Consider the following 57,671-nt stretch of genomic DNA (forward strand, 5'->3'; position numbering starts at 1 on the left):
AAAAAACAAACATCTACATCCACAACAGATGCACGATGCCACATTGGCATCAAACAATTCATCATCACACTATCGAGTTCTCAAAGAACACACACCCACCAGATACACACCCCAACAAGGGCTTTCACCAGCAGACTCGTATCCACACAACCACGCCACCCCGTCTCCGGGGCAACTCTTCCAGCCTACCAGAACCAATCCCCAGCCCACAACCCCGAAGAAATCCCGGACCGGAAGACACCCTGGCAACCCCAAACACCCATCCAAGACACAAAGCCTCGAACAACACATTCAGGGGCGGTCAACACAAAACCCGATCTCCACTCCCCAACCAGACCCTTCCAGGCCCTCCGGGGCGGCGCCGTGGCGCGCTGACTCGAAGAAAGTTACGCAACCGGATCGCCGGGGTCAAATCGCCTGCTCGGCGCCCGACGGTTCGGACATACCTGCAGGTCACCGGCCACCCGCCACCGCCGAAACGCTCTGATGCACGCGAAATCTCGCGAATCACATCGATGTGACGTGCGTCGCAAACCATCCTTTCGGACAGGTCATCGCCCCCGCTCGGTCAGTTATGCGCAGGTCAAGGGGCTCCTACGGTCGATTCATGACCGCGACTGATCTGGCGACGACCTCGGCGAGTGCGCGTATCGACTCCTCCCCGGTATGCGAACCTGCACTACGAGTTGTCCGATCCGCGCTCGTCCCTCCGGGTTTCACTCGATGCGGTCTCCTCTCGTGGCATCTGGAGGCGGGTGTACTGCACATCGCCCACCCCTTCGACGAGCGGAGCATTTCCGACGCGGTCGTCGTCGACGGACTCGTCGCCCTCGTCGAGGCCGGCGTGGTGGCCGGCCAGGAGCGTTTCGAGACCGCGGCAATGGGCATCATCCGCACTTCGGCCGTCAGGTCCGCCGATGCGTGGTCCGCGTTCTACGACAACTCGTTGCGCGAACTCCGCACGGGCGCATCGGCATTCGCTCCCGTCCACGAACGGGCGAGGGGTCTGGTCACCGGCGGCAGCGTCCTCGAGGTCGGCTCGTGCTTCGGCTTCTTCGCCCTGACCTGCGCACTGGACGGCCTCGAGATCACCGCGTGCGACATCTCGCCCGGCGCGGTCTCGCTGCTCTCCCGGGCGGCTCGGCGGTTCGGTCTGCCGGTCGTCGCAGCCGTCGGGAACGCGACTGCGCTCCCCTACCCCGACGACTCGGCCGACACTGTCACGCTCATCCATCTCCTCGAGCATCTCGATGCCCCCGGTGCCCGCGCCGCGATCGGAGAGGCACTTCGGGTCGCGCGGATGCGCGTGGTCGTCGGAGTGCCGTTCGAGGACGAGCCGAGTCCGCACTTCGGCCATGTCGTACGGCTCACCGAGCGTGACCTGCACGACTGGGCTCGGTCGATCCCGCACGCGGGCGCCGAGATCCTCGTCGATCACGGCGGCTGGCTCGTCCTCACCCCGAGTCCTGACCCGACCTCTCAGATGAGCCCACGCTTGCTCGCGACATAGACCGCATCGGTCCGTTTCGACACCCCGAGTTTGCGAATGATGTTGCGGATGTGGAACTTCACGGTCGACTCGGAGATGTAGAGCGTCTCGCCGATGCGTTTGTTGGCGAGTCCGTCGGCGAGGAGACGCAGCACCTCACGCTCCCGATCGCTGAGCGCCTCGGAGGTCTCGTTCTCGCCCGACACCGCACGTAGCACGACGGCCGCGCTGCGCGGGTCGAAGGCACTCCCGCCGCCCGACACGGCCTGGATCGCGCGGACGAGTTCGGTCGTGTCGACGTCTTTGACCACGTATCCGCGCGCTCCAGCCCGGACAGCGCGCACGACCAGATCGTCGTCGAGAAAGGTGGTGAGCACGAGGGTCGCGACCTCCGGGTGGCGGTGCGAGATCTCCTTGATGAGCCGCAATCCCTCGTACTCGGTGCCGGCCGACAGCTTGAGGTCCACCACGACCACATCCGGACGACGCGCATTCACCTCGGCGAGCGCGGCGTCGGCCGAACCCGCCTCGCCCACCACCTCCACGACGTCCTCGCGTTCCAGCAGCGATCGCATGCCCTCGCGCAGCAGGGCGTGGTCGTCGACGAGAAGCGTCCGGATGGGACGTCTGATGTCGTTCTCGCTCAACCGGTCTCCTTTGTTCCGACCGGATCGTCGGTGATCGCGGTGTTCGTCGTGCCGATCGGCAGCGCCGCCGTGACCCGGATGCCGCCGAGCCGCGACCGGCGGATCCGTAGTTCGCCCCCGAGCTCGGCCGCCCGAGAGGACATGTTCGCCAGGCCGCGGTGACGTCCGGCCGCGAGGTCACCGAGCGACGCGGTGCGCATCACCCGGCGCAGATGCTCGGGATCTCCGATGCCGTCGTCGTCGACCGACAGGGCCACGGTGCCCACCGAGTAGGTGAGAGTCACCGTGACCTGGGCGGCACACGAGTGGACGGCGGCGTTGAACAGGGCCTCGCCGGCGATCCGCAGCAGCGCGTGCTGGACTTCGTCGGCCAGGTGGCGCGCCCGGCCCCGCACATGCACGGCTGTGCGCAGGTCGGGCGGCATGTGGAGCGAGCACAGTTCGGTCAGGACGTCTCGAACGCTCGGGGACGGCGCGTGCGTCGCGTTGTTGAGCGCGTAGATGAACGTCCGCAACTGTTCGACGGCCTCCTTGGTCAACCGGCCCGCCATGTCCAGACGGTCGAGCGCGGGACCCTCGACGAGGTCGCGGCACAGTTCGATCTGCACTCCGGCCGACAGCACCGATTGGGTGACCGAGTCGTGGAGTTCCCGGGCGATCCGTGCGCGCTCCTCGTTCAGCACGGTTGCCCGCATGGCCGCCGACAGTTCCCGCTGAGTGCGTTCGAGCTCGGTATTGCGTTTCGCCAGCTCGACTGCGTGGCTGTCGGTCTCGGAGAACAGCTCCGCGTTGAGCAGCGCGACGATGGCCTGGCTCGCCAAGATGCGCAGGACGACGAGGTCGGTGGGATCGACCATGCGACCGACGGGCGTCCAGGCCGACAATCCCCCGACGACGTTGCCGTCGAGCTCGACGGGGACGTGGACGTGGTCCTCCTGCAGGATCGCGCCGTGCAGGACCGTCTCGTGTCCGCGCAGGATGTCGTTGAGGCGATTGAGCACCTCGTCGGGCAGATCGTCGGGCGCCCCCGCCCGCTCGGCCCCCTCGAAGGCGAAGAGCCGGCCGCTGCCCGCGCTGATCAGGTGGCGCGGGGCGGATTGCTCGAGCCGGCCGTCGGCGAGCGCGAAGACGACCCAGTCCGCGCCGAGATGGTCACGAGCCGCCTCGACGACGGCGATGACGAGTGCCTCTGGCCCCTCGGCGGTACGGACGAGAGCGCGTGAGATCCGTTCGAGCGCACCGACCACGCGACTCAGCCGCGCCTCGACCCCACGCAGCGCGGCGTAGTGGCTGCCCTTGACACTGCGGAGTCCGACCAAGCTGTCGAGGTCGGCCTGTTCGGGGAGAGCGCTTCGCTCGTGCGACGGACCGGTCATCACAGCGCTTGCGCGTAGAGGTCCCGGATGCCCGCGGGCTGTGGACGTCGTGGGTTGGTGGTCATGCACGAATCGGCCAGCGCGTGAGTGGTCAGGCGGTCCAGGTCGGCGTTGCGGACGCCGAGCGGCTCGAGAGATGCGGGCATGCCGACCCGGGCGCCGAGCGCGGCGATGGCGTCGGCGAGTCGGTCGGCGACGGTCCGTGCGTCACCGGACGTCTCGACACCGATGGCGCCGGCCAGGTCGACGAAACCGTCCGCGCACACGTGGGCGTTGTAGCGGATCACATGCGGCAGCAGGACGGCGTTGATGGCACCGTGCGCGGCATCGCAATGCCCACCGACCGGGTGACTCATCGCATGGGTCGCGCCGAGGATCGCGTTGGTGAACGCCATCCCGGCCCGCAGTGCCGCCAGTGACATCTCCTCGGCCGCCACCCGGTCCCGCGGGTCGTCGACGAGACGCTCGAGATGCGTCCACACGCCGCGAATGGACTCCAGGGCAAGCGAATCGGTGAGGCGCCCGTGCGCGAGTGAGACGTAGGCCTCCACACAGTGGGTCAGCACGTCCATGCCCACCTGTGCGGTGACCTCGGCGGGCGCGGTCGTCAGCAGGGTCGGATCGCTCACCGTCACATCCGGCACGAGTGAGCGCCCGATGATGGTCACCTTGGTGCGCCGTTCGGCGTCGTTGATGATGCAGAACTGGGACACGTCCGCGCCGCTGCCTGCCGTGGTCGGCACCGCGATGAGCGGCGGGAGCGGTCGGCGGGCGCGGTCGATGCCCTCGTACTCGAGAATGTGGCCGCCGTTGGCCGCCAGCACGGCGACTCCTTTGGCGGCGTCGATCACCGAACCGCCGCCCAGGGCGACGAGGCCGTCGGCATCGTGCGCCTTGTAGGCGAGGAACGCGGCCGCGACCTCGCCGGATCGCGGGTTGGGCGACACGTCCAGATACGACGCCGCGTCGAGGCCCCCCGCCCGGAGTCCGGCGATCAGCTGCGCGTACCACGGTGTGCGCTCCAGACAACGGTCACTGACCACGAACGGCCGGCGCATCCCGAGTCCCGCCGTCGCAACCGGCACCTCCCCGAACGCGCCCGGGCCCAGGACGATCTCGGGGGTATGGAATTTCGCGACCTGGCCCGACGTCCGCCGGTGCGCGTCATCCAGCATGACTTGCCTCCGATTCATCCGCCCCGACGACACCGTTCGACCACACCGACCGGTCGGCTCACCGGTACCCCGACGCTACTCACCTCATCGGAGCGCCGCACCCAACTGATCGCAGCGTGTGAGCATCTCGGCACCATCACGCACACTGACGACCCCGCTGCAGTGCTCCGCGTAGTCGGCCATCGCGCATCCGGACTGCGCCCAGTAGCGTTCGGGTTCCGGTGTGATCCAGGCGAACCGGTGAGATCGGCGGCCGACCTCGGCGACCAGGTCGACGCGTGGGTCGAGCCCGTTGCTGCGCGCATCCCCGACGGCGAGCACCGATGTCCGCCGGCTGATCAGATCCCCGTAGTCGTTCAGCAGCTCGCCGAACATGCGTCCGTAATCGCTGGTCGCGGCGAGATCGAGACCGTCGGCGGCCAGCACCGCCGCAAGTGCCGAGTCGGCTGCCGCGCTCCGCAGGGCGGTCGTGACGCGCACCGGCCGGTCGACGAACGCGATGACCTCGCAGCGGTCACCGAAGCGGTGCAGTGTCCGGGCCAGACGCAGGATGAATCCGGTCACCGGCCGGACCGAGAGCGACACGTCGACGAGGACCAGCATCCGGACCGGCCCGGGCCGCCTGCGGCGACGCCAGAGTTCGACGGGCACACCGTCGGTCGCGGTGGCCGCGCGCATGGTGGCACGGATGTCGAGGGCACCGCGGTCGACCGGCCGGACCACCCGCCGCGGCGCGCCGCGCATGCGCTGGATCAGCCGGTGGCACGCTCGATCGATCTCGGCCTGGTCGACGAACCCTTCGGCCGGCCGGCCGGCGCCGGACAGCGCCTCGTCGACGCCGTCGGCGTCCAGTCGGGCGACCAGCGCGTCGACGAAAGCACCCAGTGCGCGTTCGAGTTCGGCCCTCCGGGCATCGCCGAGATCGTCGTTGCCGTCGGTGCCGTATGCCTTGCGCGGATCGTAGGCGTCCAATGCGTCCAGGATGGCGCAGGCGCCTGCCAGCCCGAGCGGCCGGCTCGAGACCCGGGCCGCCGACCCGGTCAGTTCGCCGACGGTCGACGAATCGGCGGTGTCGACCTCGACCGTGTACGTCACTCCCCCACCGGTCGCTCCGCCGTCCGGGTCGACGCCGAGCTGCTCGGCGCCGGCCGACACACTGAAGTCGTTCTCCTCGCGGTGAGCGCTCTCGGCGTCGCGGTGCGCGGCATCGGGATCGTCGGCCATCAGGTGCCCGATCTCGTCGGTGTGCTCGTCGGCACCGATCTGCCGCGCCGCGCCTTCGAACTCGTCGTCCCACACCACGTCGTCGGGCAGATCGGCCGCGACGCCACGCGCCCGGGGAAGGTCGCCCTCGTCCACCGGACGGGGCTGGGCACCGAGGAAGAAGAGCTCGAAAGCCCGCTCGAAACCGGCTGTCTCATAACCATATTTGACGCAGACGCTCCGCAGAGCCGTACGCAGGATCGCCGGTTCGGCAGCCCCGACCATCGACAGGGTCCGCCGGATCTCGATCACCTCGGCGGGCGAGGCCGCGACCCCGGAGCCCCGCAGGACCCTCCCGAATGCGACCGCGATCAGATCAAGGGGGTCGGCGCGCCTGGGCGCGGCGATCCGCGCGCGAGGCACCGGCGTCGGGGTCATCGGCATCGGGGTCATCGGCATCGGGGTCACGGGCCCGGGCGGATACCCGCACTGCGGGCGCGCCCGGCACCGAATGCGCGTGCGGTGACCGACCCGCCGGGCGTCGTCCCGTCGACCCCGATCGGTGAACCGGCTGCCGGCGACCCACCGGAGTCGCCGTCGGACGACAGTGCGCGTCGGGCGATCTCGCCGTCCGACCCGAACTTCACGAGCAACGCCAGCAGCGCATTGTGGTCGTGCGTGCCGATCGACCTCCCGGGCTGCCCGTCCCGGGCCCCGAGATAGGAGGCGGCCCGCGCGGCGTCGATCACCTCCGCGATGGACGGACTCTTGCGCAACGGGAGCTCACGGAGACGCCGGGCGAGGTCGACCACCTCGCCGATGACGGTCTCTTCGACGTGGGGCGCGCGGACCGCGACGATCTCGCGCTCGGTCTGCGGGTCCGGGTAGTCGACCTGGAAGTGCAGGCAACGACGCTTGAGCGCCGGTGAGAGTTCACGAGTGTCGTTGGAGGTCAGGATGACCCACGGCGACGACCGCGCCGCGAAGGTCCCGAGTTCGGGCACCGTCACCTGACGCTCGGCGAGAACCTCGAGCATCACCGCCTCCATCGCCTCGTCGGTGCGGTCGATCTCGTCGACCAGCAGGACCGTCGGAGACGGCGAGGTGATGGCCGCCAGCAGCGGTCGGGCGACCAGGAAGTCCTCGGTGTAGACGCCCACCTCGGCACGGGCGAGTGCCGAACTCGCGGCCGAGAGGGACGTCTCGGCCGCGAGTTCGGAACTGATGCGGTCGCGGAGCATCTGCACGTGGAGAAGCTGTCGTGCGTAGTCCCATTCGTAGAGGGCACGCGACTCGTCGAGACCCTCGTAGCACTGCAGGCGGATGAGCTCACGACCCGACGCCGCGGCCAGCGCCTTGGCCAGCTCCGTCTTGCCGACCCCGGCCGGCCCCTCCAACAGGAGGGGCCGGTCGAGGAGCGTCGCGAGATGCACGACGACCGCCAGCTCCGGTCCGATCAGGTACCCCTGCCCACCCAGGGCATCGGTCAGCACCTCTACGGACGGGAAGGACGAACCGTCCCCGGTGATGTCCTGGGTGGTGTCCTCGGTGATGTCCTCGGTGATGTCCTCGGTGGTTGCCCGAGGTGCGCACACATGCGTCATCGGATGTCGGACTCCTTGTCGGCCCATGGGTTCGGATCGGGGATGTCGGTCAGGTCGTGCGAGCAGGGGTCGATCAATAGCTGCCGGTGAAGGCGTGCGCCACCATCGGGATCAGCGACTCGACGGTGCTCTCCCGCGGGTTGCCCGGCGTGCACCAGTCGTCCATCATGTGCTCGGCGATGGCGCGGATCTGCTTGTCGGAGGTGTCCATGGTCTCGCCACGACCCTCGTACTTGCCGGTGTTCATGCGGTTCTTGTCGTAGCTGCTCGTCGACAGCTGACCGAAGTTGTCCGGGATGCCGAGGTCCTTGGACAACCGGATGGCCTCCTCGACGGCGGCGTCGGCGGCCTGGACCGTGGTCATCTTCGACGTGTCGACGCCGAGCAGGGTGGCGATCTCGGCGTAGCGCTCGAAGCGTGCCGGCAGGTTGTACTCCCACACGCGCGGCAGTGCGATGGCGTTGTTCAGGCCGTGATGGCTGTCGTAGAACGCGCTCACCGCGTGCGACAGCGAGTGCACGAGTCCGAGCCCGCCGGAGTTGAATGCCTGCGCGGCGATGTACTGCGCATGCATCATGCCGGTGCGGGCCTCCAGGTTTCGCGGGTCGTAGACCGCGGTGCGCAGATGGTCCCGGATCAGCTCGATCGAATACTTGGCATTGCCCAGGGACGGCGCGAAGTCCAGGCGCGACACATAGGGTTCGCTCGCGTGCGCGAGCACGTCGAAGCCGCAGAAGGCGGTGAAGTGCTCGGGGCAGGTGTAGTAGAGCAGCGGGTCGTCCATCGCCAGATCGACGAGACAGGTGTCGTCGAACGCCACCCACTTGTGCGGCTTGTTCATGTCCGAGGTGTCGGTGATGACGTACGCCCAGGACGTCTCCGACCCGGTGCCCGCGGTGGTCGAGACCGCGATGTGCTTCGGGTTCTCCTTGTTGGTCGCCTTGGAGAAGCCCTCGAACTCGTTGATGTTGCGTCCGTCGTGGGCGATGACCATGCGCGCGCCCTTGGCGGCGTCGTGACTGGAGCCGCCGCCCACCGAGATGATGCCGTCGCACTTCTCCGACTGGTAGAGAGCCGCGGCGTCCATGCAGTTGTAGTCCTTGGGGTTGGACTCCACCTGGTCGTAGAGCACCACGTCGACACCCTGGTACTCGATCTTGCCGATCAGCTCCTCGATGATCCCGGAACCGCGCAGTCCCGTGGTCATCAGCAGGGCGCGGGTCATGCCCAGGTCCTTGGCCTCGACACCGAGCATGTCGTGTGCGCCGACACCCAGCTTCGCCTTCGGGAACGGGTGGAACTCTTTGATCGGGAAGTCCCAGATCTGGTTCAGCTCAATGGCCATGGTGGTGAACTCCTTGTGACGGTTGGGTCTGTCACAACGAGAATGTCGCCCAGATCACAACCGGGACAAGGGGTCCTGCCCGTACTCGACCACAGTGCACCCGCAGGGACGGGTCAGCACCTGTCCGATCGGACAGGGCTCAGTCGCGCACGCGCTCGATCTCGCCGCCGAGACTGCGCAAGATCTCCACGAAATGCGGATAGCCGCGGTCGATGTGCTCGACATCGTGGACCTCGGTCACACCATCGGCGACCAGGCCGGCCAGCACGAGGCCGGCGCCCGCGCGGATGTCCGAGCACCAGACGGGCGCGCTCGAGAGGCGGTCGACCCCGCGGATGACGGCATGGTGACCGTCGGTCCGCGCGTCCGCTCCGAGGCGCACCATCTCCTCGACGAAGCGGAAGCGCGCCTCGAAGACGTTCTCGGTGATGACCGACATACCGTCGGAGATCGTGGCGAGACCGATCGCCATCGGCTGGAGGTCGGTGGGGAAACCCGGGAACGGCAGCGTGGAGACGTTGACCGCGGTGGGGCGACGGTCGTGCCGTACCCGGAAACCGTTGTCGAAGGTGTCGACCACCGCTCCCGTGTCGCCGAGCTTGTTCAGAACCAGCTGCAGGTGTTCGGGCTTCACGCCTCGCACGGTCACGTCGCCGCGCGTCATCGCGGCCGCGATCCCCCAGGTGGCCCCGACGATGCGATCGCCGACGACCCGGTGGGTCGTCGGATGCAGGCGGTCCACGCCGACGACGGTCAGCGTCGAGGTGCCTGCTCCGTCGATCTGAGCGCCCATCTGCTGCAGCATCACGCAGAGGTCGACGATCTCCGGTTCGCGGGCGGCATTGTCGATGGTGGTCTGGCCCTCCGCCAGCACGGCGGCCATGAGGATGTTCTCGGTCGCCCCGACCGACGGGAACTCCAATGCGATCGGCGCACCGATGAGCCTGTCCGCTTCGGCCACCACGCAGCCGTGTTCGATGGAGCTGGTGGCACCGAGCGATCGCAGCCCCGCCTGGTGCATGTCCAGCGGCCGCGATCCGATCGCGTCTCCACCGGGCAGCGCGACGACCGCGCGATGACAACGTGCCATCAGCGGACCGAGGACACACACCGACGCGCGGAACTGACGGACGGCCGCGAAATCGGCATGGAACTTGGGCTCCGCCGGGGCGGTGATCGTGACCGTCTCCCCGTCCATGTCGACGACCGCACCCAGACCGCGCAGCACATCGGCCATGAGCGGGACATCGGCGATCTCGGGTGCATTGGTCAGCACGGTCGTCCCCTCGGCGAGGAGCGATGCGGCCATCAGTTTCAGGACACTGTTCTTCGCGCCACCCACTGCCACCTCGCCGGACAGACGCGCTCCCCCGGACACCAGAAACCGATCACTCACGCCTGCCACCTTAACCGTCCGGGTTCGTCGGCTCACCGGCCCAGTGGGTCCGACACCGTGCGTCCGGCCGTCCGGGTCCCGCGCAGTACATTCGACGCATGGCCGTACACCTGACGAGGATCTACACCCGGACCGGCGACGACGGTTCCACCGGCCTCAGCGACTTCTCCCGGGTGCCCAAGACCGATTCGCGTGTGGTGGCCTACGCCGACTGCGATGAGGCGAATGCCACGATCGGTCTCGCCCTGGCCCTGGGCGGCGACGTGCCCGACGCGATCCGGGAAGTCCTCACGACGATCCAGAACGACCTCTTCGACGCGGGCGCCGATCTGTCCACGCCGGTCGTCGACGACCCCGCCTACCCACCGCTGCGCATCGAGCAGGGTTACATCGACTCGCTCGAACGGTGGTGCGACTCGTTCGGCGCTGATCTGCCCGCGCTGGACTCGTTCATCCTGCCGGGCGGGACACCCCTCGCGGCTCACCTGCACCAGGCACGCACGGTGACCAGGCGCGCGGAGCGGTCGGCCTGGGCCGCAGTCGAGGCCCACCCCGACGACACCAGCGTGCTGCCGGCGAAGTACCTCAACCGCTTGTCGGATCTGCTGTTCATCCTGTCGCGCGTGGCGAATCGCGCTACCGCCGACTCGCCCGGCGACATCAAGTGGGTCCCGGGCGGAAGCAGGCAACGCCCCCCGGCGAAACCGGGCGTCTAGTCGTCCGGAGTCACCGGTCCACTAGGCGCTCTTGCGACGCTGCGACCGCGCGGACTGACGGGATTCCAGCCAGGACTGGAAAGCGGTCACCGCGCCCGGCCCCATGGCCAGTTCGTAGTCGTCGTCGGTGCGCCCCGCCGTCTGGAGCTGCACGATGAGCATCCCGTCCAGGATCTCGGTCTCGGTCCCCTCCGGGGAACGACGACCCGAGATCTCCATTCCCTGGCGCGCGAACGTCACGTTCGGTCCGGGCTTCAGGGATGTGAGTCGGTAGTAACGGAGCGAGTTGTCGCTGTAATGCACGGTCCCGTGTCGCCAGCCCTCGTCGACGCCGGCGGGTACGGTGCGCAGCAGAACCGGCGTGCCGGCGCGCCGGAGCTGCGCGAGGCGGAGAGCCAACAGGGCACACAACAGAATCGTCACCGCCAGCAGCACACTGAGCAACACGACCGCGAGCGACATCACCTACTCCTTCGTGCAGTCACCGCGTGCAGGCGAAGCGTCGAACCCGGTAGGGCTCAAGACCGCTCGGGGCTGCGCGCACGCGGGCCACGGGGCTGTGCTCACAAGCATGCCAGAAGCCGCACATGAGACGCCAAACGGCCTCGGCCGGTCATCGGAGAATTCCGGTGACCGGCCGAGACCGATAGTCGAACCGAGCCGCTCGCGCGGCCCGCCCTAGCGTGAAAGGTGTTGTGCCGCAGTCAGACGCGCATGAGCACGGTGGTACTCCGGCGAATCCGGCTCCGCCTCGTCGAGCGCGGTCTTCTCCGCGTTCACGTCGACGTCGTCGGCCCAGTCGGCAGACTCCGCCAGCACCGTCACGGCTTCGCCGGTGACGGAGAGGAATCCGCCCTCGACCGCGGCCGCACGACGGTTGCCGTTCTCCTCGACGATCACCACGAAGCCACCCGGGACCAGCTGGCCCAGGAGAGGCTCGTGGTTGGCCAGGACACCCAGCTCACCGACGGTGGTCTGCGCGATCACGAACGTGGCCTCTCCCGAGTACAGGCTCTGATCCGCGGAGACAACCTCCACGTGGAAGGACTTCTCAGCCATGGCGAACCGCTACTTTCCGCTGATCTTGGCGGCGGCGGCCTCCACGTCGTCGAGTCCACCGCAGCTGTTGAACGCCTGCTCGGGCAGGTGGTCGAACTCGCCCTTGGCGACACGATCGAAGGCCTCGATGGTGTCGGCGAGCGGCACGACGGAGCCCTTCTGACCGGTGAACTTCTCGGCGACGAGGAAGTTCTGGCCGAGGAACTTCTGGATACGGCGAGCGCGCTGCACCGTGACCTTGTCCTCTTCGGAGAGCTCGTCCATACCGAGGATGGCGATGATGTCCTGCAGTTCCTTGTACTTCTGCAGGATGCGCTTGACCTCGTTGGCGACGCGGAAGTGCTCGTCGCCGACGATCGACGCCTCCAGGATGCGCGAGGTCGAGGTCAGCGGGTCCACGGCGGGGTAGATACCCAGCTGCGAAATCGGACGCGAGAGCTCGGTGGTCGCATCGAGGTGAGCGAACGTGGTGGCCGGCGCCGGGTCGGTGTAGTCGTCGGCGGGGACGTAGATCGCCTGCAGCGAGGTGATCGAACGGCCCTTGGTCGAGGTGATGCGCTCCTGGAGCTCGCCCATCTCGTCGGCCAGGGTCGGCTGGTAGCCCACCGCGGACGGCATACGACCGAGGAGGGTGGAGACCTCCGAGCCGGCCTGCGTGAAGCGGAAGATGTTGTCGATGAAGAGCAGCACGTCCTGGTGCTTCACATCGCGGAAGTACTCCGCCATGGTCAGCGCGGACAGGGCCACGCGCATACGCGTGCCCGGCGGCTCGTCCATCTGGCCGAACACCAAGGCGGTGTCCTGGAGAACGCCCATCTCCTCCATCTCGAGGTGGAGGTCGGTGCCCTCACGGGTGCGCTCGCCGACGCCGGCGAACACGGAGGTACCGGAGAACTCACGCGCGATACGCGTGATCATCTCCTGGATGAGGACGGTCTTGCCGACGCCCGCACCACCGAACAGACCGATCTTGCCGCCCTTGACGTACGGGGTCAGCAGGTCGATAACCTTGATGCCGGTCTCGAGGATCTCGGTCTTGCCCTCGAGCTCGTCGAAGGGCGGCGGCTTGCGGTGGATGCTCCACTGCTCGCCGTCGCGCCCGAGACCGGGGGTGTCGAGGCAGTCGCCGAGGGCGTTGAACACGTGGCCCTTGACCACGTCACCGACCGGCACGACGATCGACTTGCCGGTGTCCGACACCGCCGCGCCGCGGACCAGACCATCGGTCGGCTGCATCGAGACGGTGCGCACCAGGTTGTCACCGAGGTGCTGGGCGACCTCGAGGGTCAGGGTCTTGGCGACCGAGGCGAGGGCGACCTCGGCGTGCAGGGCGTTGAACAGTTCAGGAATCGAGCCCCGCGGGAACTCGACGTCGACCACGGGGCCGATGATGCGGACGACCCGCCCGTCGGCGGAACCCGCCGACTTCGCGGAGGGGGTTTCTACTGCTGCGGTCATGGTGCTTGGGTCACTTCCTCTTATTCGAAGTATGGGTTCTCGTCGATCTCGGCTCGCGTGATGCTCAGGCGACTAGCTCGCCACTGAGCTCGAACCGCCGACGATCTCGCTGATTTCCTGGGTGATCTGGGCCTGGCGCAGCTGGTTGGCCTCTCGCGACAGCGACTTGGACAGATCCTCGGCGTTGTCGGTGGCGGCCTTCATCGCGGTGCGGCGCGCGGCCGACTCCGATGCCGACGAATCCAGCAGAGCCGCGTAGACCCGCGTCGCCACGTACTTCGGCAGCAGCGCGTCGAGCAGCGTCTCGGCCCCGGGTTCGAAGGTGTAGTTGCGCGACGGCGTGTCGTCCGACGGATCGTCGTCGGTGGACACGACCAGCGGCGCGACGCGTCGGACCTCGGGCACCTGCGCCAGCATCGACTGGAAACGCGTGTACACGAGGTGCAGCTCGTCGACACCCTCGAGGGTGCCGTCGCCCTCGGGGCGTTCGACCTCGGTACCCGAGCCGGCCTGGAAGAGATCCACGAGGAAACTCGTCGCGGTCGCGGCGTCGGAGTACTGCGGGGACTCCGAGAAGCCCGTCCAGGAATCCGAGACCTCGAGGCCCCGGAAGCCGAAGAAGCCCACACCCTTGCGTCCCATGACGAACAGGACCGCTTCCTTGCCCTCGTCGCGCAGGAGCGCGATGAGTTCACGGGTCGCCTTGAGCACGTTGGCGTTGTAGCCGCCACACATACCGCGGTCGCTGGTGACGACCAGGATCGCGGCACGCTTCGGGTTCTCCCGCTCGTTGAGCAGCGGATTGTCCAGTGATCCCGAGTTGCTCGCCAGCTCCGAGAGCACGGCGGTCATCTCCTGCGAGTACGGCTTGGCCGCAGCCACCCGACCCTGGGCCTTGGTGATACGCGAGGTCGCGATCAGTTCCTGAGCCTTGGTGATCTTCTTGGTCGACTGGACCGACCGGATGCGTGAGCGCAGCTCACGAATGCTGGCCATGAGCCCTCACCCCTTCCTTATCGCGATGTCCGTTGACGTCTGAGATCACTTGCGGATCTTGATCTCTTCGTTCTCGACGTTGTCGGCATCCATGGCCTGCGCCTCGGCCTCGTTGACGACACGACGACCGTCGTGGGTGAGGTAGCCGTTCTTGAACTTGTTGGTCTCGGCGACCAGCGCCTCGGCCTGATCGTCGCCGAGCGCCTTGCCACCGGCGATCGCGTCGTAGACACCGGTCGCGTTGTGGTGCAGATGGCTCAGCAGCTGGGTCTCGAAGTTGCGCACGTCGTCGACCGGGACCGAGTCGTAGTGACCCTCACCGCAGAGGTAGATCGACACGATCTGGTCCTCGACCGAGAAGGGGGTGTACTGGTCCTGCTTGAGCATCTCGACCCAGCGGGCACCGCGCTCGAGCTGCGCCTTCGACGCATCGTCGAGGTCGGAGGCGAAGGCCGAGAAGGCCTCCAGCTCGCGGAACTGCGCCAGCTCCAGACGGAGCGAGCCCGAGACCTTCTTGAGGCCCTTGGTCTGGGCGGCACCACCGACGCGCGACACCGAGGTACCGACGTTGATGGCGGGACGGACACCCTTGTTGAAGAGGTCCGACTCCAGGAAGACCTGGCCGTCGGTGATCGAGATGACGTTGGTCGGGATGAATGCCGAGACGTCGTTGGCCTTGGTCTCGATGATCGGCAGACCGGTCATCGAGCCGCCGCCGAGTTCGTCGGACAGCTTGGCGCAACGCTCCAGCAGACGGGAGTGCAAGTAGAAGACGTCACCGGGGTATGCCTCGCGGCCCGGCGGGCGACGCAGCAGCAGCGAGATCGCGCGGTAGGCCTCGGCCTGCTTGGTCAGGTCGTCGAACACGATGAGAACGTGCTTGCCCTGGTACATCCAGTGCTGGCCGATGGCCGAACCGGTGTACGGGGCGAGCCACTTGAAGCCGGCCGAGTCCGAGGCGGGAGCCGCGACGATGGTGGTGTACTCCATCGCGCCGGCCTCTTCGAGAGCGGACTTGACGCCTGCGATGGTCGAGCCCTTCTGGCCGATCGCGACGTAGATGCAGCGAACCTGCTTGGCGGGGTCGCCGGACTCCCAGTTGGCCTTCTGGTTCAGGATGGCGTCGATGCAGACCGCGGTCTTGCCGGTCTTGCGGTCGCCGATGACGAGCTGGCGCTGTCCGCGACCGATGGCGGTCATCGCGTCGATGGCCTTGATACCGGTCGCGAGGGACTCCTCGACCGGCTGGCGCTCGAGCACCGAGGCGGCCTGGAGCTCGAGGACGCGCTGCTCGTCGGACTCGATGTCACCCTGGCCGTCGATCGGGGCGCCCAGCGGGTTGACGACGCGCCCGAGGAACGCGTCACCGACCGGAACGGAGAGCACGTCGCCGGTACGGCTGACCTGCTGGCCTTCTTCCAGGGACTCGTAGTCACCCAGGATGACGGCGCCGATCTCGTCCTCGTCGAGGTTCAGCGCGACGCCCTGGACGCCGCCGGGGAACTCGAGGAGCTCGTTGGCCATTGCGCTCGGAAGGCCGCTGACGTGAGCGATGCCGTCCGACGTATCGGTGATGATGCCGACCTCGTCGCGCGACGCTTCGGCTTCGAACGACGAGACGTACTGCTCGATCGCTCCCTTGATCTCGTCTGGTGAGATCGTCAACTCCGCCATGGGTTCTCGTCTTTCCTTGATTCGGCTCTGGGACTCAGTGGTCCGAGCGCTGGGGCTTCGTGGGTTCGGGTGTCGGGTGAGGAGATCGTCAGCGCGGGAGTGTTTCCGCGGCCTTGGCCAGGCGTGTCGCGACGTCGGCGTCGATGACCTCGTCGCCGACACTGATCCGGAGACCGCCGAGCAGTTCCGGCGCGACCTCGGTCTGCACCGAGATCGTCCGGCCGTAGATCCCGCCGAGCACGCCCGACAGTCGATCGATCTGGGCATCTGACAACGATGAGGCGGACACCACGTGGGCGACCGACTCGCCGCGACGGGCGGCGGCCAGCTCGGCGAGCTGATCGACCGCGACATCGGCGGCCTGGCCGTGCAGCAGGCGCACGGTCGAGGCCAGCAAGGTCCAGGTGTGGGTGCCGACCTTGTCGCCGACCAGCTTCTGGAGCAGGTCGACGCGCTTGTCTGCGTCCTTACCGTGGTCCGACAGCAGCGAGGAGAGCTGCGGATTGGCCTCGAGGACTCGGCTCACACGGAAGAGCTCGTCCTCGACCTGCTCGATGACGCCGTCGCGTTCGGCGGCGGCGAGCACGATCAGGGAGTTCTGGCGACGCAGACCGACGACGAAGTCGTTCGACGACGACCACCGCTGACTCGATGCGGTGGCGAGTACCTCGACGACGACCGGAGCGAGCTTGCCGTCGAACAGGCGGTGCACCAGGGCCTTCTTGCCCTCGGGGTTCTCGTCGTCCTCGACCAGGCGCTTGCGCAGCACCGGGTTCTCGCCGAGGAAGTTGATGGCCGCGGTGAGGTCACCCGACGCAGCGGCCAGTGCCGAACCGTCGAGATCGGCTGCGGCCGAATCGAACTGCTCCGAAACGGTCAGCGCGGCATCGCGGCTGGCGGCACGCATCGCGTGCAGTCCGACGAGCGAGGCGCTCGAGGGAACAGCGTTCGACGAGCCCGACGACATCTCTTCGAGTTCGTCGATGACCCGGTCAACGCTCGCCGCCTGTGCGGAGTCGTCGGCCAGGTGGTTGCGCACGAGTTCGCCGGCCTTGTCGACCGCGGTGAGCCCGAGGTCGGTTCGCAGCTGACGAACCAGGTTGGCGCGCACCAGCGCGACCTGGTTGCGGCCGTGCTCGGAGATGCGCTTGACCTCGTGGTCGGCCTGGGCGCGGATGTCGGAGGTGATCGCCTCGGCGTCGGCCGCGGCGTCCTTCTTCATCTGCTCGGCCTCGGCCTTCGCCTCGGCCACAGCCTTCTCGCGGGCCTGCTTGCCGTCTTCGACGCGCTTGGCCGCGGCCGCGCTCTCGGCGAGCTGCTGACGAACGGTTTCCTGCCGAGCCTGCATCATCTTCTGCACCGGCGGGCGGACGTACTTCCACAGCAGGAAGATGATGACCGCGAAGCCGAAGAGCTGAGCGATGAAGATCGCGGGGTCGAACGCAGCACCGATGTCGTGCAGCCAGGTGCCGATGGGCCCCTGGTCGGATTCGGTCTCAGTGTTGGCAGCCATGATCAGTTCACCGCTCCGCTCGTCGATCGGTTATCGGAAAGAGTGGCCGAGTCGACACCGAGCACACGCGCCGCAAGAGTCTTGGCGAGTGCGTCCACATCACTTGCAGCCGTCGAGGCGGCCTGCTCACCCTGAGTCGCCAGCTCGGAGCTGGTCGACTGCAGGGCTGCGTCGGCCTCGGCGGTCGCTGCATGCTTCATCTCGTTCAGCTGTTCACGCCCCTGGGCGCGAGCATCGTCGCGCTTGGCGGTGGCCTCACCGCGCGCTTCCTTGAGGAGCGAGCGGAATTGCACGTCCGCATCCTCGAATTCGGCGGCGGCGGTGCGATTGTCCTCCACGGTGCGGTGGATCATCGCGTCCCGCTCCTCGAGGACCTGCTGGATCGGCGGAACCACGAACTTGCGGATGACCAGCAGCAAAATCACGAAGATGAGCAGGACAACGAAGAACGTTCCATTCGGGAGCAGGAAGTTCTCTGCAGCAAGCGTCATTGTGGTGAGGTGTCGTTTCTACTCGGCGACAAAAGGGAGAGCGACGATCAGCCGGCGCTGATCGGGGTGGCGAACACGAAGAGCGCCATGAAGGCCAGGTTGATGAAGTAGGCCGCCTCGACCAGACCGACGGTGATGAAGAACGGGGTGAACAGGCGACCCTGTGCCTCGGGCTGACGGGCGATACCGGCGATCAGCTGGCTACCGGCCAGACCGTTACCGATACCGGCACCGACGGCGCCACCGGCCATGATCAGGCCGCCACCGATGAGTGCGCCGAGGCCAATCATTGGATCCATTGTGATATTTCCCTTTCGTTGCTGACATCTGGTGTGTCAGGTCTGGATTGCGCCGACAGGTGCCGGAGCAGGTCGTCATGTTCGGTTGTGAACGCGGTCGTGAGTCTCTCCGCGCGGTGCCCGGGGTTCGGGCGGGTCAGTGATCCTCGGTCTCCATCGACTGCGAGAAGTAGAGGATCGTCAGCAGCGCGAAGATGAACGCCTGGATCAGACCGACGAAGAGCTCGAAGGACTTCCAGATCGCGTTGGGCGCCCACATGATGTACGGCGGGAAGAGCGCGATCAGGGCGACCATCATGCTGCCGGCGAAGACGTTGCCGAAGAGTCGCAGCGACAGCGAGATCGGCTTGGTGAACTCCTCGATCACGTTGATCGGTGCGAGGAATGCGACGTGGCCCTTGATGATGCGCTTCGGGTGGCCCAGGAGGCCGCGTGCCCGGAAGCCGGCGATCTGGTACCAGACGAACACGAACACGGCGAGGGCGTAGGCGAAGTTCACGTCCGCGGCCGGCGGCTTGAGGATCTCGTGGTGTCCGACCTGGACCGGCAGGATCGACAGCCAGTTGGAGATCAGGATGAAGGTGAACAGCGAGACCGCGAGCGGCAGGACGTACGGGGCGACCTTCATGCCGATGGCACTCTCGACCTGACCACGCATCTGGATGGTGATGGCCTCCCAGAACAGCTGCACACCCGACGGCACACCGGTCGAGGTGACCTTCGACTTCAGGTAGAAGGCCAACGCGAGCAAGATCGCCGCGGCCAGCGCCGTCGCGATGATGGTCTCCAGGTTGAAGGTCAGTCCGAACAGCTCGAACTTGGTGTAGTGACCCACCTGGATGGCTGGTTCGCCATCCTCTGCGGCAAGGTTGAAGGCGGTCGTCATGGTTGGCTACGAAGTCCTTTCATCACCGGAATGACCGTGTTCAGCACCAAGACCACTTGGCCGATGGCGAGTCCGAACATCGCGCCCAACCCGTCGGGTTGGACCAGAAAAGCCGCCAGCAGCGCCAGTGCCGTGATGGCACCGAGCCGCATGGCGGAGTTGAGAGCAAGTGCGGTCTTGCGGGGGTTGTCATCGGCGACGACCACGTCGACCGCTCGTCGGACGAGCAGCGCGTTGACGAAGATGCCGGCGACACCGAGGAGGAAGAACACCGCGAAGAGCGGATGGCCGACGACGATGGAGATCGCGGCGACCACAACGGTGAACCCGCCCGCGATGAGCGCGGGGCGGCGCAGTCCCGTGGGCGCCTGCGGATAGACGGGGGCCGACTCAGGGGCAGATGCGGTCATGTCCCTCTCCTCAGCTCTCCTGCTCCATACCGATGGCACGGGGCATCCGCTTACGTGCAGCAACACATGGCCGCTGGGCGTCAGCTCGCGTTTGTTGTGACCCTACCAACACCATCGCCGGCATCTCACCGGGGGGTATTGCGTCGTGGAACAGAACCGGGGCTTTGTGTCCGGAACCGTCCTCAACCTCGACTACTACGGGCGATAGTACACCACAATTTACGGTTTCCTTACCTTAGGCCCCGGTGCCCTGATCCCGGAAACCACCAAGTCAGCGGTATGCCTTGGTCGCCGTCCGCAGCTCGGCGAGACGTCGGTGCAGGCGCGGCGCCATCGTGACCAGCATGGCGATCACCAGTCCCGCACCGAACGCCGGGGCCACCACGGACAGCGGGAACAGGGTGCTCGCCGCCGCGGAGAACGCGAGGACACCGACCCACAGGTAGATGATCAGCGCGACCCGACGCTGCGAGTGCCCGAGTTCGAGCAGGCGATGATGCAGATGCATCTTGTCCGGCGTGTAGAAGCCGACCCCGGCACGGGTCCGCCGGATCACCGCCAGCAGCATGTCGAGCATCGGGATGAACACGACGGCGGCCACGAGGATCAGCGGAGACAACAACGTGAAGATGTCGGCCGGGCCGTAGGCGTTGACGGCTATCCGGCCGGAGGCGCTGGTGGAGGCGGCGGCCAGCAGCAACCCGATCAGCATCGCACCCGAGTCGCCCATGAAAATCCGTGCGGGAGAGAAGTTGTGCGGCAGGAACCCGAGGCAGGCACCGGCCAGCGCCACCGCGATGAGGGCCGGCGGGTAGTAGCTGACGTCGCCGCCCTGGTCGCGCAGCAGACCCAGGGAGAACATGCAGATCGCGGCGGCGGCGATGAGACCCAGGCCGGCGGCGAGACCGTCGAGGCCATCGACGAAGTTGATCGCGTTGATCGTCGCGACGGTGATCGCGACCGTCAGCAGACCGGCCTGCAGCGGGTCGAGCACGAGGGTGCCGATGTCGGCGAACGGGATGTAGAGCTGCAACCAGCTGATACCGAGCAGCACCAGGACCCCGGCCGCGGTGAGCTGGCCGACGAACTTGGTCAGCGCGTCGAGCCCCCACCGGTCGTCGACGACGCCGACGAGGACGATCACCGTGCCGGCGGCTATCACCGCCGTCATGTCCGTGGTGTAGGCGAAGCCGCGGTTGAGCGCGGGCAGGTTCGCGGCCAGCGCGATACCGGCGACCACCCCGCCGAACATCCCCAGCCCGCCCAGGCGCGGCGTGGGGATCACGTGCACGTCGCGAACCCGCGGCACGGCGACCGCGCCGGCGCGGATGGCGAAGACGCGCACCGCTGAGGTCAGCAGAAAGGTCATGGCCGCGGCGGTCAGACCCACGAGCAGGAGTTCGCGCAGGGGCACACCGGTCCCTCCCCCATCCGCGGCGGCGAGCAGCGCCGGTGCGGCACCGGTCATCGCGTCACCACCGGCGTCCGACGGGGAGGGGTCTCGAACATTGCGACCACGCTACCCGTAGGCCAGTCCGGCGATCTCGCGACGGATCCGCTCGTGCGTCTCACGATCCGGCGTCGACAGGGCGGCGACGATCGCGTCGGCGACCGCCGGATGCATCGCGGGGGTCATCCCCCGCTCGGTGACGACCGGCGTGCCGATCCGGATCGCCGAGCCCTCCGACACCGGCCGGGTGTCGAACGGGAGGACCGCCTTGTCGACGACGATCCCGGCGGCTCCGAGTCGGTGCTGCGCCTCGATGCCGGAGATCCCGAAACCGCCCACGTCGACGACGGCGAGATGGATGTCGGTACCCCCGGACACCACCCGTGCGCCCCGCTCCGACAGCTCCGCGGCGAGGCCGCGCGCATTGTCCACGGCGCGGCGAACGTACCCGGCGAACTCATCGGTCGCCGACTCCGCGCAGGCCACCGCCTTCGCGGCGACCGTGTGCATCGCCGGCCCGCCCTGCACGAACGGGAACACGGCTTTGCGCAGCGCGTCGCCGTGCTCGGCGCGGGCGAGGATCACACCGCCGCGCGGACCGCGGATCACCTTGTTGGTCGACAGGGTGACGATGTCGGCATGCGGCACGGGCGAGGGCAGCAGACCGGCAGCGACCTGACCGGCCAGGTGCGCGGCGTCGACCCACAGGATGCACTCGGCCTCGTCGGCGATCTCGCGCAGCACCGCGAAGTCGAACGTCCGCGAGTACGAGGCCGCCCCGGCGACGAGGATCCGGGGCCGGTGCACCAGCGCGAGATCCCGGACCTGGTCGTAGTCGACGCGTTCGTCGTCGCGGCGGACCTCGTAGTGCAACGGCGAGAACCATCGACCGGAGAAGTTCGCGCGTGAACCATGCGTCTGGTGGCCACCGTGTTCGAGGCGCAACGCGAGCACCGGGTCACCCGGCTGGGCGAAGGCGGCATAGACGGCGAGGTTGGCCGCACTCCCCGACAGCGGCTGGACGTTGACGTAGTCGGCACCGAACAACGTGCGGGCGCGCCCGACGGCGAGCTCCTCGAGTTCGTCGACGACCTCGCAACCGCCGTGGTATCGCGCGCCGGGATAACCCTCCGCGTACTTCGCGTCGAAAACCGACGCCATCGCGGCTCGCACCCCAGGCGTCGGCTCGGTCTCACTCGCGAGCAGTTGCAGCGTGTCGTGGCGCCGGCCGACCTCGCGGCTCAGCAGCTCGTCGACCGCGGCATCACCCGTCGGCGCGTCGCCCGCGTCGAACCCTCGTGCGTCCGCGCTCATGGCTCCGCGAGCAGAGACGCCGGGTCCGTGTCGAGGACGTCGGCCACCGCGTCGGTCGAGACGGCGCCCTCGCGCAGGATGCGCGGACTCGGACCGGAGACGTCCACGATCGTCGACGCCTGCGCGGCCGGCGCCGCGCCGCCGTCGAGGTAGACCGACACCTCGTCGCCGAGTTGTTCGCGTGCCTCGTCGGCGGTCGTCGCCGGTGGCCGCCCGGACACGTTGGCGCTCGACACCGCCATCGGCCCCACCTCGCGCAGCACATCGATCGCGACAGGGTGCAGCGGCATCCGCAGCATCACTGTGCCATCGGTGTCGCCGAGGTCCCACGCCAGCGAGGGAGCCTGTCGGACAACCAGACTCAGGCCTCCGGGCCAGAACGCCTCGATCAGGTCGCGTGCGGGCTGAGGGACCGAGAGGACCAGGCCGTCGATCGAGTGCCAGGAGCCCACCAGGACCGGCACCGGCATGTCGCGTCCACGGTGTTTGGCCGCGAGGAGCGCGCCGACGGCGTCGGAATCGAAGGCGTCGCAACCGACTCCGTAGAGCGTGTCGGTGGGCATGACGATCAGCCGTCCGGCCTTCGCCGCCCCGACCGCCGCCCGAATCCCCGACGAGCGGTTCTGTGGATCGTTGCAGTCGAAAACAGTGCTCACGCGATCATCCTGCCATGCCGCGCCCGGCGGACCCGGGCTGCCGTCGGCGCGCCGTGACGAACCTCGGCCGGTCCGTGAGGTCCGTATGCCGGGTCACTTCCTCGAAGTCGCCGTGCGCACGCAGGCATGCCACGACGTGCTCGGCAGTCGTGTCGTCGTGCTCGATCCCGACGACACCACCGGGCGCCAGCGTGCGGGCGATGACCGGCACCATCGGCGCGATGACCGACATCCCGTCGACGCCGCCGAAGACCGCGCGCGCCGGGTCGTGGGCGACCTCGGGACCGACCACGGCATCGAGCGGAACGTAGGGCGGGTTCGTGACGAGAACCGACACACTGCCGGCCGGGATGAGCTGCGCCATCTGCGTCGGATCGGTGACGTCGGCGGCGATCACCTCGACCCGTGACCCGACCGGCGTCGCGGCGTCGGCGACGTTGCGGCGCAACCACACCAGAGCGTCCTCGTCGGCTTCGACCGCCATGACCCGGGTCCCGGGACTCATCGCGGCGATGCCGATCGCGAGAGCACCGCTACCGCTGCAGAAGTCGGCTGCGGTAGCCGGCCCGGATGCGGCGCCCAGTCGCTCGACCGCCCATTCGAGGAGATGCTCGGTCTCCGGACGCGGAATGAACACCCCCGGTCCGACGGCGAGCTCGACCGGACCGAATGCGGCGGTCCCGACGATGTGCTGCAACGGAATCCGCTGTGCACGCAGGTCAACGGCCGCCCGGAAGGCGCGCGTCGGAGCGTCGTCGATCCTGTCCACCAGGACGAGACGGCCGACGTCGATGCCGAGTACGTGCGCCAGCAGCCACTCGGCGTCCCGGCGCGCGGAGTCGATCCCGGATGCGGTGAGACGGGCGGCCGCGGCACGCAGTTCGGCCGACACCGGGGTCGGCGAACCGGTCACGGCGTCTGTTCGGCTTCCATGCGGGCCTGACGGTCCGCGGCGACGAGCGCGTCGAGGAGATTGTCCATGTCGCCCGCGAGCACCGCGTCGAGGTTGCTGGCCTTGTAGCCGATGCGATGGTCGGTGATGCGGTTCTCGGGAAAGTTGTAGGTCCGGATCCGTTCGGACCGGTCCACGGTGCGGATCTGGGCCGCGCGCCCCTGAGCGGCCGCGGCGTCGGCTTCCTCCTCGGCCGCGGACTGCAGACGGGCGGCGAGTACCTGCATCGCGCGGGCCTTGTTCTGCAGTTGGGAGCGTTCGTTCTGGCAGGTGACGACGATCCCGGTGGGCAGATGGGTGATCCGCACGGCCGAGTCGGTCGTGTTCACGCCCTGCCCGCCCTTGCCCGACGAGCGATAGACGTCGATGCGCAGTTCCGTTTCGTCGATCGTCACCTCGGCGACCTCTTCGGGCTCGGGGTAGATGAGCACCCCCGCTGCCGAGGTGTGGATGCGTCCCTGCGATTCGGTGACCGGTACACGCTGGACACGGTGGACGCCACCCTCGAACTTCAGTCGCGACCACACCCCGTCACGGACCGCCTCTTTCGACTTGATCGAGAACGTGGCCTCTTTGTAGCCGCCCAGATCGGACTCGGTGACGCCGAGGACCTGCGCCTTCCACCCGTGTCGCTCACAGTATTTGAGGTACATGCGGGCCAGGTCCGATGCGAACAGCGCCGATTCTTCGCCGCCGGCACCGGATTTGATCTCCAGCACCACGTCGTCGGCGTCATGAGGGTCACGCGGGGCCAGCAGGTCGGTCAGGGTGGCGTCGAGTTCGTCGACGGCCTCTTCGAGGGCGGGGATCTCGGCGGCGAAGGAGGAGTCGTCGGCGGCCAGTTCGCGGGCGGCCTCCAGATCATCGCGCGCTGCCTTGAGCCGGGTGTAGGTCGCCATGACCGGTGCGAGCTCGGCGAATCGCTTGCCCACCCGACGGGCCGCGGCCGGGTCGTCGTGTAGGGCGGGGTCGGCCAGCTGTCGTTCGAGGCCCGAGTGCTCGGCCAGGACGTCGTCGATGGCCGAGGGACTCTGCGTACTCATGAAGGCGACCTCACTTGTCGTCCGGCGCAACACCAGCAGGCAGCGACACCGGGAGGAACTCGGACCGGAAACACAGCGACGCCCGTCCCGACAATCGTCGGGCGGGCGTCGCAGCGTGGTCTACTTGGCGCGCTTGCCGTAGCGCTTCTCGAACCGGGCAACGCGGCCACCGGTGTCGAGGATCTTCTGCTTGCCCGTGTAGAACGGGTGGCACTGCGAGCAGACCTCGACGTTGATCCGACCGTTGGCAGCGGTGCTGCGGGTCTCGAAGGTGTTGCCGCAGCCGCAGACGACGGTGGTCGTCGCGTACTCGGGGTGGATTCCCTGCTTCATCTGGTGCGTCCCTTTCTGTGGTCGCCGGGTCACCGTCGCTTGTCGACGGTGTGAACCGGAACCGGACTCGACCGATCAGTATGCCACGAGGGCATCACCGGGAAAAATCCCGATCACCGCGGTCGCAGGTGCCTCAACGGCACGCCGTGGGAATCCATTCCCGGCGGATCTCCCGGCGCTCGCCCGCCCCCGACGGATCGTGACCCAGATCGCGCACCTGGTAAGGGTCCCCTAAGTGTAGTACCGTGGCGTCGCCCGCCGGTTCGCTCCGCGGCGCATGCTCCCCTGCACACCGTCCCCGAAGGATCCATCGATGTACGACGCCGCCTCCACCGGCAGCAGCCTCGCAGTCGACACCGCACCGGCCTCCCCCGCTCGGCGCACCGGCAAGACGGTGCGATCGCCGTGGAACCGGCGCAACCCCTACCCGGCGACGATCGTGACGAATGAGCTGCTCTCCGGCCCCGGGTCGGCCAAGGAGGTCCGGCACCTCGAACTCGACCTCGGAGACAGCGGCATCAGCTACGAGCCCGGTGACGGAATCGGTATCGCACCCGCCAACGATCCTGCGCTCGTCGACCTCCTGCTCAACCGCCTCGGTGCGGCCGGTGACGAGATCATCGCCGACCGCAAGGCCACCTACACCTTGCGCGAGGCTTTGACCAGCAGGTATGAGATCTCCGCCCCGTCGAAGTACCTCGTCCGGGCGGTCGCCGACCGCACCGGCCACCCGGAGCTGTCCCGGCTGCTCGATGCCGGAGATGCACCGGCGCTCGACGCATGGCTCCACGGGCTCGACGTCCTCGATCTCCTGGACCTCGACCCGACGTTCACCCCGACCCCCGAGGAACTGCTCGAGGAACTGAGTCCGCTCGCGCATCGGGAGTACTCGATCTCGTCGAGTCCCCGGGTCCACGGCGACACGGTGCACATCACGATGGCCACGGTGCGCTACACCGTCGCCGACCGGGATCGCGGGGGCGTCTGTTCGACGCACCTCGCCGACCGGTGCGCCCCCGGCGACACCGTGCCCGTCTTCATCTCCCCCAACAAGAGGTTCCGCCTGCCCGCCGACGACGTCGCGGCGATCATGATCGGCCCGGGCACGGGCATCGCACCCTTCCGCGCCTTCCTCCATGAGCGGGCCGTCACCGGCGCCGCCGGCAGCAACTGGCTGTTCTTCGGCGATCAGCACCGCGCGCACGACCATCTGTACGCCGAAGAGCTCGATCGCCTCGTCGCCGACGGCGTGCTCGATCGTCTGGACCTCGCCTTCTCCCGCGATCAGGAACACAAGGTCTACGTCCAGGATCGGATGCGCGAACACGGCGCCGAGCTGTTCGCCTGGCTCGAGGCAGGGGCCCACCTGTACGTATGCGGCGACGCCGCGACGATGGCCGACGACGTGGACGCGGCGCTACACGAGATCGTCGCCGAGCGTGGCGATCTCGATGCCGACCAGGCGGTGGCGTACATCGATCGCCTACGGTCGGAGAATCGCTACTCCCGCGACGTCTACTGACATGACAGACTCCGCCGGGGAGCATCCGCCCGCCCGCAGTGATCTCGAGATCTTGTTGCGGACAGCGGGATTCGGAGACTCGTCGGTGAATCACGACGTACCCGCGGTTGCCGCGCGCCTACCCGGACTGTCCCAGGTCGTCGGCGTCACGGTCGCGGGTCCGGTGATCATGAACGCGGTCGGGGTCCACGACGCCCCGACCTCGGTGGGCGGTCCGATCCGGGTCGATTCCCAACGGATTTCGCTGCGGCTCAATCCCTCCCGCCTGTCGTCGGCATTGCTCAGCGACCCCGCCGCCCATGTTCCGCCGACACTGCGGTTGTTCGACCATCGCGGCAACACCGCACACGCCACGTATCTGACCGAGAACTCCGACCGACTGGCGTTCGAGGCCCTGACGTTCGACGGCGCGGCCGCAGTTGACCACGAGCGTCCGGAGCGTACGCCTGCGCCGCGACCGGTGAATCCCTCCGCGGCGCCCGACGACGACCAGGTCGCCCAACTCGATGCCATCCTCACCGACGGGGGCGTTGCCCGCTTGGCAACCCTTCCCGCCCTCGCCTGCCCACGCACCGTCCGCGTGGCGCCCCGCGCGGTGATCGCCGCGCTCGATCACGCCGCGCGGCTGGGGATCACCGTGACGTTCGCCACGGCGGCGCCGGGATGCATGCAGATGCGACAGGATCGTCTGGACGGTGCCCGTGAGCATCGGGGTCAGATGGTGCTGGCGTCCGGCACCACCCGGGTGATGATCAACTTCGACCTCGTCGGCGAGTGCTGGATGACTTGGCCGCACGGGGTGCGGGGCCGAACGGGATCCCTGGAGATCTACAACCGACTAGGCGAGTGCGCGCTGATCCTCACCCAGACCGGGGCGCTCGACCCGGCGATCGCGCAGGCCTGGCATGACCTGGCGACCGACCTCGCCTGACGGACATACGACGCGGCCCCGGCCGCGCTGAACGCGGTCGGGGCCGTCTCGTGCTCGTACGCAGCAGACTCAGTCGTCGTTGCCCGTGCCGCCCGGCGCGCCCTTCTGCACCGACATCAGGAACTCGATGTTCGTCTTGGTCTTCTTGAGCTGGCTGATCAGCAGATCGATGGCCTGCTGGGAGTCGAGACCCGAGAGCAGACGACGCAGCTTGTGCACGATGGAGAATTCCTCCGGCGACAGCAGCAACTCGTCCTTGCGGGTACTCGACAGGTTGACGTCCACCGCCGGGAACACCCGACGCTCGGAGATCTTGCGGTCGAGCTTGAGCTCGGCGTTGCCGGTTCCCTTGAACTCCTCGAAGATCACCGTGTCGCCGGTGGAGCCGGTCTCGACCAGGGCAGACGCGATGATCGTCAGCGATCCGCCGTTCTCGATGTTGCGCGCCGCGCCGAGGAACCGCTTCGGCGGGTACAGAGCGGTCGAATCGACACCGCCGGACAGGATTCGTCCTGACGCGGGCGATGCGTTGTTGTACGCACGACCCAATCGGGTGATCGAGTCCAGCAGCACCACAACGTCTTTGCCACTCTCGACCAGGCGCTTGGCGCGCTCGATCGCGAGCTCGGACACCGAGGTGTGGTCTGACGGCGGACGATCGAAGGTCGACGCGATGACCTCGCCCTTGACCGAACGCTGCATGTCGGTGACCTCCTCGGGACGCTCGTCGACGAGGACGACCATGAGGTGGCATTCCGGATTGTTGGTGGCGATCGCGTTGGCGATGTCCTGCAGGATCGTCGTCTTACCGGCCTTGGGCGGCGACACGATCAGGGCGCGCTGCCCCTTGCCGATCGGCATGATCAGGTCGATGACCCGAGTGTCGAGCCGATCGGGAGTGGTCTCCAGCCGGAGACGCTGATTCGGGTACAGCGGGGTGAGCTTGTTGAACTCGGGACGGCGCTTGGCAGTCTCGACGTCGCCGCCGTTGATGGTGTCCAGGCGCACCAGCGGGTTGAACTTCTGACGCTGGTTCTGCTGGTCGCCCTCGCGTGGCACCTTCACCGCCCCGGTGATCGCATCACCGCGGCGAAGTCCGTTCTTGCGAACGAGGTTCATCGACACATAGACGTCGTTCGGACCGGCGAGGTAGCCCGACGTACGCACGAACGCGTAGTTGTCGAGCACGTCGAGGATGCCTGCGACGGGCTGCAACACGTCGTCGTCGGAGACCTGGGGCTCGTTCGGGGTGTCGCGGTTCTGTCCGCGGCGACGCTCACGGAACCGACGGCCGCGCCGGCGCCCGCCGCCCTCGCCGTCGTCATCGCGGTCCGGGCCCCCATCGCGGTTCTGGTTGTCGCGATTCTGGCCGCCGTCCCGGTTCTGGTTGTCGCGGTTCTGACCGCCGTCGCGGTTCTGCTTGTCGCGATTCTGACCGCCGTCGCGATTCTGGTTGTCGCGATTCTGGTTGTCGCGGTTCTGGTTGCGGTTGCGGCGATTGCGCTGCTCACCACCATCGGACTCGCCCGCGGCATCGCCCGCCCCGTCACGCCCACGGCGTCGGTCACGACCCCCGCCGGTCTCCGCCGAGTCGGTCTCGGAGGCGTTGCCGCCCTTGGGCACTTCCCCGGCCTGGGCGTCGGTCGTCGCCGCATCGGTCGCGGCGGCGCCGCTCCTGGGGTTGCCGGTCTGGGTGTTCGCGTTCTGGGTGTTCGCGTTCTGGGTGTTCGCGGTCTCGGAACCGTCGGCCGTCGCGCTGCCGGCGGAGGACGCCTCGGCCGGCGCGTCTGCTGCGGCGGCCTTCTTTCCCCCGCGTGAGGTGCGCGTCCCGCCCCGGGGGGCGTCGGCCTTCTCGGTCGTGTCCGCACCGGCAGGCGCCGGGGAATCGCCGATGGTCAACTGGTCCTCGGTCGCGATGGTCGACTTCGACGAGCCGGCCCTCGACCGGGCCGGGGCACTCTTCGCGGTGGGGGCGTCGCCGCCCGCCTGACGTTCCTTGATGGCGGCGATCAGATCGCCCTTGCGCATCCCGGAGGTGCCCTTGATGCCGAGTTCACCGGCGACCGTCCGCAGTTCGCTGAGCACCATGCCGGACAGCCCGGTGCGTGCACGTGTCTTGGTGGCCGGTCGTCCCGAGTCGGGGCCGGCCGAACCCGCGGATTCCTGCTCGGCAGGTGCGGTGATCAGGTCCGTATCGGTCACGGAAGTCCTTTCGTTCCTCCCGCAGACAAGAACTGCGTGAGGTCTACGTTTCCCTGCTTGGGTGCGCTAGGGAGTCCGTCCGCGGTGGACGGTGAGAATGTGCGGTCCGCTGCGAGCGTGCTACGAAAACCTGCGCTTCGGCACCGTCGACAGAGATCCATGACCCCGGCCCGGATACACAGCCGGTCATCTCCGATCGGTGAAGGATGAGAAGCGGCAGGACGCGCCTGCGCGGCTAGACCAGAATATGGTAACCCCGTTCGCATGATAGGGGCAACACGCCGAGAGCGCCAAACGAGCGCGCGACGGCCCGTGTACCCGGTGTCGAACGACGCCGGTCAGCCGACGGAGATCTCGACGCCGCCCGCGACGGCGACCGACCGGGCATCGAACCCGAGGCCCTGCGCCAGCTGACGGATGTCGGCCGGTACCGGCGCGGAACCCAGCACGAGGACCGTCGGTCCGGCGCCCGACACCGTCGCCGCATGTCCCCGCGCGCGCAACGCGGTCACGAGGTCACTCGTCGGCGCCATCGCCGAGGCCCGGTACGGCTGGTGCAGGCGGTCCTGCGACGCAGCCATGAGGTTGCGCGGGTCGGCTGTCAGTGCGACGACGGCGAGGGCCGAGCGGCTCAGGTTGAACACGGCGTCGGCGCGCGGTACCGACTCCGGCAGCAGTCCACGGGTGAAGGACGTCGACGACTCGGTGTCGGGGATGAAGACAGTCGCGCAGATGTCGGGGTGCACCGTGAGCCGATGCGCGTGAAACGACGCGACGCCGTCGGCCGATTCGGTCCACGTGACCACGGCCGAGCCGAGCACACTCGCCGCGGCGTTGTCGGGATGACCCTCGAATTCGCTGGACAGCTGCACGAGTTCGTCGTGCGACAGCCCGGGTCCCAGGCCGGCGGCCGAGATCAGGCCCGATGCGGCGGCCAGACCCGACACCGCGGCGGCGGCCGACGAGCCCAGACCGCGCGAGTGCGGGATCTGGTTGACGCAACGCAACTTCAGACCAGGAGCCCGGAGTCCGGCGTGTGCCAGCCCCCGGTTCAGCGCCCGCACGACGAGGTGCGATTCGTCGCGGGGCACGTCGCCGGCGCCCTCACCCTCTACCTCGAGGGTCACGCCGGTCGGCACGGTCTCGACGATCACCTCGTCGTAGATCCCCAGGGCCATACCGAGACAGTCGAATCCGGGCCCGAGGTTCGCACTGGAAGCCGGCACCCGGACCCTCGTCGAGAGTCCGGCCGGCACCGTACCCGCGACACTCGCAGACCCGGTCACATCACCGTCCGCGTCGGATCCGACGACCGGACGGCCGGCCCCGTCAGCCGACACCGAGAGCATTCGCGACCGCCACCGGGTCCACCGGAATGGCCTCGACCGCCGGGATGCCCGCCAGCGCGGTGTCGGGGTCCTTCAGTCCATTGCCGGTGACGGTGCACACCACGGTCGACCCCGGTTCGATCCAGCCGTCGGCACTGGCCGCGAGCAGACCCGCGACGCTGGCGGCCGACGCCGGCTCGACGAAGACGCCTTCTCTGCCGGCGATGAGACGGTAGGCCTCGAGCAGCTTTTCGTCGGTGGCCGCACGGAATTGGCCGTTCGACTCGTCTTTCGCGGCGACGGCCTGGTTCCAGGACGCCGGGGACCCGATGCGGATGGCGGTGGCGATGGTCTCCGGCTCTTTCACCGGCGCACCGTTCACCAGTGGTGCGGCGCCCGCGGCCTGCACCCCGAGCATGCGCGGCACCGACGACGACACACCGTCCGCGTGATACTCGGTGTAGCCCTTCCAGTACGCGGTGATGTTGCCCGCGTTCCCGACCGGCAGCGCGTGGACGTCGGGGGCCCGGCCCAGCACGTCGACGATCTCGAAGGCTGCGGTCTTCTGGCCCTCGATCCGGGCCGGGTTCACCGAGTTCACGAGTTCGATCTCGGTGAACTCGGCGGTCGCCTTGCGCGCGAGTTCGAGACAGTCGTCGAAGTTGCCCTCGACCTGGATGATCTTGGCGCCGTGCATGACCGCCTGCGCGAGCTTGCCCATCGCGATCTTGCCCTGCGGGATCAGCACCGCGCAGGTGATACCGGCCCGGGTGGCGTACGCGGCGGCCGACGCCGAGGTGTTGCCGGTCGAGGCGCACAGGACGGCGGTCTTGCCGTTGTTGACCGCGTTGCTGACGGCCATCGTCATACCGCGGTCCTTGAACGACCCGGTCGGGTTGAGGCCCTCGACCTTCAGGTACACCTCGCAACCGGTCAGCGACGACAGGTGCGGCGCACTGATCAGCGGGGTACCGCCCTCGAGCAGGGTGACGACCTTCCAGTCGTCACCGACGGGCAGCCGCGACCGGTAAGCCTCGATCAGGCCCGGCCACGCGCGGTGCACGGGCGTAGGAGTCGCTTCAGTCATCGGTACCTTCCAATCGCAACACACTCGACACCTTGATGACGGCGTCCATGTCTTCAAGCGCCGCAACACAATCCGATTGCGCACGGTCGGGCGCGCGGTGGGTCACCACGATCAGCCGGGCGTCGTCGCCCGCGCCCTCCTGGCGCACCGCGGCGATGCTCACCGATCGCTTCGTGAACTCGCCCGCCACCTGCGCGAGCACACCCGGCCGGTCCGCCACCCGCATGGAGATGTAGTAGCGGGTGAAGATGTCGTCGATCGGGGCGACGGGCAGCGATGCGTACGTCGACTCGAGCGGTCCACGCCCACCGTGCACGCGATTTCGCGCTGCCATGACCATGTCACCGAGAACTGCCGACGCCGTCGGCGCACCCCCGGCGCCCTGGCCGTAGAACATCAGCCGGCCGGCGTTCTCGGCCTCCACGACGACGGCGTTGAACGCGCCGTTCACCGTCGCCAGCGGATGGGTCAGCGGAATGAGCGCGGGGTACACGCGTGCCGAGATCCGTTGCGAGCCGGAGGCATCGCGGACCCGCTCGCAGATCGAGAGCAGTTTGATCGTGCAGTCGAACTTCTTGGCCGCAGCCAGGTCGGCGGCGGTGACCGACGAGATGCCCTCGCGGTGCACGTCGGCTGCCGTCACCCGGGTGTGGAAGGCGATCGAGGCGAGGATGGCCGCCTTGGCCGCGGCGTCGTAACCCTCGACATCGGCCGTGGGATCGGCTTCGGCGTATCCGAGCCGGCCGGCCTCCGCCAGGGTGTCGGCGTAGTCGGCACCCGTCTCGTCCATTGCGGAGAGGATGAAGTTGGTGGTGCCGTTGACGATTCCGTTGACCCGCTCGACGGTGTCCCCGGCCAGCGACTGCATCAGCGGCCGGATGACCGGGATGGCACCTGCGACCGAGGCCTCGAAGTACAGGTCGACCTTGGCCTCGGCGGCGGCGGTTGCGAGTTCGCCGGTGTACTCGGCGAGCAGCGCCTTGTTGGCGGTGACGACCGACTTGCCGCTCTCGAGCGCGGAACGGATCAGGCCGCGGGCCGGGTCGATGCCACCCATCAGCTCGACGACGATGTCGACGTCGTCGCGGGCGACGAGGGATGCCGGATCGTCGGTCAGCAGATCCTGCGCGACCTTGCGCGTACGCCCCAGGTCTCGCACCGCGACCCCACGGATCTCCACCGGCGCTCCGACCCGCGCACGGAGATCGGCGGCGTTGTCGGTGATGATGCGCACCACCTCGGCGCCGACGTTACCCATGCCGAGTACCGCGACACCGATGGTGCGCGGGTCCGCCTCGGTTGCGCTGCTTGGGTTCTCCACTGGTCCGGTCACAGGCCCACCTCCAGGCTGAGGAAGTCGTCGATGGTCTCCCGGCGCAGCAGCAACCGAGCGTTCCCGTCGGCTACCGCCACCACGGGCGGTCTCATGGTCATGTTGTACCGGCTCGACATCGAGTAGCAGTAGGCGCCGGTCGCCGCCACCGCGATCAGGTCACCGGGTCCGAGATCCTCGGGCAGCCAGCAGTCCTTGATCACGATGTCGCCGCTCTCGCAGTGCTTTCCGACGACGCGGCAGACCACAGCCCGCGCCTGCGACACCCGGGACACGAGCCGAACGTCGTATTCGGCGTCGTAGAGGACGGTACGGATGTTGTCGCTCATCCCGCCGTCGACCGAGACATAGCGTCGCACGGCCCCGCCACCGAGTGCCACGTCCTTCACCGTCCCGACGCGATACAGCGTGACCGTACCGGGGCCGGCGATCGCGCGGCCGGGTTCGACGGCGATGATCGGCATCGGCAGTCCGACGGCCGCCGACTCCCGTTCGACGATCGCGGCCAGCGTCTCGGCAACCTTCTCCACCGGCAGTGGGCGCTCCTCGGGGAGATACGAGATCCCCAGTCCCCCACCGAGATCCACGATCGACATCTGGGAGGTCTTCTCGACGCCGAACTCGCCCACGACGTCGCGGAGGAGTCCCAGCACCCGATGGGCGGCGAGTTCGAAACCATCCATGTCGAAGATCTGCGACCCGATGTGACTGTGCAGGCCGACGAGGCGCAGGTTGTCGGTGGCGAAGACCCGCCGGATGGCCTCCATCGCGACTCCGCCGGCGAGCGAGAACCCGAACTTCTGGTCCTCGTGCGCGGTCGAGATGAACTCGTGCGTGTGCGCCTCGACACCGACGGTCACGCGCACCAGCACATCGGCGACGACACCGCGTTCGCGGGCGACGGTGTCGAGCCGTTCGATCTCGATCAACGAGTCGAGGACCACATGCCCGATCCCGGCATCGACAGCGGCGCGCAACTCGTCGACGCTCTTGTTGTTGCCGTGCAACGCGATCCGCTCCGGCGGGAAGCCGGCGCGCAGGGCGATGGCGAGTTCGCCGCCGCTGCAGACGTCGAGGGAGAGGCCCTCGTCCTCGACCCAGCGCGCGATCTCGGTGCACAGGAAGGCCTTCGACGCGTAGTGCACTCGTCCGTACGGACCGAACGCGGCCATCATGTCCCGGCACCGCGAGCGGAAGTCGGCCTCATCGACGACAAAGGCGGGTGTCCCGAACTCCGCGGCGAGTTCACTCACCGGCACGCCGGCGAGCCGCAGCTCACCCGAGTCGTCGCGGGATGCGTTGCGCGGCCACACCTGCGCGGGGATCGCCGCGAGCACGGCGGGGTCGTTCGGGCGCTCGGCGAGGTGCGGCGCGGCGAGCAACTCGGCGTGCCGGGGGCCGGCCGGGTGGGCGTTCACATCTGCTCCGGTGCGGTGACGCCGACCAGGCGCAGGCCGTTGGCCAGAACCTGACGGGTGGCCTCGCACAAGGCGAGCCGGGCTCGGTGGATGTCCGCCGGTTCCTCGTCGCCCTGCGGCAGGACGCGGCACTTGGCGTAGAAGCGGTGGTAGGTACCGGCCAGGACCTCGAGGTAGCGACACACCCGGTGAGGCTCGCGCAGGGTGGCCGCGGTCGCGACCACATCGTCGAAATCACCGATGGTGCGGATCAATTCACCCTCGGCGGCATCGTCGAGAAGGTCGAGATGATCCAGCGATGACACGACGCCGAGATCGGCCGCGTTGCGGGCCAGCGCCGACATCCGGGCGTGGGCGTACTGCACGTAGTACACCGGGTTGTCGTTCGACTGCTTCGTCAGCAGGTCGAGATCGATGTCGATGTTGACGTCGACCGACGAGCGGATGAGGGAGTAGCGCGCGCCGTCGACGCCCACGGCGTCGACGAGGTCGTCGAGGGTGATGACCGTGCCCGCACGCTTGCTCATGCGCACCGGTTTGCCGTCGCGGACGAGGTTGACCATCTGGCCGATCAGCACCTCGACGGTGGCCGGGTCGTCGCCCAGCGCCGCGGCGGCCGCCTTGAGCCGGCTGATGTACCCGTGATGATCGGCGCCGAGCATGTAGATGCAGAGATTGAACCCGCGGTTGCGCTTGTCCCGGTAGTAGGCGATGTCGCCCGCGATGTAGGCCGCGTTGCCGTCGCTCTTGAGGACGACGCGGTCCTTGTCGTCACCGAACTCGGTGGACCGCAGCCACCATGCGCCGTCCTTCTCGTAGAGATTGCCGTTGGCCTTGAGCTCGCCGATGCACTCGTCGACCAGCCCGGTGGCGAACATCTTGTCCTCGTGGGTGAAGACGTCGAAGTCGGTGCCGAAGTCGTGCAGGCTCTGCTTGATGTGGGTGAACATCAGGTCCACCCCGACCGAGCGGAACGTCTCGAGTCGGTCGGCCTCGGGCTGCGACAGCACGTCGGGGACCGTTTCCACGACCTTCGCCGCGATGTCGGCGATGTAGTCACCCGCGTACCCGTCTTCGGGGGTCGGGTCACCCAGTGCGGCCGCCTCCAGGGACCGGGCGAACCGGTCGATCTGGGCGCCGTGGTCATTGAAGTAGTACTCCCGCGTGACCGCTCCGCCACGGGCTGCGAGCACTCGTCCGAGGGCATCGCCGACGGCGGCCCAGCGCGTACCACCGAGGTGAATCGGTCCGGTCGGGTTGGCCGAGACGAATTCGAGGTTGATGATCGAGCCCGCGAGTTCGTCGCCCCGCCCGTAGGACTCGCCCTGCTCGAGGACGGCAGCGACGACGGTGTTCTGTGCGGCGGCGCCGAGCCAGACGTTGACGAAGCCGGGGCCGGCGATCTCGGACTTCGCGATGCCGTCGGTCGCCGCGAACGCCTCCGCGAGCCAGCCTGCGAGTTCCCGCGGATTCACGCCGAGTCGTTTGCCCATCTGCAGGGCGACGTTGGTGGAATAATCGCCGTGGTCAGCGTGACGGGGGCGCTCGACGACGATGGAGTCGGGCACCAGGTTCTCGTCCAGTCCGCGGTCACGGACCACGGTCAGGGTCACGGCGCGCAGCAGCGCGGCCAGGTCGGCGGGAGTCACAGGACACCATCCTATTGGCCGCGGCCGCAACACCGACAATCGCACCCCGCTCGACCGGCCGGGCCCACCAGTACACTCGTGGGCGCCGTGCGCGCGCCGGGCCATTCCGCCCGCCCGCCCGCCCGGCGTCCGCAGTCGGATGAGGAAAGAAGTCAATGGCGCGCAAACCAGGGGCGAACGTCCCCAAGTCCCGCAAACGAGCCGGATCCGTTCCCACGGCGACGGGACGGCAGGTCGACTGGATGCTGATCGGCGCCGTCGTGGTGGTCATCGGTCTCATCGCGGGTCTCGCGATCTATCTCGTCCCCAAGTTCAACGAGCAGCGCGCCGAACAACGCGACGACGTCGCCGTCGAGACGGTGTCCGAGTTCGTGCCCTCACCGCAGAATCCGGACCCGGCGGCCGACATCCCCGGCGTCACCAAGCAGTACTACGAGGCCGCCCGCCACGTCACCGCCAACCAGCGCGTCGCCTATGACCAGTCGCCGCCGTTCGGCGGTCCCCATGACGAGATCTGGGCGACCTGTACCGGCGTCGTCTACCCCAATCCGCTGCGCTCGGAGAACGCCGTACACGCGCTCGAACACGGTGCGGTGTGGATCACCTACAACCCCGACACGGTCTCGCCCGACGACCTCGACTACCTCAAGCGGCTCGTCCGCGGTGAGCAGTACCTGTTCCTGTCGCCCTATCCCGGACTCGACAAGCCGGTGTCGCTGCAGAGCTGGGGACACCAGCTCAAGCTGGACTCCGCCGGCGATCCGCGACTCAACCAGTTCATCACCGCGTTGCGCCGCAACATGATGCCCGGTGTGTACCCGGAGAATCCGCAGACCGCCGCGTACCCGGAGACCCAGGCCACCTGTACCGCCATCCCCGGTTTCGATCCGTCGAATCCCCCGCCGGCCGACCAGGGCGAGCCCGGTCCCGACGCGGTCCCGATGGACGGTGGCAGCGGCAACCCGACGCCCGCGGGCTGACACGGTTCGCCTCCGACCAGCAGGCCAGGCAACCGATCGGGCCGGACCCGACGAGACGACGAGGACCCAGCGATGACCGACAGCAGCGATCGGCCCGACTCCGCGGACGAGCCAACGACTCCCGGGTCTCCCGGGTCTCCCGATGACACTGTCGAGCCGTCGACTCGACCCCGGCTGCTTCTCGCGCTGGGTGGCGCCGCCCTGCTGCTCTTCGGTGTCGGCCTCGGCCTGCTCATCCAGGCCAGCCTCGCCGACGACGCCACCGGCGAGGCGTCGCCCGCACCGAACTCGGCGGCCGTCGGCTTCGCCCAGGACATGACCCGCCACCACGAGCAGGGTGTCGAGCTCGCGGCCATCGAACTCGAACACGGCACCGACCCCGAGGTGCGGAGCATGGCCTTCGACATCCTCACCGCCCAGAGCAACGAGATCGGCCAGATGCAGTCCTGGCTGACACGTTGGGGTCAGCCCGTCACCAATCCCGGCCCGACCATGGCGTGGATGGGTCACGGGGGCTCGGACACCGGGCACGACCACTCCGATCCCGCGGATCACACCGACGGCAGTCATGACCACGGCAGCACGGACCACGGCAGTATGGACCACGGGGACGGTGATCACGGCAGCACGGACCACGGCGACATGTCGATGCCGCCGTCCGGTGCGCCTGCCCCTGACGCGGACGCATCCGACGCCGAGCAACCGGCGATGCCGGGGATGGCGACGTCGACCGAGATGGAGCAGTTCCGCGCGATGCGGGGGCCCGAGGTCGACATCCGGTTCCTGCAGTTGATGCTGCGCCACCACGAGGGCGGTCTGCACATGATGGAGTACGCCGCCGACCCGGCCAACGTCGAGCAGCCCTACGTCCGCGACCTGGCCGCGAGCATGAAGCGGACCCAGGACAAGGAGATCTCCATCATCACCCAGATGCTGGCACTACGTGGTGCACAACCGCTTCCGATGAACTGAGCCGCCCGGAGAATGCTCTCGTCACGACTCGCCGACGCCGTCGACGCGCTACCGCTGAGACCCGGTCTGCGAGTGCTCGAGATCGGTTGCGGCCCCGGGGCGGCCGCACGCGAGGTGGCACGTCGCCTCGGCCCGAGGGGGTTCGTGCTGGGTATCGACCGGTCGCCGCGAGCCGTGAGCGCCGCTCGTCGTGCCGCAGCGGCCGACGGTCTGGGTCCGGACCGGCTCGAGATCGACTGCAGCGCGGTCGAGGACTTCGTACTCGACGCCCGGCCCCCGTTCGATGTGGCGTTCGCGCTACGGGTCGGCGCCCTCGACGGGCGACACCCCGCGCTCTACGACGCGGCTGTGCGGGCGGTGGCCGGGGCGCTGCGACCGGACGGGGTGTTGTTCGTCGACGGCGGTGACCCATTGCGACGCATCGAGATACCGACAGCCGGCTGAGACCCGGCCGGTTCAGTCATGCGCGAGAGCTCGGCGGACCGCGTCGCACTGCCGGGCGAAGAAGTCCTGTGCGATCGATGTTCTCGGCGCGACCAGATCGAAGCCGTGAAATGCGCCGGGCACCTCGTCGATTCGGCACTCGACGCCCGCCGCGCGAAGCCGTTCGGCGAAGTCGCGGTCCTCCGCGGCGAACAGGTCGAGGGTGCCGACCCCGATCCACGCGGACGGCAACCCGGCGAGGTCGGTACGGCGCGCTGGGACCGCCTCCTGCCTGTCCGCGTCACCGAGGTAGCTGGTCCACCCGAAGACGTTGGCCGAGGCGTTCCAGAGCCGGTGGTGCGGATCGGGCGCGCGTGTGCGGTCGTCGAGCATCGGGTAGGTCAACAGTTGCAACCGCAGATCCACCCCGGCATCACGTGCCCGAAAAGCCAGTGCGGCGGCCAGTCCCCCGCCGGCGCTGTTACCCCCGATCGCAAGTCGCGTCGTGTCGATGTCGGGCTGGTCGACCATCCAACGCAGTGCATCGAAGCAGTCGTCGATCGCCGCTGGATACGGATGCTCCGGGGCCAACCGGTAGTCGACGGACACCACCTCGATGCCGACGCGCTCGGACATCCTCCGGGCCCAGTGATCATCCTGCGCGGCGCTCCCGAGGACATACCCACCGCCATGGATCCACAGGAGCCCGGGCAGGCGTCCCGAGGAGTGGGCGGGCCGGAACACGCGGACCTCGACGCCGTTCGGAGTGGTCGCGGTGGTGACGGGCGCCCGGCCGTTGCGAATGCGGGAGATCCGCCGGGCCACGGGGAGCGTCCGGGGCGACACGAGCTGCGCCGGCGCGATCAGGGCGATCGTGCGCAGGTCCGGTGCAAAGTCGTCGCGTTGTCTCCATCGGTTCAGCACAGGATGAAGACTATTGGCACGACACCACCCGTGCGTGGAGATTGTGGCGATTCCGATGAGACTGTGGCAGGCTCTGCCCCAGCGTCGCGTGCCGGTGGCGGACCGCGTCAGGCATGGAGGCGCCGGGACGAAAGTTTCGTCATGCCAGTCAGTTTCAATCACATCATCATCGGTGCTCACGATCCACAGGGATCCGCCGACTTCTACCTCGAGGTTCTCGGCGCGCGGCCGGCCCCCGGTTGGGGCCCGTTCGTCAACATCCTCCTCGACGACGACACGCTGTTGCAGTTCGCACCGGCACCGGTCGCCGAACCGATTCACATGGCGTTCCTCATGGACGCCGCCGACTTCGATCGCGGGTATGACGCGCTGCGTCGTCGGGGCGTCGACCACTGGGCCGATCCGCAGATGCGTCGCCCCGGCGAGATCTCGACCGAGGAGGGCCGACGGGTGTACTTCAAGGACCCGTCGGGTCAGTTGCTGGAGATGCTCACCGAGCCGTACGTGTAGGGCCGGGACGTCCACAACTGCTGCCACGAGCGCCACCTGAGGCAAAAAGCGCCGGTTGTAACCGACGCTTCTGATACCACGTGGCGCTTCTGTGGCACTGGTGCCCCCGGCAGGATTCGAACCTGCGGCCTTCTGCTCCGGAGGCAGACGCTCTATCCCCTGAGCTACGGGGGCTCATCGGGCGGGACTCAGCCTAGCGCACTGTTCTCCGACAAGCCCAATCGGGCAGCTCATGAGATGCCGAGCGGACTCTGGACGCGCACCGACGACCCGTGCTCGCCACGCAGAACGTGCAATTGGGCCGGGATTCGCGCCCGCAGTTCGTCGACGTGGCTCACGACGCCGACGACACGCCCACCCGTCCGCAGGTCGTCGAGGACGCCCATGACGAGGTCGAGCGCCTCGGGATCGAGCGTGCCGAATCCCTCGTCGATGAAGATGGTGTCGAGCACCCGTCCGCCGGACTCCGCGGAGACGACGTCGGCGAGCCCGAGTGCGAGCGCCAACGAGGCGAAGAACGTCTCGCCGCCAGACAGCGTCGTCGTCGGGCGCAGCGCGCCGGTGTACTCATCGCGCACCTCGATCCCCAGGCCGCCGCGCCGGCCCCGGACACCCGCCGCATCGGTGTGGACGAACTCGTAACGGCCCGAGGACATCTCGCGAAGCCGACCGGAGGCGGCGACGAGCACCTCGTCGAGGCGCGCGGCCAGCACATACGAGCGCAACGACATCCGACGGGAATTCTGCCCGCGCCCGCTGACCAGTTCGGCCAGCCCCTGGAGTTCGGCGTGGCGTGCCTGCATCGGCGCCAGTGCGTCGAGGGCGGCCCAGAACTGGGTGACGTAGTCCTCCAGACCTGCCATCTGCCGACCGGCCACGGCGTGCTGCTTCGCGGCGGCGTCGCGGCGTCGGCCGGTGGCATCCCGCTCGGCGGTGAGGTGTTCGAGATCCGGCTCGGGGGCCGACATCGCAGCGCGTACGTCCTCGTCGGCGAGGGTCTCCTCCGCTGCGGCCCGCAGACTCGCGGCCTCCTGCAGCATCGAGTCCCACGCCGCGATCCGAGTATCCGGTGCGAACGCCGCGCGCACCGCGGCGAGGTCGGCGAATCCGGCGTCGGCGCATGCCGAGGACAGCCGGTCCGTGGCCTCGATGACGCGGTCCCGCGCACGCGCGGCCGCCTGGCGGGCGTCGCGAAAACGGCGTGTGCGACGGATCAAGTCGGCCAGTTCGCGACGACGCTCGGCGACGCCGCCCCGCCCGCCGGTCGCCTCCCGGACCGCAGCGTCGAGCTCGATGACGTTCTGTCGCAACGAGTTCACGCGTTCCCGGCGGGCGGCCTGCGCCGACTCGGTGTCGGCGATGGTGGAGCGCCACGCGTCGAGCTCGGCGTCGATCCGATCGACGGCCGTCTGCAGCGAAGGCAGTCGGGACGCGGCCCGCTCCGCGGCCGCGAGTTCGGCGCTCACACGGGCGAGGTCGGCATCGACGGTGTCGGGGTCGGCGCCACCGATGACGGCGTCGAGATGCGTGCGGCGCTCGGTCAAAGCCGCCACCGCGGACTGGGCGATGGCCTTGATCGCGCTCGCACGCTCCTCGGCCGCAGCTGCCTCCGCCTCGTCCGCGGCGACGCCCTCGGCCGGTGCGTCGCTGTCCTCGACTGCCGGTCGCGGATGCTCGGCCGACCCACACACGACGCACGGCTCACCGTCGACGAGCTCGCCCGCCAGTTCCACCGCCATCCCGGCGAGGCGACGTTCGCGCGCGTCGAGCACTCGCTCGCGCGCAGCGGCGTGCGCATCCCGGGCGTCGAGCAGGTCCCTCTCGGCCGCCGCGAACCGGACGAGAACCTCGTCCCGGTCGGTCACGGCGTCGCGCACACGACGCAGTTCGTCACGCTCGGCCCGCAACCTGGGGGCCTGCATGCGCAGGTCTCCCGCCGCCTGGAGCGCGGCGACGGCCTCGGCACGTCGGCCCGGCGCCGCATCGAGCGACGCACGCGTCTGCGCGACGCGACGCTCGGCGTCGGCGATCGTCGCATCGAGTCCGTCGATCTCGGTGATGAGCGCCGGTCGCTGTGCGGCGCGCTCCGCCAGCGGTTCCCACCGCCCCGACTCCTCGGTCCAGCGGTCGATCGCCGCATCCAGGCGCGCGTCGAGGTCCTCGTCCGTTGCGGCGGCGCACAGTGCCCCACCCTCCGGCAGCTCGCCCAGTTCCGCTCGCGCACGGGCCTCCGCCTGCTCCGCGGCCGCGAGCTCGCCGGCCACCCGATCGGAATCATCGGCGAGCGGCACGATCGGAGCCGCCCGCAGCGCGAGCCGGCGCGCGTCCGCCGCGCCCGTCAACTCCGCCTCACCGGCGGCCAGCCGGGCCAGACGGCCGGCGGCCTGACTGCCCCGCCGCCGCAGCTCGGCGACCCGGCGCCCGCTCTCGTACGCGGCCTGTGCCTGATCCGCGGCTGCCTGCGCCGCACCCGACTCGAGCAGGGCGCGCTCCGCGACCGCCCGCGCACGGTCGAGACATTCTCGCGCCCAGTCGAAGTCGGGTTCAGCGGTCGGTTCGGCGCCGCCGACCGCCACGATCTGACCGGCGACCCGGTCGAGCACCGCGGTCTGTTCGGTCAGTCTGGCGGCACTTTCCCGGGCCCGATCGCGCAGCCACTCCTCGAGATCGCCGAAGCGCTCGGTGTCGAACAGCCTCTCCAGCAATGCCTCCCGCTCGTCGGAATGCGCACGCAGAAACCGGGCGAAGTCGCCCTGCGGCAACAGGACCACCTGGAAGAACTGATCGGCACTCATACCGAGCAGCCGGACCACGGCGTCGCCGATCTCGGGGATACGGGTCAGGTCGGGTCCCGACCCGTCGACCCACATCAGCGTCGCCCGGGCATTCACCTTGCGGGTGCCGTCGCCACGCTTCTTGGGTCGCTCGTGCTCCGGGGACCGCGTGATCCGGAGTCGACGAGAAGCGATGGTGGCCTCGAGCTCGACCTCCGGGATCTCTTCGGACGCAGAGTGATCCGAGTGCAGACGCCGATTGGTGTCGCGCACGCCCGGCACCCGCCCGAACAGCGCGAACGCGACTGCGTCGAGGATCGTCGTCTTACCCGCGCCGGTCTGCCCGTGCAACAGGAACAACCCGTCGCCGCCGAGGTCGTCGAAATCGACGGTGATCTCCTCGGCGAACGGACCGAACGCGCGGACCCGCAGGCGGTGCAGCCTCACGCCGACTCCGCGACGATCGTCTCGAGGTCGAACAGGGTCAGTTCGGCGGCGTCGGATTCGGGCTCGCCGACCACCGTGCGGAGCGCGCGCTCGAGGAGAACCCGCTCCCCCTTCGTCGGCTCGTCGCGCACGTCGGAGATGAACGAGGCGACGATCTCGGCGTCGGTCCGCCCCCGCACACGGGACCGGTAGTCGACCCCGGAGCCGGAATGCGGACGCTCCCACTGCACATGGACCGCGTACGGGAAGCGCTCGCGCAGGCGACGCATCGCATCGGTGGGGCGGACCGGGTCGGTGAGCGTCACCTCGACGTAGTGGTCCTGCGCCGCCTCGTACTGCTCATCGGTCAGCAGATCGCCGAGAATGCCGGTGAGGGAGCTCAACTCACGAACGACGGGCAGCTCGTGCGCACGGACCTCCGCGACACCGTCGGCGTCGAGATCGATCACCAGCGCCGCCTTGCGATGCGTCCGCTCGCCGAAGGAATACGGCAGCAGCGAACCGCTGTAGCGGACGGTGTCGGTGACCCGCTGCGGCGAGTGCAGGTGCCCCAGGGCGACATAGTCGGCTCCCGAGAACGTCTCGGCGGGAACGGTTTCGACACCGCCGACACTGATCGAGCGTTCCGACCCGGACGCCGCCGCACCGCTGACGAAGGCGTGCGCCACGACGACCGACCGGACCCGGCGCGCGGCGAGGTCGGCGCGGACCCGCGACATCGCGGCGTCGAGTACGGCGGTGTGCCCGCCGACCGACTCCACGCCGAGGTGGCGTCGTGCGGTGTCGGGTTCGAGATACGGGATGCCGTAGAACGCGACGTCTCCGTGGGTGTCGGAGAGGACGACCGGCCGGTCGATGTCGGCGATCGAGGTCCGCAGGTGCAGTCCGCCGGCTGCGGCGAACCCCGAGCCGGCACCGAGACGGGTGGGCGAATCGTGATTACCCGAGGTGACGACGATCTGCGCTCCCGCAGCGGCGATCTCGGCCAGGCCTTCGTCGTACACCCGGACCGCGTCCGCGGACGGGACCGACCGATCGTAGACGTCACCGGCGACGATCACGACGTCGGCGGATTCCGCGGTCACCAGGGCGGCCAGATGCGACAGCGCACGGCGCTGGTCCGCGAGCAACTCGACCCCGTGGAACGTCCGGCCCAGGTGCCAGTCGGAGGTGTGCACGATCCGCATGGGCGCAACCTTACGGTCGGGTCCCGACAGATCGTGGGACGCGCGCTCGCCGGCACCCGCGCCCTCGCAACACCGGGTCAGATCACCGGGCCTCGGTACCCACCACCTGCGGGTCGACGACCTGCGGCGGGACCTTCTGGTGCGCGGGCCGGACGAAGAAGAACGTCGCGACGACGCCGACCAGCAGCGCGGCCGCGGGCAAGTAGAGCGACTGGCCCATGGCGGTGGCGAAGCCCTCGCGGAGAAACTCCGGCAGCTGTCCCGCCGCGCCGTCCTGCGCGTTCTCGGCGTCGATGCCGGGCAGCTCGGCCGCGAGCCGGGTCTGCAGGAGTGCCCCGATCATCGCCGCGCCGAGGACCGAACCGATGACCCGCAGTGTGTTGTACACGCCGGCACCGGCACCGGCCTGGTGCCACGGCAGGTTGCGGGTGGCGGTCGCCGCCAGCGGCGCCCAGATACCGGCCGAGGCGACACCCATCAGGCACAGCGGCACGACGATCAGCCAGACCGGGGTCTCCGGACGTGCGACGAAACCCAGCCAGGCGGTCGCGATCGCGTTCAGCAGCAACGCCGACGAGACGATGGTCCTTGGATGGATGCGGTCGACCAACCGGCCGACGATCGGGGCCAGGACACCGGTCAGCACGGCCATCGGCACCAGGACAACCGCGGACTCGGTGGGCGACATCCCGCCGACGAGCTGGAGATAGAAGGTCAGCGGGATCATCATCCCCGACACCGCGAATCCCATCGACGCGATGCCGATGGTCGACAGGGAGAAGTTGCGGTCACGGAACAGCGACAGCGGGACCAGTGGCTCGGTACGGATCCGGGACTGCCAGTAGACGAAGAGCGCGAGGATCGCCAGGCCGCCGACGATGAGCACCCAGATCCAGGCGTCCCAGTCGAAGGTCTCCCCCTCCTGGATGCCGAAGACCAGCGCGGACAGGCCGACGGCGGAGAGCGCGACACCGACCCAGTCGAACTGGTGGTCGTTGGTGCTGACCCGGGGTACGAGGACGGCGGCGAGGACGAGACCGACAACGCCGACCGGCAGGTTGACGAAGAAGATCCACTCCCAGCCGAAGGCGTCGGTCAGCACACCGCCGAGCAACGGGCCGACCAGTGTCGCGACACCGGCGACGGTGCCCCACACTCCCATTGCGGCACCGCGCTTCTCGGCCGGGAAGATCCGCGTGATCAGCGCCATCGTCTGCGGGGTGATGAGTGCCGCGCCGACGCCCTGCAGTGCGCGCGCCGCGATCAGTTCGCCGATCGACGACGACAGACCGCACCAGAGACTCGCCACGATGAAGACCGCGAGTCCGAGTTGGTACATCGTCTTGGGTCCGAACTTGTCGCCCAGCCGGCCGGTGATCAGCAGCGGGACGGCGTAGGTGAGCAGGTACGCGCTGGTGACCCAGACGACGCCGTTGACATTGGTGTCGAGATCGGCCTGGATGCGCGGCTGCGCCACCGCCACGATCGTCATGTCGACGAGGATCATGAAGAAGCCCACACAGAGCGCGAGCATCGCGGCCCACGGCCGGGCGGTGACCATCTCGTCGGTGCCCGCGTTCCGGCCGCGGGAGGCGTCGCTCGATCGCATTTCCCCGATGCTAGACCTGTCCGATTCGCGTGCGACCCGTGCGATCACGGGTCGTCGGCGGCGGTCGGGGTGTTTTGTCGCGGGCGATCATTACTGTGGAACCCATGAGCACCGACTCCGAACAGCGCACCGCGTCCGAGGACGAACAGGGTTCGTACGTGATGACGGGCGAGGAGTTCGTCCGGGACACGAAGTACATCGAGACCCGGATCACCGCCGACGGCCGGGACGGCTACCCGGTGGAGGCCGGCCGGTACCGGCTGGTCGCGGCGCGGGCGTGTCCGTGGGCCAATCGGACTCTCATCGTGCGGCGGCTCCTCGGACTCGAGGACGCCATCTCGCTCGGGCTGTGCGGTCCCACGCACGACAAGAACTCCTGGACCTTCGACCTCGATCCCGGCGGAGTGGACCCGGTCCTGCAGATACCCCGGCTCAAAGACGCCTACGAGAAGCGGATTCCGGGCTATCCCAAGGGGATCACCGTGCCCGCGATCGTCGATGTGCCGACCGGCGCGGTCGTCACCAACGACTTCCCGCAGATCACCGTCGACTTCTCGCTGGAATGGACGGCCTTCCACCGCGACGGCGCGCCGGAGCTCTACCCGGAGCGGCTGCGCGACGAGATCGACGAGGTGAGCCACGGCATCTACACCGAGGTCAACAACGGGGTGTACAGATGCGGATTCGCCGGTAGCCAGGACGCCTACGACGCGGCCTACGACCGATTGTTCACCAAGCTCGACGAGCTGTCCGAACGACTGTCGACACAGCGCTACCTGGTCGGCGACACGATCACCGAGGCCGACGTCCGCCTGTTCACCACCCTGGCGCGGTTCGACGCGGTCTATCACGGTCATTTCAAGTGCAATCGCAGCAAGTTGAGTGAGATGCCTGTCCTGTGGGCCTATGCCCGCGACCTGTTCCAGACGCCCGGCTTCGGCGACACCACCGACTTCACTCAGATCAAGCAGCACTATTACATCGTCCACACCGATGTGAACCCCACGCAGATCGTGCCCAAGGGCCCGGACCTGCGCGGCTGGCTCACCGCGCACCACCGCGACGACCTCGGCGGCCGCCCGTTCGGCGACGGCACGCCCCCGGGCCCCCCACGACCCGCCGAGGTCGTGCCCGAACAGGATTGGGTACCCCAGGACATGAGAGACCTGTCATGAAAGACAAGACGACACAGGGAGTTTCGACGGACAAGGGCCGCACGCCGCCCGGTAAGGCCGTCGAGGTGACCGGCGGTCTTCTGGATCGGGCGCAGCGGCTGCAGGCGCCGGCGGTGAAGAAGTACGTGGATTCGCTGCGGCGGAAGTACCCAGACGACTCACCCGCACAGATCGTGGAACGGCTCGAGAAGCGCTATCTGAATGCGGTCACCGGTTCCGGCGGCGCGGTCGGTGCGGCCGCCGCGGTGCCCGGTGTCGGCACGATGACCGCGTTCGGGGCGATGACCGGGGACACGGCGTTCTTCCTCGAGGCGTCGGCGTTGCTGGCGTTGTCGATCGCCGAGGTGCACGGCATACCGGTGCACGAGTCCGAGCGGCGCAAGGCACTCGTCATGACCGTCGCGCTCGGCGAAGAGGGTGTCCTGGCACTCGGCCGGGTGGTCGGTACCGGCGGCGGCGCCTTGCGCAGGCTCGGCGGCGCCGCACTGCCGTCCGGGGCGCTCACCAAGCTGAACAAGACCCTGGTCAACAAGCTCGTCCGGAAATACGCGATCCGCCGGGCGCCGCTGATCTTCGGCAAACTGATGCCCGCCGGGATCGGTGCGGTCATCGGTGGCGCGGGCAGTCGCGCCCTCGGCCGCAAGGTCGTGCACAACGCACGGGATGCGTTCGGACCCGCGCCCCGTACGTGGGTCATCGACGTCGACTTCACCGAGTCGCCCACGCCGGATCCGCTGCCGCCCGGTTCGTGGTGATCGCGGCGCCTCCACCGCCCCCACCACCCGCGGCCGCGCCCGGTTGGATTCGCCGCCTCGTCGGCGAGTCGTGGCGATACCGTCGGGTCGTCGTCATCACGATGACCGTCACCCTGACCGCGGTCGGGGTCGACGTCCTCGTCCCGCTGCTGACCAAGGCAGCGGTCGACCATGCCACCGGCGTCGTCGACGACGGTCTCTCGCTGCGCACCGTCATCGTCGCCCTCGTCGCTCTCGCCGTCCTGCGCTACGTCTGTCATTTCGGCCGGCGGGTGTTCGCCGGCCGACTCGCGGTCAGTGTGCAGAACTCACTGCGCCTCCGACTGCTCGACACCCTGCTGCACCTCGACGGGCGCAGCCAGCACCAGATCCGCACCGGCCAGATCGTGTCCCGGTCCATCACCGACATACAGGTCGTGCAGAGCCTGCTGGCCATGGCGCCGCTGTCTCTCGGTGCCGCGGTGCAGATGGTCGTGGCACTGGTGATCATGGCCTACCTGTCGCCGCTCCTGACCGGCGTGGCGCTGTTGATCGTCCCGCTCATCGCCGTCGAGGTGTGGCGGACCCGGCGCCGCCTGTTCGCGGCGACGTGGTCGGCTCAGCAGTCCGCCGCCGACGTGGCCCAGCACGTCGAGGAGACCGTGACCGGCGTCCGGGTCGTGAAGGGGTTCGGGCAGGAGGAGCGCGCGGTCGACGACCTCGTCGCCCGGTGCCGGACGGTGTTCGCGCGCCGACTGCGTGCCGCGCGGATCAACTCGCGGTTCGCCCCGACCCTGGCCGCCATCCCGCAGTTGGGCATGGTCGGGGTGATCGTGGTGGGCGGCTACCTCACGATGACCGGCGCGATCACCGCCGGCACCTTTCTCGCGTTCAGCACCTACGTCGCCACCATGACGGGTATCGCCCGGCTGCTGACGAATCTCATCGTCAACGCGCAACTGGCCCGCGCGGCGGTCGAACGCGTCTATGACGTGATCGACCACCCCCACGACCCGGGCGACGCGGCGACCGGCACGTTGCCCGACGGTCCCCTGGGCGTCGAACTCGCCGGCGTGGGCTTCGCCCACCACACCCACGACGCCGACGACCCGCCGGCGGTCCTGTCCGGGATCGACCTCCGGATCGAACCGGGCGAATGTGTGGCGATCGTGGGTCCGCCCGGGTCCGGGAAGTCGACCATCGCCGATCTGGTGAGCCGCTTCGAACGGCCCGACACCGGGACGATCTCCCTGCTCGGTTCGAGCGCCGGAGATGACCCGACCCCGACCCGCCACCGGATCGACGAACTCGCCCCCGAGTCCCTCCACCGAGCCGTCGCGGTGGTCTTCGACGAGCCATTCCTTTTCTCGGACACCATCACCGCCAACATCGCGATGGGCCCGGCGGCGACGCACCCCGATGCCGCCGACCGGGTGCGGGCGGCGGCCGTCGCCGCCGACGCCGCCGAGTTCGTCGACGCTCTGCCCGACGGGTACGACACGGTCATCGGCGAACGCGGACTCACCCTGTCGGGCGGGCAACGCCAGCGCATCGCGCTGGCGCGGGCACTCTTCGCCGATCCGCGCATCCTCGTGCTCGACGACGCGACGTCCGCGGTGGACGCGACCACCGAGGCACGCATCCTGGGCGGGTTGCGCAGCCGGCGCGCCACGATGCTGGTCCTGGCCCATCGGCGGTCGACGCTCGTCCTCGCCGATCGCGTCGCCGTGCTCGACGACGGCCGGATCACGGCGCTGGGGACGCTCGCCGAACTCGAAGCGACCTCACCGCGATTCCGCGAACTCATGTCGAGTACCGCGCATATGGCCCCCGACGGGGTCACCGGAGCGGCCACGATCGCCGACACCGCACCGCCGACCGCGGCCGACATCGAGAACCTCTGGCCCAGAGTCGAACCCGGTTCCGCTGACGCGGTGGCCACGACCTCTTCCGCGGCCGGGGCGGGCTCGCGCACCGGTCGGGGTGGCGGCGTCGCCAGCGCGCTCGGTTCGATGCCGGCCACACCGGAACTCCAGGCCTCCGTGGACGCACTCCCGCCGGCGGTGGAGCGTCCGGAGACCGACGTCGACGCCGCTCGACGCGAGGACCCGGACTTCACACTGCGCGGACTCCTCGCACCTGTCCGATGGCTGCTCGCCGCTGCGCTGCTCGCCATCGCGGTCGACACCCTCGTCGGCCTGGCGTTCCCGAGCATCGCGCGTGCGGTCATCGATGCGACCGGTCACACCGAACGATCGACGCTGCTGTGGGCCGCGCTCGGCGGCGTCGCGCTGGTGGGCGTCGGCTGGGTCGCCGCGAGATCGATGACCATCACTTCGACCAGAGCGGGCGAGCGCGTGCTTTTCGGACTGCGGATCCGCAGCTACGCCCACATCCAGCGGCTCGGACTCGACTACTACGAGCGGGAACTGTCGGGTCGGATCATGACGCGGATGACGACCGACATCGACGCATTGTCGACGTTCCTGCAGACCGGGCTCACCTCGGCGATCGTGGCGGTGCTGACCCTCATCGGCGTCGGCGTCGCGCTCCTGATCACCGGCCCGCTGCTCGGCCTGCTCGTCCTGCCGGTCTTCCCCCTCCTGATAGCCGCGACCATCGTCTTCCGACGCGTCGCGAGTCGCGCGTACACCCGCTCGCGCGAACTGATCAGCATCGTCAACGCCGACTTCCAGGAGAACATCGCCGGGATCAAGACCACCCAGACCTACCTGCGCACCGACAGCGCTCAGGTGCGGTTCGCCCAGCGTTCCGCCGAGTGGGTCGCGGCCCGGATGGTGTCACAGCGGGCGATCGCCGCCTACTTCCCGCTGATCCAGCTCATGTCCGACATCGCCACCGCGATCGCGCTCGGCGTCGGCGCCGGGCAGGTGGCGTCCGGTTCGCTGTCGGCGGGCACCCTCGTGGCCTTCGTCCTCTACCTGACGATGCTCTTCGGCCCGGTTCAGCAGCTGTCGCAGGTCTTCGACGGCTACCAGCAGGCTGCGGTGGGTCTCCGACGGATCGGCGACCTGCTGCGCACGCCGAGTTCGCTGCGCACGTCCCCGCGGGCCGAGTCGCCACCGGACGACGGCTTCGACGGCGTCGTCGACTTCGAGCGCGTGGGTTTCCGCTATCAGGGTTCGGTCACGGACGCGCTGTCCGGTGTCGACCTGCACATCCCGGCCGGTTCGTCCCTGGCCCTCGTCGGCCGGACCGGTGCCGGGAAGTCGACGATCGTCAAACTCCTGGCCCGCTTCTACGATCCGACCGCCGGACGCGTCGCCGTCGACGGCACCGACATCGGCGACTACGAACTCGCGGGGTACCGCAGGCGACTCGGACTCGTCCCGCAGGAACCGCATCTCTTCACCGGCACGGTCGCCGAGAACATCGCTTACGGCCGGCCCGGTGCCGATCGTGCGGCGATCGTCGACGCCGCGGCAGCGGTCGGCGCGTTGCGCATGATCGCCGCCCTGCCCGGCCGGATGAACCATCCGATCGGCGAACGCGGCCAGGGTCTGAGCTCGGGACAACGTCAGCTCATCGCGCTGGCGCGGGCCGAACTCGTCGAACCCGACCTACTGCTGCTCGACGAGGCGACCGCGACCCTCGACCAGGCGACCGAGGCACAGGTGCTCGCCGCCGGGCGCGCGGTGACCCGGCACCGCACCTCGGTGATCGTCGCCCACCGGCTGGCCACCGCGGCCCGCGCCGACGCCATCGCGGTGGTGGACGGCGGGCGGATCGTCGAGCTCGGAACACACGAGGAATTGCTCGCGTTGGGACAGAGGTACCGCGGCTTCTGGGATGCCGGTGTCGATCCCGACGAGCCGGCGGTGCCCGACCCCGATGCACCCGCTCCGACCAGCGCACGGACCGCCGCCACCACGGCCGTGCGGGCCACTTCGGACCTGACTCCGTAGTAACAGGTCGGTCAGCGCGAGCGAGTCGACGACGCGTACCATCGGCAGTTGGTTCACCGATAGTCTCCACAAGAGACGACGCGTGGCAGAGAACCCGGCACCTTCAGGGAATTGAGGCGAGATACCGCTGTGAGCAGCAGTTCGATTTCAGACTTCGGACAGAACACGTGGCTGGTCGAGGAAATGTACCAGCAGTACAAAGAAGATCCGAACTCGGTCGATCCGAGTTGGCACGAACTTCTGAAGAACTACGAGCCCGGCGACAACGGCGGCTCCGCCGCAGCCGCCTCCGCGCCCGCGAAATCCGCAAAGTCTTCCGCCACAACGACTTCCACCTCCTCCTCGGCCACCTCCTCCGCGGCCAGCTCATCCTCTGCGCCGACCACGAGTTCGTCGACCAACGGGTCGGCGCGCACCTCCGCCGCTGGGGCCGCCGAGGCCGCGCCGCGCAAGCAGGTCACCCTGGATCAACCCCCGGCCCGCACCGCACCGCGCAAGCCCGCGCCCGCCAAGGAGGCGACCGCCACGAAGGCCGCATCCGGCCACAGCGTCGCGAGCCGTGACGGTTCGGCTCGCTCCCAGCCCAAGCCCACCAAGGACTCGGGTACGACCGCCGCACCCGAGGCCCAGAAGTCCGAGAACGCAGACGGCAACAAGGTACTGCGCGGCCCCGCCGCGGCCATCGCGAAGAACATGGCGCTGTCATTGCAGATCCCGACGGCCACCAGCGTCCGGGCGGTACCGGCCAAGGCGATGATCGACAACCGGATCGTCGTCAACAACCATCTCGCACGCACCCGCGGCGGCAAGATCAGCTTCACCCACATCCTGGGCTACGCGATCGTCCAGGCCATCAAGGCGTTCCCGAACATGAACCGGCACTTCGCCGAGATCGACGGAAAGCCCAACGTGGTCACCCCGGCCCACACCAACCTCGGGCTGGCGATCGACCTGGTCGGCAAGGACGGCAACCGCACGCTCGTCGTCGCCGCGATCAAGCAGTGCGAGACCATGGGGTTCGCCGAGTTCTACACCGCGTACCAGGACATCGTCCGGCGCGCACGCGACGGCAAGCTCGGCGCCGATGACTTCTCCGGCGTCACCATCTCGCTCACCAATCCCGGCACCATCGGCACCGTGCACTCGGTTCCGCGCCTGATGAAGGGACAGGGCGCCATCATCGGCGCGGGCGCAATGGAGTACCCGGCCGAGTTCCAAGGCGCGAGCGACGAGCAGATCGCCGAGCTCGGCGTCGGCAAGCTCATGACCCTGACGTCGACCTACGATCACCGGATCATCCAGGGCGCGGAGTCGGGCGACTTCCTCCGCACTATTCACGAACTGCTGATCGACGACGCGTTCTACGACGAGATCTTCACCGCGTTCCACGTGCCCTACGAGCCGATCCGGTGGCGCCGGGACCTACCGGCCGGTCTGGTCGACAAGAGCACCCGTGTGCTCGAGCTGATCGCTGCCTACCGCAGCCGCGGCCACCTGATGGCCGACATCGATCCGCTCATGATGGACAGTGACGCGCGCAGCAGCCATCCGGATCTCGACATCCAGAACTACGGCCTGACCCTGTGGGATCTCGATCGCACTTTCAAGGTCGGCGGGTTCCACGGCCAGGAGAGGATGAAGCTGCGGGACGTGCTGTCGATCCTGCGCGACGCGTACTGCCGACACGTCGGTGTCGAGTACACCCACATCCTCGAACCCGAACAGCAGAAGTGGCTGCAGGAACGTGTCGAGATCAAGCACGTCAAGCCGCCGGTCGGCGAGCAGAAGTACATCCTGAGCAAGCTCAACGCCGCCGAGGCCTTCGAGACCTTCCTGCAGACCAAGTACGTCGGCCAGAAGCGGTTCTCGCTCGAGGGCGCGGAATCGGTCATCCCGATGATGGACGCGGTGATCGACCAGAGCGCTGAGCACAGCCTCTCCGAGGTCGTCATCGCCATGCCGCACCGTGGCCGCCTGAACGTGCTCGCGAACATCGTCGGCAAGCCGTACTCGAAGATCTTCACCGAGTTCGAGGGCAACCTGAATCCGTCGCAGGCACACGGGTCGGGCGACGTGAAATACCACCTCGGCGCCGAGGGCAAGTACTACCAGATGTTCGGCGACAACGAGATCAACGTGTCGCTGACCGCCAACCCGAGCCACCTCGAGGCCGTCGACCCGGTGCTCGAGGGTCTGGTGCGCGCCAAGCAGGATCTCATGGACGACGACGATCGGTTCCCGATCCTGCCGCTCATGCTGCACGGTGACGCGGCGTTCGCCGGTCAGGGTGTGGTCGCCGAGACGCTCAACATGGCGATGCTGCCCGGGTACCGCACCGGCGGCACCGTGCACATCGTGGTCAACAACCAGGTCGGCTTCACCACCGCCCCGGAGCACTCACGGTCGACCGAGTACTGCACCGACGTGGCGAAGATGATCGGTGCGCCGATCTTCCACGTCAACAGCGACGACCCGGAGGCCTGTGTCTGGGTGGCCAAGCTCGCCGTGGACTACCGGCAGACGTACAACAAGGACGTCGTCATCGACCTCGTGTGCTTCCGCCGCCGCGGACACAACGAAGGCGACGACCCCTCGATGACGCAGCCGGCGATGTACGAGGTGATCGACACCAAGCGCGGCGTCCGCAAGAGCTACACCGAGGCCCTGATCGGCCGCGGTGACATCTCGACCAAGGAGGCCGAGGACGCCCTGCGCGACTACCAGGGCCAACTCGAACGCGTCTTCAACGAGGTCAAGGAACTCGAGAAGTTCAGTGTCGAGCCGTCGCCCTCCGTCGAGTCCGACCAGACGCTGCCGACGAAGCTGGTGACCGCGGTCGACAGCAAGACACTCGAGCTCATCGGCGACGCGTTCGTCAACGTCCCCGACGGCTTCACCCCGCACCCGCGCGTCAAGCCGGTCCTGGAGCGTCGCGCCGAGGCCGCGCGCAAGGGCAACATCGACTGGGCGTTCGCGGAACTGCTGGCGTTCGGATCGCTGGTCATGGAGGGACGCACCGTCCGCCTGTCCGGGCAGGATTCGAGGCGCGGCACGTTCACCCAGCGCCACTCGGTGCTCATCGACCGCACCACGGGTTCGGAGTACACCCCGCTGAATCATCTCGAGCCCGCCGGTGACGAGGGCAGCGGTGGTCGCTTCATGGTCTACGACTCGCCTCTCTCGGAGTTCGGTGTCGTCGGCTTCGAATACGGCTATTCCGTGGGCAATCCGGACGCGCTCGTCGTGTGGGAAGCGCAGTTCGGCGACTTCGTCAACGGCGCCCAGCCGATCATCGACGAGTTCATCTCGTCCGGTGAGGCCAAGTGGGGCCAGCTCTCCGATGTCGTGCTGCTGCTGCCGCATGGCCACGAGGGACAGGGACCCGACCACACCTCGGGCCGCATCGAGCGCTTCCTGCAGCTGTGTGCCGAGGGTTCGATGACGGTGGCGCTGCCCTCGACGCCGGCGAGCTACTTCCACTTGTTGCGGCGCCACGTGCTCGACGGCATCAGCCGTCCGCTCATCGTCTTCACCCCGAAGTCGATGTTGCGCAACAAGGCCGCGGTCAGTCCGGTGGAGGACTTCACCGAGGACAAGTTCCGGTCGGTCATCGACGATCCGCACTTCGCCAAGGACGGCGCCGACCGCAGCAAGGTGAAGCGGGTGCTGCTGGTGAGCGGAAAGCTCTACTACGAGCTCGCCGCCCGCCGCGACAAGGAGAAGCGCGAGGACATCGCGATCGTGCGCATCGAGCAGCTCTACCCGGTGCCGCACCGCCGCCTCCGTACGACGCTCGAGCAGTACGACAACGCGAGCGAGTTCCGCTGGGTCCAGGAAGAGCCCGCCAACCAGGGTCCGTGGCCGTTCCTCGGCCTCTGGTTGCCCGAGGTGCTCCCGGAATTGCTCGGCCGCCTGCGCCGGGTGTCGCGCCGTGCGATGTCCGCACCGTCGTCGGGATCGAGCAAGGTCCATGCGGTCGAACAGCAGGAGATCATCGACGAGGCCTTCGGCGAGTAGCAGCGTTCGACGACTGCGGCCACCAGCCCTCGGGGTTGGTGGTCGCAGTCGTCGGTGCGGCTAGCTCAGCCGGGACTCGCAGATGTCGGCGGCGGCGGCCACGGCCTTGTCCGGGGAGGTCATCTGCCGCGCGAAAGCAGCGGCCGCCGAACGGGTCTCGTCGGCGAGCACACTCGCCAGCCTCATGCGTGCCTCGTCGTCGGTGAAGCTCGACAGTCGTACGGTCTCCCCCACGCGTAGTGCTCGGACCCGCTCGCCCCAGAACGGCTGATCAGCGGTGACCGCGCAGACGAGGGTCGGCAGACCGGCCCGCAGGCTCGCCGCGGTGGTTCCGGCGCCGCCGTGATGCACCGCGGCCACGCACCGAGGCAGGACCGACGCGTGATCGACGCCGCGGGCGTGGAACACGTCGGGATCGTCGGGGTCGACTCCGGTCACGTCTCCCATCGCAATCAGGCAGCGCACTCCCAGGGCCCGCGCCGCGGCCCGCCACCGTGCGCTCAGCACCTGCGGGTCGAGGACCGGCATGCTCCCGAAGGTGACGAACAGCGGAGGTTCACCGGCATCCAGCCACCGGGCGAGATCGGTTGCGTCGGAACCGATCTCAGAAATTCCCGCCCGACTGGCCGCCGGCAGGTCGAAGAACCCGACAATGGGTTTGCGCTCGTCCCACTCCTCGGCGAGACCCGGCACGACCGCCGGATCGTAGGCCTGGATCTGCCGGACCCCGTCGGCGCTGAGTCGGCGCGGCAACGGTCGCCGACTCGGGGGAAGCCCGATCCGGCGTCGGAAGCGATTCTCGTTCCAGCCCGTTCCCGCCCAGGTCAACCGGTCGGCGATGCGCCACGATCGGCGCTTCCACTCCGGCGACCAGCGTTCGGTCAGCCCGGGAACGGCACCGATGAGTCCGTTCTCCGACATCGGGCCGTACCTGAGAACAGTCAGCGGGATGCCCAGATGATCGGACACCGCGGCCCCTCGATCCTGGCAGAGCGGCGCGACGACGAGGAGATCGGTGCCGGCCAACGGAGCGGACCG

Annotated in this window: 46 protein-coding genes and 1 tRNA gene (1 of these 47 running past the window's edge); 12 read left to right on the forward strand and 35 right to left on the reverse strand. The window is 68.5% G+C overall.

The features are described 5' to 3' along the window. Positions 1–607 precede the first annotated feature (607 nt). Positions 608–1,510 (forward strand): mycofactocin oligosaccharide methyltransferase MftM, encoded by a 903-nt coding sequence (mftM, locus tag ACFW3F_RS12785; protein WP_388057820.1) that lies wholly within the window; start codon positions 608–610, stop codon positions 1,508–1,510. On the opposite strand, the gene ACFW3F_RS12790 is transcribed toward mftM, so the two are convergent. From ACFW3F_RS12790 to murA, 7 genes are all read right to left on the reverse strand, one after another. Beyond that, positions 1,480–2,136 (reverse strand): response regulator, encoded by a 657-nt coding sequence (locus ACFW3F_RS12790; protein ID WP_388057822.1) that lies wholly within the window; start codon positions 2,134–2,136, stop codon positions 1,480–1,482. The genes mftM and ACFW3F_RS12790 overlap by 31 nt on opposite strands. Beyond that, positions 2,133–3,512, reverse strand: a complete 1,380-nt coding sequence (locus tag ACFW3F_RS12795) for a histidine kinase (protein ID WP_388057824.1) — start codon at positions 3,510–3,512, stop codon at positions 2,133–2,135. The genes ACFW3F_RS12790 and ACFW3F_RS12795 overlap by 4 nt, the downstream gene beginning before the upstream one ends. Continuing rightward, positions 3,512–4,687: an iron-containing alcohol dehydrogenase gene (locus ACFW3F_RS12800; RefSeq protein WP_388057826.1), complete on the reverse strand. Its 1,176-nt coding sequence runs from the start codon at positions 4,685–4,687 to the stop codon at positions 3,512–3,514. The genes ACFW3F_RS12795 and ACFW3F_RS12800 overlap by 1 nt, the downstream gene beginning before the upstream one ends. A gap of 84 nt (positions 4,688–4,771) precedes the next feature. Further along, a complete protein-coding gene (locus ACFW3F_RS12805) occupies positions 4,772–6,343 on the reverse strand; it encodes a VWA domain-containing protein (RefSeq protein WP_388057828.1) in 1,572 nt (523 codons plus the stop codon). An 11-nt stretch (positions 6,344–6,354) separates the two neighbouring features. After that, the gene (locus tag ACFW3F_RS12810; protein WP_388057830.1) at positions 6,355–7,494 is read right to left on the reverse strand and encodes an AAA family ATPase; all 1,140 of its coding nucleotides are present in this window, start codon (positions 7,492–7,494) and stop codon (positions 6,355–6,357) included. A gap of 73 nt (positions 7,495–7,567) precedes the next feature. Further along, positions 7,568–8,839, reverse strand: a complete 1,272-nt coding sequence (mdo, locus tag ACFW3F_RS12815) for an NDMA-dependent methanol dehydrogenase (RefSeq protein ID WP_388057832.1) — start codon at positions 8,837–8,839, stop codon at positions 7,568–7,570. A gap of 139 nt (positions 8,840–8,978) precedes the next feature. After that, positions 8,979–10,235: a UDP-N-acetylglucosamine 1-carboxyvinyltransferase gene (murA, locus tag ACFW3F_RS12820; RefSeq protein ID WP_388057834.1), complete on the reverse strand. Its 1,257-nt coding sequence runs from the start codon at positions 10,233–10,235 to the stop codon at positions 8,979–8,981. A gap of 98 nt (positions 10,236–10,333) precedes the next feature. Between murA and ACFW3F_RS12825 the strand changes: the two genes are divergently transcribed. After that, a complete protein-coding gene (locus ACFW3F_RS12825; RefSeq protein ID WP_388057836.1) occupies positions 10,334–10,951 on the forward strand; it encodes a cob(I)yrinic acid a,c-diamide adenosyltransferase in 618 nt (205 codons plus the stop codon). A gap of 21 nt (positions 10,952–10,972) precedes the next feature. Here ACFW3F_RS12825 and ACFW3F_RS12830 read toward each other — a convergent pair whose 3' ends face one another. The 16 genes from ACFW3F_RS12830 to rpmE all read right to left on the reverse strand — a co-directional run bounded on the left by ACFW3F_RS12830 (position 10,973) and on the right by rpmE (position 25,485). Beyond that, positions 10,973–11,413: a DUF2550 domain-containing protein gene (locus ACFW3F_RS12830; RefSeq protein WP_388057838.1), complete on the reverse strand. Its 441-nt coding sequence runs from the start codon at positions 11,411–11,413 to the stop codon at positions 10,973–10,975. A 216-nt stretch (positions 11,414–11,629) separates the two neighbouring features. After that, positions 11,630–12,010, reverse strand: a complete 381-nt coding sequence (locus ACFW3F_RS12835; RefSeq protein WP_004021258.1) for a F0F1 ATP synthase subunit epsilon — start codon at positions 12,008–12,010, stop codon at positions 11,630–11,632. A 9-nt stretch (positions 12,011–12,019) separates the two neighbouring features. Continuing rightward, on the reverse strand, positions 12,020–13,468 hold the full coding sequence (gene atpD, locus ACFW3F_RS12840) for a F0F1 ATP synthase subunit beta (RefSeq protein WP_388057840.1): 1,449 nt from the start codon (positions 13,466–13,468) through the stop codon (positions 12,020–12,022). Positions 13,469–13,540: 72 nt separating this feature from the next. Next, positions 13,541–14,464, reverse strand: coding sequence for a F0F1 ATP synthase subunit gamma (locus ACFW3F_RS12845; protein ID WP_388057842.1), 924 nt, complete (start codon positions 14,462–14,464; stop codon positions 13,541–13,543). Positions 14,465–14,509: 45 nt separating this feature from the next. Continuing rightward, on the reverse strand, positions 14,510–16,138 hold the full coding sequence (atpA, locus tag ACFW3F_RS12850; protein ID WP_388057844.1) for a F0F1 ATP synthase subunit alpha: 1,629 nt from the start codon (positions 16,136–16,138) through the stop codon (positions 14,510–14,512). 88 nt (positions 16,139–16,226) lie between these two features. After that, on the reverse strand, positions 16,227–17,651 hold the full coding sequence (locus tag ACFW3F_RS12855) for a F0F1 ATP synthase subunit B/delta (RefSeq protein WP_388057846.1): 1,425 nt from the start codon (positions 17,649–17,651) through the stop codon (positions 16,227–16,229). 2 nt (positions 17,652–17,653) lie between these two features. Then, the gene (locus ACFW3F_RS12860) at positions 17,654–18,142 is read right to left on the reverse strand and encodes a F0F1 ATP synthase subunit B (protein ID WP_388057848.1); all 489 of its coding nucleotides are present in this window, start codon (positions 18,140–18,142) and stop codon (positions 17,654–17,656) included. A gap of 47 nt (positions 18,143–18,189) precedes the next feature. Beyond that, positions 18,190–18,441 carry a F0F1 ATP synthase subunit C gene (locus ACFW3F_RS12865; protein ID WP_004021252.1) on the reverse strand — a complete coding sequence of 84 codons (252 nt, stop codon included), beginning with the start codon at positions 18,439–18,441 and terminating at the stop codon, positions 18,190–18,192. A gap of 136 nt (positions 18,442–18,577) precedes the next feature. Beyond that, the gene (gene atpB, locus ACFW3F_RS12870) at positions 18,578–19,327 is read right to left on the reverse strand and encodes a F0F1 ATP synthase subunit A (RefSeq protein WP_014926346.1); all 750 of its coding nucleotides are present in this window, start codon (positions 19,325–19,327) and stop codon (positions 18,578–18,580) included. Further along, positions 19,324–19,737 (reverse strand): hypothetical protein, encoded by a 414-nt coding sequence (locus ACFW3F_RS12875; protein ID WP_388057850.1) that lies wholly within the window; start codon positions 19,735–19,737, stop codon positions 19,324–19,326. Before ACFW3F_RS12875 ends, atpB begins: the two co-directional genes overlap by 4 nt. 271 nt (positions 19,738–20,008) lie before the next feature. Then, a complete protein-coding gene (locus ACFW3F_RS12880; RefSeq protein WP_388057852.1) occupies positions 20,009–21,205 on the reverse strand; it encodes a glycosyltransferase family 4 protein in 1,197 nt (398 codons plus the stop codon). 51 nt (positions 21,206–21,256) lie between these two features. After that, a complete protein-coding gene (gene glyA / locus ACFW3F_RS12885) occupies positions 21,257–22,501 on the reverse strand; it encodes a serine hydroxymethyltransferase (RefSeq protein WP_388057854.1) in 1,245 nt (414 codons plus the stop codon). Then, the gene (locus ACFW3F_RS12890; RefSeq protein ID WP_388057855.1) at positions 22,498–23,157 is read right to left on the reverse strand and encodes an L-threonylcarbamoyladenylate synthase; all 660 of its coding nucleotides are present in this window, start codon (positions 23,155–23,157) and stop codon (positions 22,498–22,500) included. Before ACFW3F_RS12890 ends, glyA begins: the two co-directional genes overlap by 4 nt. 4 nt (positions 23,158–23,161) lie before the next feature. Continuing rightward, positions 23,162–24,070 (reverse strand): N5-glutamine methyltransferase family protein, encoded by a 909-nt coding sequence (locus ACFW3F_RS12895; RefSeq protein WP_388057857.1) that lies wholly within the window; start codon positions 24,068–24,070, stop codon positions 23,162–23,164. Further along, positions 24,067–25,152, reverse strand: a complete 1,086-nt coding sequence (prfA, locus tag ACFW3F_RS12900) for a peptide chain release factor 1 (RefSeq protein ID WP_388057859.1) — start codon at positions 25,150–25,152, stop codon at positions 24,067–24,069. The genes ACFW3F_RS12895 and prfA overlap by 4 nt, the downstream gene beginning before the upstream one ends. Before the next feature lie 120 nt (positions 25,153–25,272). After that, positions 25,273–25,485 carry a 50S ribosomal protein L31 gene (rpmE, locus tag ACFW3F_RS12905; protein WP_010842972.1) on the reverse strand — a complete coding sequence of 71 codons (213 nt, stop codon included), beginning with the start codon at positions 25,483–25,485 and terminating at the stop codon, positions 25,273–25,275. Positions 25,486–25,798: 313 nt separating this feature from the next. Here rpmE and ACFW3F_RS12910 point away from each other — a divergent pair, with 313 nt between their 5' ends. Beyond that, on the forward strand, positions 25,799–27,007 hold the full coding sequence (locus ACFW3F_RS12910) for a sulfite reductase subunit alpha (RefSeq protein ID WP_388057861.1): 1,209 nt from the start codon (positions 25,799–25,801) through the stop codon (positions 27,005–27,007). Between the two features lies 1 nt (position 27,008). Then, the gene (locus ACFW3F_RS12915; protein WP_388057863.1) at positions 27,009–27,938 is read left to right on the forward strand and encodes a heme transporter; all 930 of its coding nucleotides are present in this window, start codon (positions 27,009–27,011) and stop codon (positions 27,936–27,938) included. Between the two features lie 69 nt (positions 27,939–28,007). Here the strand turns inward: ACFW3F_RS12915 and rho are convergent, their stop codons facing one another. The 6 genes from rho to argS all read right to left on the reverse strand — a co-directional run bounded on the left by rho (position 28,008) and on the right by argS (position 36,955). Further along, positions 28,008–30,140, reverse strand: a complete 2,133-nt coding sequence (gene rho / locus ACFW3F_RS12920) for a transcription termination factor Rho (protein ID WP_388057864.1) — start codon at positions 30,138–30,140, stop codon at positions 28,008–28,010. 338 nt (positions 30,141–30,478) lie between these two features. Continuing rightward, positions 30,479–31,489 (reverse strand): homoserine kinase, encoded by a 1,011-nt coding sequence (gene thrB / locus ACFW3F_RS12925; protein WP_388057866.1) that lies wholly within the window; start codon positions 31,487–31,489, stop codon positions 30,479–30,481. Next, the gene (gene thrC, locus ACFW3F_RS12930; protein WP_388057868.1) at positions 31,470–32,555 is read right to left on the reverse strand and encodes a threonine synthase; all 1,086 of its coding nucleotides are present in this window, start codon (positions 32,553–32,555) and stop codon (positions 31,470–31,472) included. The genes thrB and thrC overlap by 20 nt, the downstream gene beginning before the upstream one ends. Then, positions 32,548–33,888: a homoserine dehydrogenase gene (locus ACFW3F_RS12935; protein WP_388057870.1), complete on the reverse strand. Its 1,341-nt coding sequence runs from the start codon at positions 33,886–33,888 to the stop codon at positions 32,548–32,550. Before ACFW3F_RS12935 ends, thrC begins: the two co-directional genes overlap by 8 nt. Continuing rightward, entirely contained in the window at positions 33,885–35,306 is a 1,422-nt protein-coding gene (gene lysA, locus ACFW3F_RS12940) for a diaminopimelate decarboxylase (protein WP_388057872.1), read from the reverse strand. Before lysA ends, ACFW3F_RS12935 begins: the two co-directional genes overlap by 4 nt. Then, positions 35,303–36,955, reverse strand: a complete 1,653-nt coding sequence (gene argS, locus ACFW3F_RS12945; RefSeq protein ID WP_388057874.1) for an arginine--tRNA ligase — start codon at positions 36,953–36,955, stop codon at positions 35,303–35,305. The genes lysA and argS overlap by 4 nt, the downstream gene beginning before the upstream one ends. A gap of 155 nt (positions 36,956–37,110) precedes the next feature. Here argS and ACFW3F_RS12950 point away from each other — a divergent pair, with 155 nt between their 5' ends. From ACFW3F_RS12950 to ACFW3F_RS12960, 3 genes are all read left to right on the forward strand, one after another. Next, entirely contained in the window at positions 37,111–37,935 is an 825-nt protein-coding gene (locus ACFW3F_RS12950) for a DUF3105 domain-containing protein (RefSeq protein ID WP_388057876.1), read from the forward strand. Between the two features lie 72 nt (positions 37,936–38,007). Next, positions 38,008–38,907 carry a DUF305 domain-containing protein gene (locus tag ACFW3F_RS12955; RefSeq protein WP_388057878.1) on the forward strand — a complete coding sequence of 300 codons (900 nt, stop codon included), beginning with the start codon at positions 38,008–38,010 and terminating at the stop codon, positions 38,905–38,907. A 12-nt stretch (positions 38,908–38,919) separates the two neighbouring features. Further along, the gene (locus ACFW3F_RS12960) at positions 38,920–39,351 is read left to right on the forward strand and encodes an SAM-dependent methyltransferase (protein ID WP_388057880.1); all 432 of its coding nucleotides are present in this window, start codon (positions 38,920–38,922) and stop codon (positions 39,349–39,351) included. A 12-nt stretch (positions 39,352–39,363) separates the two neighbouring features. Here ACFW3F_RS12960 and ACFW3F_RS12965 read toward each other — a convergent pair whose 3' ends face one another. After that, entirely contained in the window at positions 39,364–40,254 is an 891-nt protein-coding gene (locus ACFW3F_RS12965) for an alpha/beta hydrolase (RefSeq protein ID WP_388057882.1), read from the reverse strand. 141 nt (positions 40,255–40,395) lie between these two features. Between ACFW3F_RS12965 and ACFW3F_RS12970 the strand changes: the two genes are divergently transcribed. Beyond that, positions 40,396–40,764, forward strand: coding sequence for a VOC family protein (locus ACFW3F_RS12970; protein WP_388057884.1), 369 nt, complete (start codon positions 40,396–40,398; stop codon positions 40,762–40,764). Between the two features lie 98 nt (positions 40,765–40,862). Here the strand turns inward: ACFW3F_RS12970 and ACFW3F_RS12975 are convergent. The 4 genes from ACFW3F_RS12975 to ACFW3F_RS12990 all read right to left on the reverse strand — a co-directional run bounded on the left by ACFW3F_RS12975 (position 40,863) and on the right by ACFW3F_RS12990 (position 46,781). Next, positions 40,863–40,938 (reverse strand) — tRNA-Arg (locus ACFW3F_RS12975). 56 nt (positions 40,939–40,994) lie between these two features. Then, complete coding sequence (locus ACFW3F_RS12980; RefSeq protein ID WP_388057886.1) at positions 40,995–43,985, reverse strand: AAA family ATPase; 2,991 nt, start codon at positions 43,983–43,985, stop codon at positions 40,995–40,997. Further along, positions 43,982–45,172, reverse strand: coding sequence for an exonuclease SbcCD subunit D (locus ACFW3F_RS12985; RefSeq protein ID WP_388057888.1), 1,191 nt, complete (start codon positions 45,170–45,172; stop codon positions 43,982–43,984). The genes ACFW3F_RS12980 and ACFW3F_RS12985 overlap by 4 nt, the downstream gene beginning before the upstream one ends. Before the next feature lie 82 nt (positions 45,173–45,254). Further along, a complete protein-coding gene (locus ACFW3F_RS12990) occupies positions 45,255–46,781 on the reverse strand; it encodes an MFS transporter (protein ID WP_388057889.1) in 1,527 nt (508 codons plus the stop codon). A 104-nt stretch (positions 46,782–46,885) separates the two neighbouring features. Between ACFW3F_RS12990 and ACFW3F_RS12995 the strand changes: the two genes are divergently transcribed. The 4 genes from ACFW3F_RS12995 to ACFW3F_RS13010 all read left to right on the forward strand — a co-directional run bounded on the left by ACFW3F_RS12995 (position 46,886) and on the right by ACFW3F_RS13010 (position 56,633). Next, positions 46,886–47,956, forward strand: coding sequence for a glutathione S-transferase family protein (locus ACFW3F_RS12995; protein ID WP_388057891.1), 1,071 nt, complete (start codon positions 46,886–46,888; stop codon positions 47,954–47,956). Continuing rightward, on the forward strand, positions 47,953–48,711 hold the full coding sequence (locus ACFW3F_RS13000; protein WP_388057892.1) for a hypothetical protein: 759 nt from the start codon (positions 47,953–47,955) through the stop codon (positions 48,709–48,711). The genes ACFW3F_RS12995 and ACFW3F_RS13000 overlap by 4 nt, the downstream gene beginning before the upstream one ends. Next, positions 48,705–52,616, forward strand: coding sequence for an ABC transporter ATP-binding protein (locus ACFW3F_RS13005; RefSeq protein ID WP_388057894.1), 3,912 nt, complete (start codon positions 48,705–48,707; stop codon positions 52,614–52,616). The genes ACFW3F_RS13000 and ACFW3F_RS13005 overlap by 7 nt, the downstream gene beginning before the upstream one ends. A gap of 183 nt (positions 52,617–52,799) precedes the next feature. Further along, a complete protein-coding gene (locus ACFW3F_RS13010) occupies positions 52,800–56,633 on the forward strand; it encodes a multifunctional oxoglutarate decarboxylase/oxoglutarate dehydrogenase thiamine pyrophosphate-binding subunit/dihydrolipoyllysine-residue succinyltransferase subunit (protein ID WP_388057985.1) in 3,834 nt (1,277 codons plus the stop codon). A gap of 60 nt (positions 56,634–56,693) precedes the next feature. On the opposite strand, the gene ACFW3F_RS13015 is transcribed toward ACFW3F_RS13010, so the two are convergent. Continuing rightward, on the reverse strand, positions 56,694–57,671 hold the 3' portion of the coding sequence (locus ACFW3F_RS13015; RefSeq protein WP_388057987.1) for a glycosyltransferase. It continues 321 nt past the right edge of the window; 978 of the gene's 1,299 nt are visible here — the last part of the coding sequence; its start codon lies beyond the right edge, outside the window; the stop codon is at positions 56,694–56,696.

It is taken from the genome of Gordonia sp. NPDC058843 (assembly GCF_042743165.1).
Classification (GTDB): domain Bacteria; phylum Actinomycetota; class Actinomycetes; order Mycobacteriales; family Mycobacteriaceae; genus Gordonia.

Excerpts from the sequence above, each read along its gene's own strand:
- ACFW3F_RS12795 (WP_388057824.1), bottom strand. The coding sequence starts at position 3,512 with ATGACCGGTCCGTCGCACGAGCGAAGCGCTCTCCCCGAACAGGCCGAC.
- ACFW3F_RS12910 (WP_388057861.1), top strand. The coding sequence starts at position 25,799 with ATGTACGACGCCGCCTCCACCGGCAGCAGCCTCGCAGTCGACACCGCA.
- ACFW3F_RS12845 (WP_388057842.1), bottom strand. The coding sequence starts at position 14,464 with ATGGCCAGCATTCGTGAGCTGCGCTCACGCATCCGGTCGGTCCAGTCG.
- ACFW3F_RS12810 (WP_388057830.1), bottom strand. The coding sequence starts at position 7,494 with ATGACGCATGTGTGCGCACCTCGGGCAACCACCGAGGACATCACCGAG.
- ACFW3F_RS12985 (WP_388057888.1), bottom strand. The coding sequence starts at position 45,172 with ATGCGGATCGTGCACACCTCCGACTGGCACCTGGGCCGGACGTTCCAC.
- ACFW3F_RS12970 (WP_388057884.1), top strand. The coding sequence starts at position 40,396 with ATGCCAGTCAGTTTCAATCACATCATCATCGGTGCTCACGATCCACAG.
- ACFW3F_RS12825 (WP_388057836.1), top strand. The coding sequence starts at position 10,334 with ATGGCCGTACACCTGACGAGGATCTACACCCGGACCGGCGACGACGGT.
- glyA (WP_388057854.1), bottom strand. The coding sequence starts at position 22,501 with ATGAGCGCGGACGCACGAGGGTTCGACGCGGGCGACGCGCCGACGGGT.
- ACFW3F_RS13010 (WP_388057985.1), top strand. The coding sequence starts at position 52,800 with ATGTACCAGCAGTACAAAGAAGATCCGAACTCGGTCGATCCGAGTTGG.
- ACFW3F_RS12805 (WP_388057828.1), bottom strand. The coding sequence starts at position 6,343 with ATGACCCCGATGCCGATGACCCCGACGCCGGTGCCTCGCGCGCGGATC.
- atpD (WP_388057840.1), bottom strand. The coding sequence starts at position 13,468 with ATGACCGCAGCAGTAGAAACCCCCTCCGCGAAGTCGGCGGGTTCCGCC.
- ACFW3F_RS12950 (WP_388057876.1), top strand. The coding sequence starts at position 37,111 with ATGGCGCGCAAACCAGGGGCGAACGTCCCCAAGTCCCGCAAACGAGCC.
- ACFW3F_RS12865 (WP_004021252.1), bottom strand. The coding sequence starts at position 18,441 with ATGGATCCAATGATTGGCCTCGGCGCACTCATCGGTGGCGGCCTGATC.
- ACFW3F_RS12960 (WP_388057880.1), top strand. The coding sequence starts at position 38,920 with ATGCTCTCGTCACGACTCGCCGACGCCGTCGACGCGCTACCGCTGAGA.
- ACFW3F_RS13000 (WP_388057892.1), top strand. The coding sequence starts at position 47,953 with ATGAAAGACAAGACGACACAGGGAGTTTCGACGGACAAGGGCCGCACG.
- prfA (WP_388057859.1), bottom strand. The coding sequence starts at position 25,152 with ATGAGTACGCAGAGTCCCTCGGCCATCGACGACGTCCTGGCCGAGCAC.
- ACFW3F_RS12955 (WP_388057878.1), top strand. The coding sequence starts at position 38,008 with ATGACCGACAGCAGCGATCGGCCCGACTCCGCGGACGAGCCAACGACT.
- thrB (WP_388057866.1), bottom strand. The coding sequence starts at position 31,489 with ATGCTCTCGGTGTCGGCTGACGGGGCCGGCCGTCCGGTCGTCGGATCC.
- atpA (WP_388057844.1), bottom strand. The coding sequence starts at position 16,138 with ATGGCGGAGTTGACGATCTCACCAGACGAGATCAAGGGAGCGATCGAG.
- ACFW3F_RS12880 (WP_388057852.1), bottom strand. The coding sequence starts at position 21,205 with ATGACCGGTGCCGCACCGGCGCTGCTCGCCGCCGCGGATGGGGGAGGG.
- ACFW3F_RS12860 (WP_388057848.1), bottom strand. The coding sequence starts at position 18,142 with ATGACGCTTGCTGCAGAGAACTTCCTGCTCCCGAATGGAACGTTCTTC.
- ACFW3F_RS12915 (WP_388057863.1), top strand. The coding sequence starts at position 27,009 with ATGACAGACTCCGCCGGGGAGCATCCGCCCGCCCGCAGTGATCTCGAG.
- thrC (WP_388057868.1), bottom strand. The coding sequence starts at position 32,555 with ATGACTGAAGCGACTCCTACGCCCGTGCACCGCGCGTGGCCGGGCCTG.
- ACFW3F_RS12830 (WP_388057838.1), bottom strand. The coding sequence starts at position 11,413 with ATGTCGCTCGCGGTCGTGTTGCTCAGTGTGCTGCTGGCGGTGACGATT.
- ACFW3F_RS12835 (WP_004021258.1), bottom strand. The coding sequence starts at position 12,010 with ATGGCTGAGAAGTCCTTCCACGTGGAGGTTGTCTCCGCGGATCAGAGC.
- ACFW3F_RS12990 (WP_388057889.1), bottom strand. The coding sequence starts at position 46,781 with ATGCGATCGAGCGACGCCTCCCGCGGCCGGAACGCGGGCACCGACGAG.
- rpmE (WP_010842972.1), bottom strand. The coding sequence starts at position 25,485 with ATGAAGCAGGGAATCCACCCCGAGTACGCGACGACCACCGTCGTCTGC.
- mftM (WP_388057820.1), top strand. The coding sequence starts at position 608 with ATGACCGCGACTGATCTGGCGACGACCTCGGCGAGTGCGCGTATCGAC.
- ACFW3F_RS12995 (WP_388057891.1), top strand. The coding sequence starts at position 46,886 with ATGAGCACCGACTCCGAACAGCGCACCGCGTCCGAGGACGAACAGGGT.
- ACFW3F_RS12855 (WP_388057846.1), bottom strand. The coding sequence starts at position 17,651 with ATGGCTGCCAACACTGAGACCGAATCCGACCAGGGGCCCATCGGCACC.
- atpB (WP_014926346.1), bottom strand. The coding sequence starts at position 19,327 with ATGACGACCGCCTTCAACCTTGCCGCAGAGGATGGCGAACCAGCCATC.
- ACFW3F_RS12800 (WP_388057826.1), bottom strand. The coding sequence starts at position 4,687 with ATGCTGGATGACGCGCACCGGCGGACGTCGGGCCAGGTCGCGAAATTC.
- ACFW3F_RS12875 (WP_388057850.1), bottom strand. The coding sequence starts at position 19,737 with ATGACCGCATCTGCCCCTGAGTCGGCCCCCGTCTATCCGCAGGCGCCC.
- mdo (WP_388057832.1), bottom strand. The coding sequence starts at position 8,839 with ATGGCCATTGAGCTGAACCAGATCTGGGACTTCCCGATCAAAGAGTTC.